Below are 52,675 nucleotides of genomic sequence, written 5' to 3'. Positions count from 1 at the left end.
GGCAATGAATGCGTGACTGACCGGACGCCATCGCCGGCAAGCCGGCTCCTACAGGGAATTGGGGACATTCGTGGGTGAAGGGTCGGCTGTCAGGCCGCCTTCGCGAGCAAGCATCGCTCCTACGAAGAGCCAAGCAACGCACCCGCTTTTCACCACTCATCAGGCCGAGCGTTAGCTCGCCTTCAGCTTTTGATTTTGATCTGCCCGCCCCTTCGGGAGGCCGAGTGGAGGTTCTGCGCAGTGGGCAGCCCGGCATGGATGCCGGGCTAGCCGCCCCCGGCCAGGGATGGCCGATGGCGGCGGGCCCACGGAGCAGGACCGGAGCGAGGGAACACCGAGCCTTAGCGAGGGGCCGGACGCCGGGGCAAGACTTTTTGGTTCCTTTTGTGGCGTTTGACAAAAGGGACTCGCCGTAAGGGCGAAACCATAGGCGGCCGTTACCGCAGCAATGGATATGTACCCCCAAAAGAAAATGGTCGGCCCAAAGGCCGCCACGTTCAACCCGATACAGGCAAAGGCCTGGACATAAACTCACTGATCCGCGACCGCAACCACCGCTCCGCCGGATCATTGTCATGCACCCCACTCCAAGCCATCGAAAGCTGCGCAGCATCAATGGGAAACGGTGGATCCTCAGCCCGCAACGCACACCCCTCAACCAGCGCACACGCCGCATAATCCGGCACCGTCGCAATCATCTCCGTGCCGGCCAGCAACGCCCGCAACCCACTGAACTGCGGAACACCCAACACCACCCGACGACTGCGGCCAACCTTGGCCAGATCCAGATCAATATTGCCGCTCAGGTCACCGGAAAAAGACACCATCGCATGCGGTCGCTCGCAGTATTCATCCAGCGTCAGCAGCCCCGGTCGCTTGTCCCCACGCAGCACCTTGCAGGGGATGTCGCGCAATTTCTTGCACTTCGCATTCGCGGGCAAATCCGTGGTGTAACTCACCCCCACAGAGATCTCTCCCGAAGCCAGCAATGCCGGCATCAGCAAATAGTTCGCACGCCGCACCACCACAACAATCCCCGGCGCCTCTTCTTGCAGTTGCCGCAACAACGGCGGAAACAAACCGAATTCGGCGTCGTCCGACAAACCAATGCGGAACACATCGCAGCTGCTCGCCGGATCAAATTCCTTCGCCCGACTGACCGCCCCGGAAATCACATCCATCGCCGGCTGCAATTCCTTGAGAATCGCCAGCGCCCGCGTTGTCGGCTCCATGCCGCGGCCATTACGCAACAGCAACGGATCGTCAAACAGATCCCGTAACCGCCCCAGCGCCGCACTCACCGCCGGTTGGCCCATGAACAATTTTTCAGCGACACGGGTCAGGTTCCTCTCGAACATCAAGGCCTCGAAAATCACCAACAGGTTCATATCGACGCGGCGCAGATCGTTACGGTTCATAGGCACGGCTCCCTTGTGAATGCGTCGGACTTTACTCGATCAGCGGCACTTTCGCCGCACGTTTATAAGGACCGTATTCGACCGGCACCCATTGAAAATGCTTACCCTCTGCGGCGATATGGCCAATGCCCGGAAACGGCAAATGCGCTGCCGTCACCCAGGTTTTACCGGCGGCTGCATCGCTGAAAACCTTGGCGCGGCTTTTGATCGCTTGCTGGCTGTTGACGTCAAAGCCGATCGAGACTTCCGGGTGCAGGAACTGCACCGCGAGGTTATGCACCAGATCGCCCATGAACAAAATGCTCTGCCCTTGAGAGGTGAAACGGTACGTCGTGCTGCCCGGCGTGTGCCCGGCTTCCAGCGTGGCCTCAACTCCCGGCACAGGCGACTGGCCGGCGTCGAACGTCTTGAAACGTCCCGCCGCGACGTACGGTGCGGTGGAGTCCTGGGCGATTTTGAAATACGGTTTGGCGCCCTCGGGAGCTTTGGCCAGCGCCTGAGGATCAAGCCAGTAATCGGCTTCGGCCTTCGCGGCGTAGACCGTGGCGTTGGCAAAAACCGGTTTCTGCTGGCCATCGACCAATCCGCACACATGGTCCAGGTGCAAGTGAGTCAACAGAATCGTGTCGACCTGCGAAGGCTCGTAGCCGGCGGCTTTCATGTTGTCCGAGAGCATGCCCGCCGTCGCACCGATGCATTGACCGGCGCCGGTATCCACCAGGATCAATTGCTTGCCGGTGTTGATCAGGAAGGCGTTGAACGCAGTCTGCACCCCCGGCGTTTCAATCGAGCGACGGGCCAGCAGTGCGCGAATCTGGCTTTGGGTCAGGCCCTGGAGCAGTTTGGGCGACAGGTCGTTGTAGCCGTCGAACAGCGCCGTCACCTCAAAGTCGCCCACCGCCAGGCGGAAGTAGCCCGGCACCTGAGTGCCGACCTGTGCCGGTGCCTGAGCCGAGGAGATTCCGGACGCCAACGCCACCGCGAGGCCCAACGCGCCAACCAGAGAATGTTTCATGCCGTCACCCTTGATCAAGTCAGAAGAGCGGCCATGCACAGGCCCGCCACAAGACGTCGATCATGCCTCGCCCGGCACCGCAAAAATTGCAGCCATGTGCTGAGTCAGCGCTGTTGTTCACCACTGCGCATCGGCGAAATTAACAACGTTTAACTCGCCTGCCAGAGCCCCGCGACCAAGAATGAAGCTCACCGAAACGGACATTTGTCATGGCTCATTCTCAGCAAAACGTCGCTCGCGCGACTGCCACTGAAACGCGAAAGAAAACCACCGGCGGCCTGACCCCGTGGCGCGAAAGCCTGGTCAAGCAACTGATCCTCGAACGCCTCGGTGAAACCGTCGAAGTGACCGAACTGGCACGCGCCTGCGCCCTCTCGCGCAGTCATTTCTCCCGTGCATTCAAGTGCAGCACCGGCCTCTCGCCGCAAGACTGGATTCGCCACCAACGCATCGCCCGGGCCAAGCAACTGATCCAGAACACCGACCTGAGCCTCACGCAAATCAGCCTCGAATGCGGTTTCTGCGATCAGGCGCACTTCTGCCACATCTTCACCCGCAGCGAAGGCATCAACCCATTCGCCTGGCGCTGCCGAGCCGTGCGCGCGCTTCCACGCGTCAACCTGTAGGAGCCTGGCTTGCCGGCGATGGCGATTTCGTGGACGCCATCGCCGGCAAGCCGGCTCCTACAGGGATTGTGGGGGTGTTCGGGGATTGAGGATCGACACAAAACCTGTAGGAGTCGGCTTGCCGGCGATGGCGATTTTACGGACGCCATCGCCAGCAAGCCTGCTGCCTTTTACCCTAACGGCACCAACCGCTCCAACGCCTCGGCCACGCCAAATCCGTAGGCCGGATCGGCCTTGGTGCAGTTGTCGATATGACGCTGGCGGATTGCCTGCGGTACGCCGTTCATCGCACGTGCGGTGTTGTCGAACAGCAACTGCTTGCGCGCCGGATCGAGCAGTCGAAACAGGTTACCCGGCTGTTCGTAATGATCCTCTTCCAACCGATGATCATAATGCTGGGCAAAGCCTTCCAGCGGCAGCGGCGGCTCGGCCAGTTCCGGCGAGTCCTGCCATTCACCGACACTGTTCGGGAAGTAACTGGCGGTACCGCCGAGGTTGCCGTCGGTGCGCATGGCGCCGTCGCGGTGGTAGCTGTGCGCCGGGCAGCGCGGCGCGTTGACCGGGATGTGGTTGAAGTTCACGCCGAGGCGATAACGCTGGGCATCACCATAGGAAAACAGCCGCGCCTGGAGCATGCGGTCCGGTGAAAAACTCACGCCCGGCACCACGTTGGCCGGCGAAAACGCTGCCTGTTCGATTTCGGCAAAGTGGTTTTCGGCGTTGCGATTGAGCTCCATGACGCCCACTTCAATCAGCGGGAATTCAGCGTGCGGCCAGACCTTGGTCAAGTCGAACGGGTTGTGCCTATAGTTGAGCGCCTGTTCTTCCTCCATCACCTGAATGCACAATTTCCAGCGCGGGAAGTTGCCCTGCTCGATGACTTCGTAAAGGTCGCGCAGATTGCTTTCGCGGTCCTTGCCAACCACGGCTTCGGCCTCAGCGTCCGAGAGGTTTTCGATGCCTTGCTGGCAGACAAAATGAAACTTCACCCACACCCGTTTGTTGTCGCGGTCGATCAGGCTGAAGGTGTGACTGCCGAAGCCGTGCATGTGACGGAAGCTGGTGGGAATCCCGCGATCGCTCATCACGATGGTCACCTGGTGCAGCGCCTCGGGCAGCAGGGTCCAGAAGTCCCAGTTGCTGGTGGCGTTGCGCAGGCCGGTGCGCGGGTCGCGTTTGACCACGTGGTTGAGGTCGGAGAAACGCAGCGGGTCGCGGAAGAAAAACACCGGCGTGTTGTTGCCGACAATGTCCCAGTTGCCTTCGTCGGTGTAGAACTTCACCGCGAAGCCACGGATATCACGCTCGGCATCCGCCGCGCCGCGTTCGCCGGCCACCGAGGAAAAACGCACGAACAGCGGCGTTTCCTTGCCTACCGAGCTGAAGATGCTGGCTTTTGTATAACGAGTGATGTCATGGGTGACGGTGAAGGTGCCATAGGCGCCCGCACCCTTGGCGTGCATGCGCCGTTCCGGGATCAGTTCGCGGTCGAAGTGGGCGAGTTTTTCCAGCAACCAGATGTCTTGCAAGAGCGCCGGTCCACGGGGGCCGGCGGTCTGGATATTGAAGTTGTCGGCCACCGGTGCCCCGGTGGCGTTGGTCAGCTTTTTCATGGTCAGGTTCTCGAAGGATTCGGCTCATCAGGAGCGAGAACGGCGCGGATCTACGCCCGCGCCGTGGGCACATCAACCCTTGAGGAACGCCAGCAAATCAGCGTTGAGCTGATCCTTGTGGGTATCAGTCAAGCCATGGGGCGCGCCGGGGTAGACCTTCAGCGTAGACCCCTTGACCAGTTTTGCCGAAGCAATGCCGGCGGCCTCGATCGGCACCACCTGGTCCGCGTCGCCGTGCACCACCAGCGTGGGGATGTCGAATTTCTTCAGGTCTTCGGTGAAGTCGGTTTCGGAAAACGCCTTGATGCAGTCATAAGCGTTCTTGTGGCCGGAGGTCATGCCTTGCATCCAGAACCAGTCGATCATGCCTTGCGACGGTTTGGCGTCCGGTTTGTTGAAGCCGAAGAACGGACCGCTGGCGAGGTCGATGTACAGCTGCGAACGGTCGACCAGGGACGCCTGACGAATACCGTCAAACACCTCGATCGGCAGGCCACCGGGGTTGGCTTCGGTCTTGAGCATCTGCGGCGGCACCGCTGAAATCAGCCCGGCCTTGGCCACGCGCCCGGTGCCGTGGCGACCGATGTAGCGCGCCACTTCACCACCGCCGGTGGAGAAACCGAACAGCACGGCGTCTTTCAGGTCGAGCCGTTCGATCAACTGCGCCAGGTCATCGGCGTAGGTGTCCATGTCGTTGCCGGTCCACGGCTGACTGGAACGGCCGTGGCCACGACGGTCGTGGGCGATCACCCGGTAGCCTTTGGAGGCGAGGAAGATCATCTGCGATTCCCAGCTGTCGGCGTTCAGCGGCCAACCGTGGCTGAAGACGATGGGCTGGCCGGTGCCCCAATCCTTGTAATAAATCTCGGTGCCGTCTCGGGTGGTGAACGTGCTCATGCGATGTTTCCTCAGGAGGGTTGGGGGTGATTCAAACCGGTGAGTGGCTCAGGCGTTCAGCCAGCCGCGCCACGCGTTCACCCAGGTGCGCGGCGGTGCAGCGATCTTCCGGGGGCGGTGCGAATTCGGGGGACTGTTCGACATTCGACTGCGCCATGGCGCCCAGCGAACTGCCGAGGCGATTGAGCTGCCCGTCGAACACGCCGGTGCCGGAGCGTGCCGGCAGCAGGTCGAGGCCGACCCAGATCATCGAATGCTGCGCGGCGAACACCGCCATCTGCAGCAAGGTGTTGAGTTTGTCGCCACACAGGCTGCCGGAATTGGTGAAGCCCGCCGCGAGTTTGTCGCGCCAGGGTTGGGTCAGGTAGAACGCCGCCGTGGCTTCCATGAACCCCTTGAAGCGTGCCGAGGCGCTGCCCATGTAGGTCGGCGCACCGAAGATGATCGCGTCGGCGTTGTGCAAACGGTCCCAGTGCTGGTCCACGTCCTCGACCGAAATCAGCTGGCAGGTACTGCCCAGGTGCCGCTCCACACCTTGGGCCACGGCTTCGGCCATGACCCGTGTGTGCCCGTAGCCACTGTGATAGACCACCACCACGTTGCTCATTCCGGCGTCCTCATGACAAATAAATCCCTTTTCACAACACGGCCCCCCTGTAGGAGCCGGCTTGCTGGCGATTGCGATGTACCCATCGCCGACAACTTCGGCTGAAATACCGCAATCGCCAGCAAGCCGGCGCCTACAGTTTGAGCAGTTGCGGTGCTGGAGTTTTGGGCGTAGACCGGACGCAGGACGAGTTAAACGTTGTTAATTTTCCCTGGCGCGCCAAAAGCCCCGGCGCCTTCTACACAAGCGCCACGCCCAGTAAAAACGCAAAGAACAGGGAGGATCGCAAACCGGCAGTCCAAGTGAACACCCGGCAGTCAGTTGGCCAGCGCATTGCGCGAATGAACAAACCTGACGAATATGCTCGGTAACCGCGTACCAGACGGCTGCAAGCAGGAGTGACCCGTTGACCCTTTCCCCCGAACAGGCCATCCATTTCGGCCCTTACCGGATCTATCCCGGACAACGCCTGGTGATGGAGGCCGACCAGCCCCTGCGCCTGGGTCGGCGTGCCATGGACATTCTGTTGATCCTTCTGGAACACGCCGGAAATGTGGTCAGCAAACAGGAACTGATCGCCGGGGTCTGGCCTAAAAGCGTTGTTGAAGACATCAACCTGCGGGTGCACATGGCGGCGTTGCGCAAAGCCCTCGGCGACGGCCAGAACGGCCAGCGTTACATCGTCACCGTGGCCCAGCGCGGCTACAGCTTTGTCGCGCCGTTCTCTTTGGAGCACATCGAGCAACATCCGGCGAATGAAGCCCCCGCACCGAACGGCCACAACCTGCCCGTGCGACGTACACGCATGATCGGTCGCCAGTCCCTCGTCGACAGCCTGGTGGTCCAGTTGTCACGCCAGCGTTTCATCACGCTGGTCGGCCCCGGCGGCATCGGCAAAACCACCGTGGCCCTGCGCGTTGCCGAGCAATTGATCGGGCGCTACCGCGATGGCATTCGTCTGCTGGACCTGGCACCGATCAACGATCCATCGATGATCAGCGCGCATCTGGCGACGCTGCTCGAACTGTCGTTGCATGACACCGACCCGATGAGCGGCCTCCCCGCATTTTTGCGCGACCGGCAGATGCTGCTGGTGATCGACAACTGCGAACACCTGCTCGACGCCATCGCCGTGTTGAGCGAAAGCATCCTGCGCGCCGCGCCCGACGTGCACATTCTGACCACCAGCCGCGAGAGCCTGCGGGCCGAAGGCGAGTTCGTTCAGCGTCTTGAGTCACTGGACTGCCCGCCGCCCATTGCCGTGCTCGACCGCGCGCAGGCCCTGAGCTTTTCGGCCTTGCAGTTGTTTGTCGAACGGGCGATGGCCAGCCACGACAGTTTCGAACTGCGCGATGACGAGCTGCCGCTGGCGATTGAAATCTGCCGGCGCCTGGACGGTATTCCCCTGGCGATTGAACTGGCGGCGGCGCAAGTCGGCGGCCTCGGCGTGGGCGGCTTGCTCACGCAACTGCAAGGCAGTTTTCGCCTGCTCACCCAAGGCTGCCAGACCACCTTGGGTCGCCATCAAACCTTGCGCGCCACGTTGGACTGGAGTTTCGAACTGCTGAGTGCCTGCGAACAAACCTGCCTGCGCCGACTGAGCGTGTTCAGAGGCGGCTTCACCCTGGAGTCGGCAGCAGCAGTGATCGTCGGCGAACATATCGAACCCTGTGAGGTGTTTGGCTCGATCACACAACTGGTGGCCAAGTCGCTGCTGAACGTCGAGGTCGGCGACGAAGAAGTGTTCTACCGCCTGCTCGACACTACGCGCAGCTACGCCCTGGAAAAACTCGACCAGGCCGCCGACCTGCCGGGCACCCGCGAACGCCACGCCGAGCGTTGCCTGGCCTTGATGCATCAGGCCCAGCAGGACTGGGAGCTGATCGCGACGGCGACGTGGATCGAGCGTTATGCACGCAGTCTGGAAGATATTCGCGCAGCCCTCGATTGGGGCTTGGACGCACAAGGGCCGCAGACGTTGGCGATCCGCCTGACCGCAACATCGACGCCGCTCTGGCAGGAAATGTCGCTGCTCAAGGAGCACGGCGTGTATGTGCGCAAGGCGCTGGCCCTGCTGGATGCCGCGCCCGAGCCCTGCCCCCGGCTGAAAATGGCCCTCAAACTGGCCCTCGGCAGCGCCTGCTACCACACCCATGGCGGCACGGCGGAAACCGTCGAGGCCTTCGTCAGCGCCAGAACGCTGGCCAGGCACTGCAACGACGTGGCCGGTCAGTTGCGTGCGGTGTCCGGGCACATGGCGGTCAACCTCTGCTGTGCCAACTATCAAATGGCCCTGGAGCAGAGCCAGCAGTTCGACCGGTTGGGGCTGCACGGCGATGAAGTGTTGTCCCTCAGCACCCACCGTTTGCGGGTGCTGGCGCTGCACTTTGCCGGGAATCAGGAACAGGCGCGGGTGAATGCCGAAGAGGTGCTGCAGCGCATGGCCCAGAGCGGCCACCTCAACCGCTTCACCCACGGTTTTGGCGTGCAGTACGACCAGAGCGTCGCCGCCCTGACCATTCTGGCACGCATCCTCTGGCTGCAAGGCCGGCCGGAACAGGCGTGGCGCACCGCCCGGCAAGCGCTGGACATCGCGATGCAGATCAACCACGGCACGTCCATCTGCTACACCCTGGCGCTGGCCGGTTGCCTGATCGCCCACTACAACGGCGACACCCGCACCGCGCGCGAACTCTTGCGACTGCTGCTGGAACAAGCGCAAAAGCACTCGGTGCTGCTGTTCTACACTTGGGCCATGCACTACGCACAGGTGATCGACCACACCGAGCTGCGCTCCTCCCTTCTGCCGGGCGAGGGGTTGATCAAGGACATCATGGTGACGCTGGACACCGGTTTCGTCGATGACGACTTGTCACAACGGGCGGATACCGGCATGGCGGGCTGGAACACGGCGGAGATCCTGCGAGCCAGGGCTGAGGCGCTTCTGGCGCAAGAGTGCCCGTTGAACACCGACGCGGCCGAGGCCTTGCTGATCAGGGCCTTGAACGTCGCCAACCATCAGGGCGCCCTGGCCTGGGAACTGCGCAGCGCTACCTCGCTGGCACAGCTTTGGCAGCGTCAGGGCCGGCACCGGCAAGCCCATACGCTGCTGGCGCCGATCTACAACCGGTTCACCGAAGGTTTTGCCACGCCGGACCTGACGAAAGTCCGCCGGTTACTCGATGAGTTGCAGCGCCACTTGCCCGCTTGATACCCACCGCGCCCGGCTGATGTAGCGGGCGTAACGCATTTCAACGGTGCGCAATTCACCACTGCCCTCGAGTTTCTCCAGGGCGTAGGTGCGGGTGGTGTTGAGGAAACGGTAGCGGGCCAGTCCGCCGCCCTGCTCCAGCGATAGCAACGATTTGAGCGCCAGACTTTCCACCCCTTCAATCAAGCGGGCAGGCAGCAATGCCGCGCAACTGATCACGCCAATGGCGGCATCCAGCGTAAAGGCCATCTTGAACACCGACAGGCGCTGCAACACGGTTTGCTCCAGCGGGCTCAGTTGCTCATAGCTCCAGTCCAGCGCCGCTTTCAAGGTTTGATGCCGGGGCACGGCGGTGCGCCGGCCCTGGGTCAGCAGCTGAAAACAATTGTCCAGTTGAGCTTGCAGGCCCACCAGCGCCAACGCATCAATCTGCGCCGCCGCCAGTTCGATGGCCAGGGGCAGACCATCGAGCCGGCGACAGATTTCGCGCACGACCTTGAGGTCTTGTTCGCGCAGCACAAAGCCTTGCTGACGAGCACGGGCACGGCTGACGAACAGTTGCACCGCCGAATAGCCCATCGCTTCGGCCACACTGTGCAACACCGAAGCCGGAGGCACCGCCAGTGGCGGCAAACGCTGGACCGTTTCCCCCTGCGCCTGGAGCGGCTCGCGACTGGTTACCAGGATCGACAGACGTGGCGCCGCCATCAGCAGGTCCTCGACCAGTGTCCGGCAGCGTTCGAGCAGGTGCTCGCAATTGTCGAGCACCAATAACGCATGACGTTGCGCCCATGTCTCCAGGGTGGTTCCGACGCCCAGCTCAAGCGCCCGGGTCAGATGATCGACCACCTGCGCAGGGTCATCGATCACCGCCAGATCCACCAGCCAGACCCCATCCTGATAATGCTGCAAGAGCAGTTCGGCCACCCGCAACGCCACGGTGGTCTTGCCGATGCCGCCGGGACCGGTCAGGGTCATGAGGCGCCGAACCGGTAACTGGCGGACCAGACTGCCGACCAGCGAATCGCGCCCGATCACCGGCGACAGGCGCGCGGGCAGATTGTGTTGAGGTTTCTGAACCGTTTCGATCGAGGCCAGCGTACTCGCCGGCACCCGCTGCACGGACGCGATAAAGCTATAACCGCGCTGGGGAATGTTGACGATGTAGCGCTGCCCGTCCTGCCCGTCGCCCAATGCGCGACGCAGCGCGGCGATATGCACGCGCAGGTTGATCTCCTCGACCACCGAAGTCGGCCAGACGAGTGCGATGAGCTCGTCCTTGCTGACCACGTTGCCCGCACGCTGGACCAGCACCTGCAAGATATCCAGGGCCCGCCCGCCCATGCGCAGCGGCCGGTCCCCGTCGAGGATCAGCCGTTGCCGCAGGTGAAACGCATAAGGGCCGAATCGCAGCACCGCTTCGTTGTTCAAATCACTGACGCTGTTCATGCAGGTCCACGTGCGCAAACCCTAAGCGGCTAAACGGATTGTCATTTCCATTGCGCGCCAGGCTCGCGCCTCCATTACAAAGAGTTCACGGGTATCTTCGCAGGCCTCGGTGACGGAACAACGACCATGGTGGGAGCGTTACAGCCATCACGGTGCGCAGAACGGACAAAAAGGCACTAGCTGAACTGTTCGCGGTACTGGGACGGGGTCAACCCGAGTTTTTCACTGAACAGAAACCGCATGTGCCGCACACTGCCGAAACCACTTTTGAAAGCCACGGTCTTGAGCGGCAAGTCACTGGTTTCCAACAGATTTCTCGCACAGTCGATACGTGCACTCTGGAGAAATTCCATCGGCGTCATGTTCACTTCCCGGGCGAACACCCTGGCGAAATGACGCGGACTCATGGTGGCCAGGCCGGCCATGCGCTCGATGCTGAAGGCTTCGTCGAGGTGGTCGAGCACATAATTCTGCACGCGCGTCACCGGTGTTTCGTGAGGGGCCACCGTCGCCATCAACGGACTGAATTGCGCCTGTCCGCCCTGACGTTTCATCACCACCAGCAACACCTTGGCCACGTCCTGGGCGACTTTCTTGCCATGGTCTTCGGCAACCACGGCGAGTGCCAGGTCAATGCCGGCAGTGACGCCGCCGGAGGTGATCAGGTTGCGGTCCTGAACAAAGATCTGATCGGTCTCCACCGTCGCCTTCGGGAACCCCTTGATCAGCCGTTCGGTGTAATGCCAGTGGGTGGTGACACGGTAGCCATCAATCAGGCCGGCATTCCCGAGCACGAATGCGCCGGTGCAGATCGAGCCATAACGTCCGGCCCGCTTAACCGCACCTTTGAGCCAGCCGAGCAACGGCGGGTGTTTTTCGTTGTAGGCCCCGGGGCCTCCCGGCACCAGCAACAGGTCATACGCCTGATCCGCCTGATCGATATGCACATCGGCCTGCACGCTGACACCGTTGGAGGCACGCAACGCGCCGTGCTCGGTGCCGATGGTCGACAACACGTAACGCTCGGCCGGTTCCAGATAACGATTGGCGATGGAAAACACCTCCATGGGCCCGGCCATGTCGAGGAGGAGAAAATCAGGGAACAGCACCATTGCCACGGTTTTCATGGGTTCAAAATCACTGAAATCAAAAAAGAATACTGGCCAAACACGTCCCCCCTGTAGGAGCCGGCTTGCCGGCGATGGCGGTAGGTCTGTCGACATGATTATTGTCTGAACGGACGCTATCGCCGGCAAGCCGGCTCCTACAGGGTTGTGTGCGCGGCATGAAGACTGTGCTGTGCATTATGGCCAAGTGCGCGGGGATCAGTCTGCTTATTATTGTCAACCTAGACAAGACAGTATTTCAATTTTCATCTACTTATTGCACTACAGGATAAACATTAACCTTCTCCTCACTCGGACGAATCAACGTCCCCACAGGAGATTTCATCATGCTGACCCTTCGCAAAGCTTCCGATCGCGGCTTGGCCAATCATGGTTGGTTGAAGTCGTTCCATACCTTTTCCTTCGCCAACTACCGCAACCCTAAAGAGCAGGGTTTTTCCGACCTGCTGGTGATCAACGATGACCGCGTCGCGGCCGGCAAAGGCTTTGGCCAGCACCCACACCGCGACATGGAGATTTTCTCCTACGTGCTTGAAGGCGCCCTGGAACACAAGGACACCCTGGGCACCGGTTCAGTGATCCGCCCTGGTGACGTGCAACTGATGAGTGCCGGTAGCGGCGTGGCACACAGCGAGTACAACCACTCGGCGACCCGTGGCGTGCACTTCCTGCAAATCTGGATCGTGCCGGACGTCAGCGGCGCCAAACCGCGTTATCAGCAAGAGCATTTCAATACACAGAAGAAACGCGGGCGTCTGCAACTGATCATATCCCCCGAGGGGAAAAACGGTTCGCTGAAGGTGCGCCAGGATGCGCGGGTGTATGCCGGCCTGATCGATGGCAAGGAAAGCGCCACGCTGGAACTGGCCGCCAATCGTTATGCCTACGTGCATGTGGCGCGCGGCAGCGTCGAACTCAACGGCCTGCAATTGCAGGAAGGCGATGGCGTGCGGGTTCGCGATGAACAGTTGCTGACCCTGAGCAACGGCGTGGATGCCGAAGTGCTGGTGTTTGACCTGCGTCCTCAGGAATTGCCTGAAATGCCGTAATCCGGTGTGAAGTAATCGCCACCTCGCTGCGCTCGATAGCTCCTACAGGTACACGCAAATCCCTGTAGGAGCTATCGAGTGCAGCGAGGTGGCGATCTTTCAGCCGTCACTCCCCTGTCCCCGCAACCCCCGCCACAATCTCATCGATCACCACCCGCACCCTCGCGGTATGCCGCAAGTCCGCGTGCGTCACCAGCCATATGTCATACGGCACCGGTCGTGTGCGTTCCGGCCACAGCCTGACCAGCCCGTCGCGCTCCCCCATGTACACCGGAATTTCCCCCAGCCCGATCCCCGCGGCAATCGCCCGGCGCACCAGCAGACTGGAACTCAGGCTCGAAACGATGCGCCCGCGCCCCAACGGTTCCGAGACCAGCGTGATGTCTTTGTTGTTCTGCAAATACGGCTGATACACCACCAGGTCATGCCCCTCGAACGCCGAGCCCGGTGCCGGCACACCGTGGGTGTCCACATACTCCCGGGAGGCAAACAGGCCCACCGGCCAACGCGCGATGCGTCGGGCGATCAGGTCCGGGTTGTCTGGCCGGGTGTTGCGCACGGCGATGTCGGCTTCGCGTTTCGACAGGCTCAGAATCTGCGTCGAAGCGTCCAGTTGCACGCGCACGTCGGGGTGCTGTGCATGCAAGCGGGCAATCGCCGGGATCAGGAAGTCGATGGCCATGGAGTCCGTGGTGCTGACCCGAACGATACCGGTCAGCCGGTCGTCGAGCCCTTGAATCTGGCGCTGCATCTCCAGTGCGGAATGCTCCATTTTCTCCACGGCTTTCAACGCGGCTTCACCGACGGCTGTCAGCGCGTATCCCTCCGAAGTACGCAGAAACAGCGTCGCACTCAAGGACTTCTCCAGTGCCGTGATCCGCCTCCCGACGGTGGCCTGATCGACCCCCAGCACCCGCGCCGCGCCGCGTAACGTCGATTCCCGGCATACGGCCAAAAACACCCTGGCGTCATCCCAATTCATAGGCTTCTCCACTGCTGCATATACGCATCACCATAACGCAAAATCGCTGCGTTATTGCATCAATGAATCTGGATAAGCTGGGCACCATAGATAAACCTGGAGGACGGCTCCCATGCCCAGCACATCAACCACCCCGCGCAGCGCCATCTGGCTGCCGATTTTCGCCGGCCTCTGCGCCAGCCTGGTCAGTATCGGCCTGGCGCGGTTCGCCTACACGCCGTTGATTCCCTCATTGATCCAGGCGCACTGGTTTTCTGCCAGCGACGTGGTGTACCTCGGCGCCGCCAATCTGGTGGGTTACCTGATTGGCGCGCTGATCGGCCATCCGCTGGCCCGTCGGACCTCCAACAAAAGTGCCCTGCGCCTGATGATGCTGGCGGTGACGCTGTCGTTTTTCGCGTGTGGCTTTCCGTTGTCGGTGAGCTGGTTCTTCGGCTGGCGCTTGCTGTCGGGCGTCGCTGGCGGCGCGATCATGGTGTTGGTGGCCGCAACCGTGCTGCCGCATGTGCCAGCGTCCCGCCGAGGGCTGGCCAGTGGTGCGATTTTCCTGGGCATCGGTTTGGGTATCGCCGGCTCCGGGACGATTGTGCCGCCGCTGTTGAGCCTGGGTTTGCAGAACACCTGGTTCGGTCTCGGCGCGCTGGCATTGGTGCTGACCGTCGCCAGTTGGTTCGGCTGGCCGTCAGCCACGCACGCGGCCACCGCGGCACCGTCCGCCGAACCCTCGACGATGCCGACTGCCCCGAACGTTTACCTGCTGTTCGCCCAATACGCGTTCATGGCTGCCGGGCTCGTGCCCGCCATGGTGTTCCTGGTGGATTACGTTGCCCGTGGGCTCGGGGCTGGCGCGCACATTGGCGCTCTTATCTGGGTGATGTACGGCCTCGGCGCGATTATCGGGCCGGTGAGTTACGGTTTTCTGGCTGACAAACTGGGCGCTCGGCTGAGCATTCGCCTGGTGCTGGTGGTGCAGGCAGTTGCAGTCGGTTTACTGTCGATTTCAAGTGATTTCACTGCGCTGGCCTTGCTTGCGGTGATCCTCGGCTCGTTCCCGCCGGGTATCGTGCCGCTGGCATTGGCCCGGGTTCACGAACTGATCCCGAACCATCATCAGCAGCAGATTGCCTGGAGTCGCGCCACCGTGTCGTTCGCCACGTTCCAGGCGATTGCCGGGTTTGCATACTCGGCGTTGTTCAACGCCAGCGGCGGGCATCACGCGCTGTTGTTCATCCTCGCAGCGGGCGCCATTGTCATAGCCCTGCTGCTGGAACAGGGCATGCGCTTGCTGAATCGTCGCGACCGGCGGCAACCTGTATTGAGCTGAGTCAACGACGGCTTGATGTGGTCCCACTTACTGAACATTTCCAGACAGGACACTCACATGAATCTGCCCCACACCATGACCCTGATCGAAATCACCGAACCCGGCGGCCCGCAGGTATTAAAGCCACGCCAGGCGTCAGTACCAACCCCTGGCCCGGGCGAAGTACTGATTCGCGTGCACGCTGCCGGGGTCAATCGCCCCGATGTGATTCAACGTGCCGGCAAGTACCCGATGAAACCCGGCATGAGCCCGGTTCCGGGGCTGGAAGTGGCCGGTGAAGTGGTGGCGGTCGGTAAAGGTGTCAGCGAATTTATCGTCGGCGACAACGTCTGCGCGCTGACCAACGGCGGCGGTTACGCACAATACTGCGTCGCGCCGGCCGGCCAGACGCTGCCGATTCCTCAAGGCATGGATTGGGTGCACGCGGCGGCGGTTCCGGAAACCTTCTTCACCGTGTGGGCCAACCTGTTTGACATGGGCGGCGCTGCCAAAGGTCAGCGCGCATTGATCCATGGCGGCACCAGCGGCATCGGCACGACCGCGTTGATGCTGTGTCGCGAATTCGGCGTCAAGGCCTTCGCCACGGCGGGCAGTGAGGAAAAGTGCGCGGCGATCCGTACGTTGGGCGCCGAAGCGATCAACTATCGCGATCAGGATTTCGCCCAGGTCATCCAGGAAAAAACCGCTGGCAAAGGCGTCAATGTCATCCTCGATATCATGGGCGGCTCGTACCTGAATTCGAACATCGCGGCGCTGGGCATGGAAGGTCGACTGGTGATGCTGGGCTTTCTCGGCGGCGCCCACGCCAAGGACGTCGACCTGTTGGCGATCATGAGCAAACGCGCCATCGTGACGGGCTCGTTGCTGCGCCCACGCACCGTGGAAGAAAAAGCCTCGATTGCCGAGCAGTTGCGCGAATACGTGTGGCCGGTGCTCGCTGCCGGGCGTTGCCTGCCGATGATCGACAAGGTTTATCCGTTGGCCGAGGCGGCACAGGCGCATGCGCGGATGGAAGGTGGCGAGCACATTGGCAAGATTGTGTTGCGGGTGGATTGATCCGCAATCGTGGCGCCCCCTCTGTAGGAGCAAGCTTGCTCGCGATAGCGGTGTGTCAGTCGACAGCATTGCTTAATGTGCCACCGTCATCGCGAGCAAGCTTGCTCCTACAAGGAGGGTTGGTGAACGGCTGTCGAAAATGTTCCCCCCGCCGACACGCTTCTGTTAAAAACCGGACTTCAGTTTTTTACCGACGGACCATCCGATGCCCTCCTCCCCGCTCACACGCCTGCGCCGACGCTGGCTGCCCTTGCTGTGCATGGCCGCGCTGATTGTCGGTCTGCCGGTGAGTTGCGGCGTGCTTGAGCACACCGAGCGCGAGCTGCTGTTTCGTATCGAGCCGGGCACGGCGGGCTGGTATCGCGGTTTGCCGAAGGACGTTCAAGAATTCGACATCCAGCCCGCCAGTTTCAAGAACGGGCAAAACCTGCATGCCTGGTGGTGGCCGGCGGCTCGTCGTGATGCGCCTTCGATCCTCTATTTGCACGGTGTGCGCTGGAACCTCACCGGCCAGGCGTTTCGCATCGAACAATTGCGCGCCATGGGCTATTCCGTCCTGGCGATCGACTACCGCGGGTTTGGTCAGAGCAAAGGCGATCTGCCGTCGGAAGCCAGTGTGTATGAAGACGCACGAGCTGCCTGGGAACGCTTCACAACGATGCAACCGGACGCCAGCAAGCGCCTGATCTATGGCCATTCCCTCGGCGGCGCGGTAGCCATCGACCTCGCGTCAGACCTGGCCGCACAGGCGAAAAAGAACCATGTCGCCGTCCCGGTGCGCGGTCTGGTGATCGAGTCCACGTTCACGTCACTGGGCGATGCCGTGGCCCAAGTGGCCGAAAGCAACTTGCCGGTGAAATGGCTGCCGGTGCGCTGGCTGCTGTCGCAGAAATTCGATTCCATCGACAAGATCGTCGACATCGACATGCCGCTGCTGGTCGTGCATGGCCTGGCCGATACATTCATGCCTTCGCGCTTCAGCCAGCAGTTGTTCAACGCCGCCAGCGAGCCCAAGCGCCTGTTGTTGGTGCCGGGCGGCACGCACAACAACAGCATGAGCCTGGGCGGCACCCAGTATCGCCAGGCACTTGAGGGCCTGATGAAAGCAAAACCGCCGCAGATGGCCGGGCCGGCACTGGCTCGCGGTTCTCAGGACTCCTGACGTTTAGCGATAACCTCGCGCCTGCAAGTTGAACAATTGCGCGTAACGCCCTCCGGCGGCCACCAGACTGGCGTGATCGCCGCGTTCAAGGATCGCCCCCTGATCCAGCACGATGATGTGGTCGGCATTGCGCACGCTGGAAAAACGGTGGGAAATCAGCAGCGTCATGCGGCCTTCGGTGTGCTCGCTGAAATGCTCGAACACCGCCGCTTCCGCTGCCGGGTCGAGGGCTGAGGTCGGCTCATCCAGAATCAGGATATCGGCGTCACGGCGCATGTAGGCACGGGACAAGGCAATCTTCTGCCATTGCCCGCCGGACAGTTCCTGGCCGCCGGCAAACCAGCGGCCCAATTGCGTCGCATAGCCGCGATCCAGACGCTCAATGAAAGGCGCGGCCATGCCCTCGGCGGCAGCGGCTTGCCAGCGCTGCTCATCGTTGAACGCCAGGGTGTCGCCGACACCGATGTTCTCGCCCACGGAGAACTGGTAGCGAATATAGTCCTGGAAAATCACGCCGATACGCCGGCGCAGCGCATCTTCGTCCCACGCCTGCAAGTCACTGCCGTCCAGCAGGATGCGCCCCTGGTCGGGACGGTACAGGCGGGTCAGCAGCTTGATCAGCGTGGTCTTGCCCGAACCGTTCTCCCCCACCAGCGCCACGCTGTGCCCCGGCACGAGGTGCAGATCAATGCCCTCCAGCGCCGCGCGGCTCGCGCCCGGATAGCTGAACCCGACGTTTTCGAAACGCAGACCATCGCCGGGCAGCGCGCCTACGGTCAGGCTGCCGGAGTCGGCCACCACGGGTTCAGCCAGGTATTCATAGAGGCTGGACAGATACAGTCCATCTTCGTAAAGACCACTGATGGCGCTCAAGCTGCTGCTCACTGCGGTCTGCCCCTGCTTGAACAGCACCAGGTACATGGTCATCTGGCCGAGGGTGATGCTGCCGTGGACGGTGTCGACCACCACCCACGCGTAGGCCAGATAAAACGCCCCTGTGCCCAGTAATCCCAGAACAAAACCCCAGCCATCGCGGCGCAGGGTCAGCCGACGGTCTTCAGCGTAAAGACGCGCGAACGTATCGCGATAACGCTTCAACAGCAGTGGCGCGAAGCCGAACAGCTTGACCTCTTTGATGTAGCCCTCGTGGGAGAGCAGCGTCTCGATGTAGTTCTGCTGCCGACTCTCCGGCGCACGACGGGTGAACAGCCTGAAGGCGTCCCCGGAAAAATGTGCTTCGGCAAAAAATACCGGCAACGCCCCCACCACCAACAACACCAGTGCCCACGGCGAAAAATGCACCAGCAACACGCCAAAACTGATCAGCACGATCAGGTTCTGGATCAGCCCCAACGACTTCATCACCAGCGCCAACGGCCGGGTCGACGCCTCGCGCCGGACCCGCACCAGCTTGTCGTAGAACTCGGAATTCTCGAACTGTACCAGCGACAACGTCTGGGCCTTTTCCAGAATCATCGTGTTGACCTTCTGCCCCAACTGCACTCGCAACAGCGATTGCTGAACCGACAGCGCCCGCTGGGTCCCGGACAGCAACGCGAGCACACCGGCCTCAAACAGCACGTAACGCACCACCGGCCACAACGGCGCACTGCCCTGCTGCGCGTGCAGTTGCATGGCGAAAACCACCGCGTCGACAATGCGTTGGCCCAGCCAGGCAGCCAATGCCGGGAGTACGCCTGCGATCAGGGTCGCCAGCACCAGGCCCAGAAACAACCCGCGAGAAGTAGCCCAGACAAGGAGCAAGGCGCGTCTGGCCTGATCGAGCAATGAGGTGACGCGGGAAAGGGCCGCTGGCATGTTTATCGGTTGCGCTTGCGCGGTTTCGTCATTTCTTTTCGTAAAGGTGAAGGCCCGATGGGGAACACCAGCCCGGGGGGAAGAGGACCACCATTTTCCCACTCTTCCATCATCCGCCTCAGCTCAGGCGGCATTTCAGTCGGCGCTTTGCATGACATTTGATCACCCTATTGTTTTGCGAATTCGACACAACTCACTTTTGATACATCAATAACCAGGGCCTTTGCCCTACCAGGTAACAGATTGCCGTCGCTATCGATCCAGCGAGGGAACTCCAGAACGAATTGTCCGTTAGCAGGTTCCGATGGCCATTCGCTTGGCCAGCCAAACAGACGTTTCCCTCCGATCAAATGCAATATCACGAAACCCGGTCTCGATGAAAAAGCACTGTACCACTCGCAAGGGAACGATTTTTTAGCCGTTATCTTCAGTTTCCTGAGTAACGCATGAAGCCTGTCGCCATGAGCGATATGACAGGAAAGAAACCCCATCACCAGCGCAATCACTGCCGACCATAACGCCTCCGATTTCCTGTCCCACACGCCGATCGAAAAAAACCGTTCTCCCGCCAGTAGCAACAGTCCTTCCAAACCGACCACCAGCGACTGAATCACAAGCGTAAAAATCAGTGCCTGGACAATCTGTCCAAAAGTGTCCGGGCGCTTGAACGCCGTGAGCGAGTAAAAAATCCACGCCGCTAAAAACCCCGGAAGCAGATACTGCAGTAGCGGGATCACGTCCTTGATCAAGCTGTCCATTGCCCTTTCCAATCCATTGAAAATTCGTCCCGGAGCAAATAAATACAGCACCTCTACAGCCTGTGTCATCCACTGCTGAAGTGCGGTAGTCACAAGAGATTTCGGGACTACAGGCGGGACTACAAGCGAAAAATCCTCCTACATTCAACAAGGAAAAACTGGACAAAAACTCAATCCAGATCCGACGTCACGTGCTCCAAAAACCGCGCTCGATAACGCCCCGGACTCTCCCCCGTCCACTTCTTGAACGCCCGGTGAAACGCACTCGGCTCCTGAAACCCCAACTGTTCGGCAATGTCACCGATGCTGGCCTTGCTCTGCCGCAATTGCTCAAACGCAACCCCGCGCCGCACCTCGTCCTTGATTTCCTGATACGAACATCCTTCCCGCTCCAGCTTGCGGCGAAAGGTGCTGGGGCTCAGATGTTGTTCCAAAGCAAAGGCCTGCAAGGTCGGCCATTGGCTGTAGTGACTGTTGCGCAAACGCTGGTGGACTTGGGACGCGAGCCCATGCTGGTTGCGGAAGCGAATCACCAGCCATTGCGGCGCGGTACGCAGAAACACTTTCAGCGAAGCCAGGTCCTGGACCACCGGCAAGCGCAGGTAGTGGCTGGCGAATTCGATTTCGGTGCGCTCGGCGCCGAAGGTCAGGTTCGGCCCCCAGAGCAAACGGTCATCGCTGAGGGACACGCGCTTGTGGCGGAAGTCCGCGCGGTCGATGGGAATACGCCGACCACCCAGCCAGCACATCAGACTGATCATCAGCACCAGAAAAGTTTCTTCGCCAAAACGCGCAACATCATCGTTTTTCGCGCAGCTATCCAGGCTGATGACTGCACGTTTGCCGCGCACCGTCAGCGTGCCGCGAAAATCGCGAAGGAACAGGGCAAAGTTGTTCAGGCACTGGCGCATGGCTTTGTGCAGGTCTGGTTCCTGAATCAGGGCCCGGCAAATCAGGGCGAAGCTGCCCGGCGGCATGCCGTGGGAGTCGAGCCGGAAGAACTCGTCATCGAGCTCGCGAATCTGGATCAACCAGAGTGCGGCAAACGCACTGGCCGGCACCCGCGACACGGGCTGTTCGATCAACGCCGGGTCGATACCTGCCTGTTCCAGCGCAGCCCGCCGCCGCTGCGGATTGTCCCCCAGCCCATGGATCATCGCCTGCACAAAGTAGGCGGCCACCGAATCCTTTTCCCGCATCTGAACGCTTCGCTCCCCATCACCCGAATGGCAAAAAACACCAGCACCGTTGAACAGTTCCGGCATAGGACAACCGCCCCGCCGGTTCTAGACTCGCGGCCAATAGTACGCCTTCGGCCGCTGTGGCGGCCAAGGTATCGCGGGGTTTGACCGGAAGGACGTGTACATGAATCTGCAAAACATTGGCGTGATCGGCGCAGGCACCATGGGCAACGGCATTGCACAAGTCTGCGCCCAGGCAGGGTTCAACGTGACCTTGATCGATATCTCCGAGAGCGCCCTGCAAAAGGCTGTTGCGACCGTCGGCAAAAACCTCGACCGGCAAGTTGCCAAGGACACGCTGACAGAAGCTCAAAAGCTCGCCGCCCTCGACAAGATCCGCACCAGCACCGACTACAGCAGCTTGCACAACGTGCAACTGGTGATCGAAGCCGCCACCGAAAACCTCGACCTGAAACTGCGCGTGCTGCAACAAATCGCCGCACAGGTCAGCGCCGAGTGTGTGATCGCCTCCAATACGTCGTCACTGTCGATCACCCAACTTGCCGCCAGCGTCAGCCAGCCTGAGCGCTTCATCGGCCTGCACTTCTTCAATCCGGTGCCGGTGATGGGCCTGATCGAAGTGATTCGCGGCCTACAAACCAGCGACGCAACCCACGCCCTGGCGCTGGACATGGCAACCACCCTGGGCAAAACCGCGATCACCGCCGGTAACCGTCCGGGCTTTGTGGTCAACCGGATTCTGGTACCGATGATCAACGAAGCGATCCTGGTGTTTCAGGAAGGCCTGGCCAGCGCCGAAGACATCGACGCCGGGATGCGCCTGGGTTGCAACCAGCCCATCGGCCCGCTGGCACTGGCCGACCTGATTGGCCTGGACACCGTGCTGGCGATTCTTGAAGCCTTCTACGACGGCTTCAACGACAGCAAATACCGCCCCGCGCCACTGCTCAAGGAAATGGTTGCCGCCGGTTATCTGGGACGCAAGACGGGGCGTGGCTTCCATGCCTATGCCTGAGCGTTGCTCACGTTTCGCCGAGTACCGCGACAAGGTGCTGGAGCTGTTTGCCAGCAAAGGTTTCGGTCAGGTCGGCATGCGTGAGCTCGCGACGTGCCTGGGGCTTTCCCCGGGTTCGTTGTATCACCATTACCCCAGCAAACAGCACTTGCTGCTCGACCTGATCGAGGAGTTCTACGAAGAGCTGTTGGCAACCCTGGGGCGCATCGAGCAAAAGTCTCCGGCCAAGCGCGACAGGCTCAACAGCCTGATCCGCGCGCATTTGAATCTGCATCAGGAAATGCCCTGGCATTTTCGTCTGGTGGAACGCGACAGCGGCTGCCTGAATGACGAACAGCAGGCGCGCGTTCGGCAGTTGCGCGAACAGTACGAACGCACATTGCTGCTGATGCTCGGGACCAAACCCCGTCTCAGTGAACAGGCGCAACAGGCCGCCGGACATGCCATCGCCAATCTGCTGAACAGCGCGCCCTGCTGGCTGGCGCACCATCTGCTGGATGAGCCTGAGCGTAATGAACTGCTGGAAAACCTCGTGGCTGGGGCCATTGAGCGTTTGCTGCGACCCTCGGCACCACGTGCAGCGGCCTGAGAAACCAGACCGGTTTCAGTGGATCGAGCGAGCCACCGATGCAAAGCGTAAACCCACGCCGCATAATGGCGCGCCCTCAAACACAAAAAGGAATTCGTGTGTTATCCCGCCCCCGCACCCTCTGGTCATGGCTCTACTACCCCCTGAGCGCTATCGCCGTCTTCGTACTGACGCTGCACATCGCCGCCTTTGACTGGTTGCTGATAACGCCCATCGATGTCGGCGGCACTTTTATGGGGGGAGGCATGGCAACCCAGCTTTACCTGATGGGCTGGGGCGCTGCCAGCGTCGGCCTGTTGCTTGCCGTTGTGTGTCGTTTGCCCGGATCAATCTACGGCTGGATCAGCGCCGGGCTTTTGCCCGTGGGCATTGGCGCCTGGTGGCAACTGAACTATCCGGCAAACGCCGACCAAATGATTTTGAGTACCAGCCGACAGGAGATCGGCGTGGCCATGCTGTTCGGCGCAGTGTTGCTGTGCAGCGGCCTGTATGCCCGCTCGAGGATCAAAAGCCGCGCCTCAAAAACATCGCCGTCACGCTCTGCAATGTCGGGGCGAATGGCCGTGGCGACCACGCTGCTCATCTTGTTTGTCGGTGTGCCCATGGCCATTTTCAAGCAACAGTCGTTACCGCACTGCGCCTTCAACGAAGCCGGTCAACAGTTGACGGTCTGCCTGGGCGAAGACGATGTCCCGGTGGTCGTGGATTGAGCGATAACCCGCACCGTTTCAATAGAAAAAACATCTAAACGATTTTTGCCAATCCCCACCTCTAAGGCTTTGCTAATGCCGTTGTAGGAGCGTGCGGTCTGGATAAACGCGGCGTTCTGGAGACCATCGCGAGCCAGCTCGCTCCTACAGGAAAACCCACCACCGTCTGTTGGCAACGGGAGCAAACAATGAAAATCAATCCCTACCTCATCTTCAACGGCGACTGCAAAGCCGCGTTCACTTTCTATGCCCAGGCCCTTCAAGGCCAGCTCGACGTCATGATGACCTTCGGTGAAAGCCCGGCGCGCGAGCACTTTGCGCCGGACCTGCACAACCTGATCATTCATACCCGCCTGTCGGTGGGCGATCAGGCGATCATGGGGTCGGACACCACACCTGATCGCCCCACGGATGACATGGCCGGTTGTTCGGTCTCGCTGAACGTCGACAGCATTGCCGAGGCGGAACGGGTCTTCAACGCATTGGCGGAAGACGGCAGCGTGCAAATGCCCCTGGAAGCGACCTTCTGGGCCGCACGTTTCGGGATGCTGGTCGACCGGTTTGGTGTGTCGTGGATGGTCAATTGCGAAAAGGATCAGTGACTTTACCGGCAAGCAAACGCCCAACCTGAAAAGGCTGGGCGTTCTGGACACTCCCGGACCGTCTGCTACCGTCAACAGGCCACCCCGCCTCGCAGCAGAACCGTCGGAGGAAACCCACCATGCCTGCCCATGACGCGCCCTGGTCCACCCGTTTGAAAATATCGCTGCTGGCGACAGCGCTCGCCGGAACCCTGCTGGCGTTGAGTGGTTGCGCCACGGTCGATGCCCAGACCACTGCTTATGTGGGTGTCGAGCATCCCGCGCCGACGCTGGCCAGTGAAGTCGTGGTGTTGCGTACCGAACCCCTTCGCCCGCACATTCGATTGGGTGAAGTGCTGATCGATGCCAGCGTTGATCCTGCCCCCCCGATCACCCAGGTAGAAGGAAAACTTCGGGACGAGTCAGCCAAGCTCGGTGGCGATGCCGTGGTGGTGGTCTACGACCATATCCAACCGATGGGCGCTTATGTCAACGGGCCGCTGTGGGCTCGCGATGTAAGAACCATTGAGGGACGCAAACTCAAAGGGATCGTGATCAAGTATCGGTAGCGGCCGCGCCTAACCCTTCACGCACACCACCTGACGCAAGGTATGCAGCACTTCCACCAGCTCGCGTTGGGCGTGCATCACGCGGTCGATGTCTTTGTAGGCCATCGGTATTTCATCGATCACCGCCGCATCCTTGCGGCACTCGACGTGGGCGGTGGCGCGGATCTGATCTTCGACGGTGAACAGGCTTTTCGCTTTGGTACGGCTCATGGTGCGGCCAGCACCGTGGCTACAGGAGCAGAACGATTGCTCGTTGCCGAGCCCGCGAACGATGAAGCTTTTCGCGCCCATCGATCCCGGAATGATCCCCAGCTCCCCCCTCTGCGCCGACACCGCGCCTTTGCGGGTGACCAGGATTTCCTGACCAAAATGCCGCTCTTTCTGCACGTAGTTGTGGTGGCAGTTCACCGCCTCCAGGGCGACGTCGAACGGCTTGCCGATCACTTTCCGTGCCGCCTGAATCACCGATTGCATCATCAAGGCACGGTTCTGCCTGGCGAAATCCTGGGCCCAACCGACGGCTTCAACGTAATCATCAAAATGCCGGCTGCCTTCTTCGAAGTAAGCCAGGTCACGGTCTGGCAAATTGGCGATGTGCTGGCGCATGTCGGCCTGGGCCAGTTGAATGAACAAGCAGCCAATGGCGTTGCCAACCCCGCGTGAGCCGCTGTGCAGCATGAACCAGACCCGATTGGCCTCATCCAGGCACACCTCAATGAAGTGGTTGCCGCTGCCCAACGTGCCCAAGTGCCCTCGATTGTTGGTGCTGGCGAGTTTCGGGTACTTATCGGTAATCGCCTTGAACCGTGGGTTCAAGGCAGACCAGGCATGATCGGCCTGTTTCGGAACGCTGTCCCAGGCACCTTTGTCCCGCACCCCACGACCAACGGTGCGCCCATGGGGCACCGCTTTCTCTATCGCGCAACGCAAGCCATGTAGGTTGTCCGGTAAATCAGCGGCGGTCAGCGACGTGCACGCGGCGATCATGCCGCAGCCAATATCCACCCCGACTGCGGCGGGGATGATCGCGCCCACGGTAGGAATCACACTGCCGATGGTCGAGCCCTTGCCCAGGTGCACGTCGGGCATCACCGCCAAGTGCTTGAAGATGAACGGCATCTTCGCGGTGTTGATCAATTGCTGCCTGGCTTCGTTTTCTACCGGAACGCCTTCGGTCCAGAGCTTGATCGGTTTGCCGTTGGCGACTTCCAGCAGTTGATAGGTACGGTCTTGCATGATTCGGTTCTTTCCGGTGGCCGATGATCCGGCGCTGTGCTGAAGACTCAGCCGTGCGCTGAGTCTTCATGATATCGCAGCGAAACCACGTTGCAGATCCTCAATCAACGCCTCGACATCCTCCAGCCCGATGTGCAAGCGCAGCACCGGATTCAATGAACGGTCCGCCGCACTCTGGCGATCCTGGGTGTCGGCCACGGTGATCAGACTTTCGAAACCGCCCCAGGACGCGCCCAATCCGAACAGCTGTAACGCATCGATGAAGCGCTCGACATAAGCGGCGTCCGCCTCGTTCAGCTCAAAGGACAGCAAGCCGTTGCTGCCCTTGAAGTCCCGTTGCCACAAGGTGTGGCCAGGGTGGTCGGGCAATGCCGGATGGAACACCCGTTTCACCTGCGGTTGCGCTTGCAGCCAATGGGCGATTTCCAGCGCCTGGCGCTCATGCACCTCCAGTCTCGGTGCCAGTGTTCGTGCGCCGCGCAATACCAGATAGGCGTCATCCGGGCTGACGGTGACGCCAAAGGTGTCGCTCATGGAGGCCAGCGGTTGCCAGACTTCTTCGCGGACGCAGACGCTGCCCATGACCACATCACTGTGACCACACAGGTACTTGGTCAGCGCCATGATCGAGATGTCCGCGCCGAGGGTCAGCGGTCGGTACAGGTAACCCGAGCCCCAGGTGTTGTCGACGGCCAGCAGAATGCCTCGCGGTTTGCACAGGGCGGCGATGGCCGGCAGGTCGCAGAGTTCGTACAGCAAGGAGCCCGGGACTTCGGTGTAGACCATTTTGGTGTTGGCTTGCAGTTGCACCTGCAAGTCGCTGCCGTCAGGGACGAAGTAGCTGACCTGGATGCCGAACGGTTCAAGAAATTCCCGGGCCAGACGCCGCACCGGTGCATACACCGCATCGGTGATCAGCACATGATCGCCGGGGCGCAGGTAGGCCAGAAACGTCTGCGCGACCGCCGCCAGCCCGGTGCCGAACAGTCGCGTGCGATAACCGCCTTCCAGTTCGGTGACCAGGTCTTCGAGGGCGAACGCGGTTGGATTGCCGCGCGCGCCGTAACTCAACACCCGCTCGGTGTCACGGCGGGCACGGGCGTCACGCATTTGCGCGAGGTTGTCGAACAGTACCGTGCTCAGACGGGTGACCGGCACGTTGACCGAACGACCGCCACTGCCCTGCTCCGTGCGTGCCGAATGGACCAGGCGTGTGCGTACCCGCGCGTCCTCGGTGGCGTGAGGTTGCAGCGGTTTGAGACTGGCGATCTCATCGTCGCTCATCTGCGCCAGCAAGCCGATTTCCCAGGCCAGGTACTGCCGCGCCGCGTCCTTGTTGCCGGAGTGCCGATCATGGGTGAAGAACAGGAAATCGATGCACTGTTCATTGGCCGGCGTGTCCGGACTTTCCTGCACGGTGAATCCGGCCGCACGCCAGGCAGCGAGTCCGCCTTCCAGCAGTCGCAGTTGTGCGCGCTGGGTTTCCGGCAATTCCTGCGCCGCGAATGCGGCCAGCAATGGATCATCGGCCACCAAGACCAATGGCCGGTGCTCACCGGCTACGTGCGTCGCGAGCAGCGAACGAATCGACCAGCGAAAGCCGGCAATATGGCCCTTGCGAAAGGTCATGCTCGGGCGCAAATCGATCAGCGCGACGGTGTCGTCCTTCAACGCGTCAGACAGTGCCTGCACCGAGATCGATGGCAATGCCTCAGGGGCGGCAACTTCGGCCTCGGGCAACGCCAGATCGCTGCTCACGCCACCTTCAAGCACATACGCCTCATGCCCCAACTGGCGCAGCCAGCTCGCGACAATCGGCGCACGCACACCATCGCTGTCGATCAGCACCAACCGCGCCTGACGCACGCCGACATACAGGTCGGTGGATTGAATCAACTGCCCGCCCGGCGTGTGTTGTGAACCGGGCAGACTGCCAGCGGCAAACTCCTCGGCAGTGCGCACGTCGCACAGAAACAGACTGCGCCCGACCTCTTCGGCCCACTGCGCGACTTGCTGGGCCACAACGGTTTTCACCCCAGACCGCTCCGCCAGTCCGGCAGCGGCCACACGCTGTGCGGCCAAGGGCGCAACAGACACGGCATCGGCATAACGACGGCTGCTGCCGTGCTCCAGCTGAAAATCTTCGAGGTACCAGCCCTGAGTACCGTTCTCCAACGCGTAGACCGGATTCTTCAAGCCCAGGTTGATCAGCGTTTGCGCGCCGATAATGCTGCGGGTCCGGCCGGCGCAATTGACCACGATTGGCGTGGTGTCATCCGGCACCAGATCATGGATGCGATAACCCAGTTCACCATTCGGGCAGCACACGGAACCGGGAATGGTCATCTTGCGGTATTCATCGAACGGCCGACCGTCCAGCACCACCAGCGGCTCGCCACGGCCTTGCCATTCGGCCAACTGCTGCGCGGTGACATGCGGCGTGTGGCTGGCCTCCTCCACCAATTCGCCGAACGCCTTGGACGGCACATGCACGCCGGCAAACAGCTGATAACCGGCAGCCTGCCAGCCATCGGCGCCACCCTCGAGAACGTGCACGCGCTCATACCCCAACGCCTGAAGACGCTGGGCAGAACGCGTGGCGACATCGCCGCCACTCTGGTCATAGATCACCAGCCGCACCTGAAGGTTCGGCGCCAGCCGCCGAGCCTCCAGTTCCAGTCGGCTGTAGGGCAGATTGACCCCGAAAAACAGATGGGCCTCGCCATACTGGCCGTGTTCGCGCACATCAAACAGGGCGATTTCCTGCCCGTCGAACAGCCACTGTTGCAATTGCCCTGGGGTTACGGTCTGGCTCATGGAAGTCCCGCTTGAAAAAGAAATTATTGAAGCGCCAGAGAGCGCTCATTGGCCGCCACGTCGCGGCCCTTCGCATACGCACGCTGAATCGCCGGCCGTGCCTTGAGGCGTTCGCGCCAGGCGTGGATGTGCGGGAAGTCCGCCAGGTCCTGGCCCTGACGTTGCGGCTGGATCCACGGGAAAATCGCCATGTCGGCAATGGAGTACTCGCCCGCTACATACGGCACGTCAGCCAGACGCGTTTCCAGCACCCGATACAGCCGCGTCGCTTCGGCATTGAGCAGGTCGAGAGCGAACGGAATCGGTTGCGGCGCCTTCTCCTTGAACACCTGCAACTGACTCAGGTACGGCGTGATATGCCCCACCTGCCAGAACAGCCATTCCTGGACTTTCTGCCGCTCGACGCTGCCGGCAGCGGGCAGAAAACGCCCGGCCTTATCGGCCAGGTAATTGAGAATGGCGCCGGATTCGAACAGGTTCAGCGGTTCGCTCAAACCCTCGGGTGCATGGTCGACAATCGCCGGGATCCGCCCATTGGCGCTGATCCGCTGGAACGCCTCCTGCTTCTGCTCGCCCTCGCGGATGTTGATCGGCACCACCCGGTAATCCAGCCCGAGTTCTTCGAGCAGGATGCCGATCTTCAAGCCGTTGCCGGTCGGCCAGTAGTACAAATCGATCATGCGTAGGCCTTGATCGACGGCGCCATTTGCGAGGCGTTGTAATTGAGAATGCGCCCGTCCGCTTCGACGCCATAACGGCCGTTGAGCGACTCCAGCGGCAAGCCGTAGAGATGGAAATGCAAGGTCGCACTCTCGCCTTCAACGCGAATGCCGTGCAGGTCTTCACCGAGAAACGAAATCGACGTGCCGGGTTGCACGACCACTTCCTTTTGCAGGTGCAGGGTGGTGAAACCTGGCTCGCGGCCTTCGTCATCGCGACCATAGACGTAGTTGATCTCCTGGCCTTCGACGGCGCTGATGATCGCCCAGGTTTCGTGGTTGTGCGGGAGCGTGCTTTTGCCCGGCAACAACGAGTTCAGGTACAGCGTCGGCGTGTCGCCGTCGTCATTCAGACGGTAGCGAAACGCGGTGCTGCCCTGCCCCGGCACTGGCGCGGGAAAAGCGTCGAAATTGAACAGATCCCGGCGCTCGGCCAGGGCTTCCAGCAGGGAGACGATCTCCACCAGCGCGGCGCGGTCGACGCCGCGTTGGTTGATGACACGGATTTTCTTCAGGAAATCCTCAATGACGGCGGCACGGTTTTCGGTACTCATGGACAGGCTCCTCGGTATTAGACGGACAGGCTGTAGCGACCCAGGTTGGTCAGCAGATACGGATCGTTGGCAACGGCGGGACGGCGTCCCGGATCACCCAAGGCATGGCGCAGGAATTCCTGGGTGCGCTCGCTGCTCGGGTGCTGGAAAATCTGTGCGGCGCTGCCGTGTTCGACGATCACGCCGTTTTCGGTGAAGTAGACGATGTCGCTGATCTCTTCGGCGAAGCGCATTTCGTGGGTGACCAACACACAGGTCATGCCCTCTTCGGTCAGCTCGCGAATCACCGTCAGCACTTCGCCGACGGTTTCCGGGTCAAGGGCCGAGGTCACTTCATCGAACAGGATCAATTCCGGGCGCATCGCCAGCGCCCGGGCTATCGCCACACGTTGTTGCTGGCCGCCGGACAGTTGCCCCGGATAGGCATCAGCCTTGTGCTCCATGCGCACTTTCGCCAGCAAGGCACGCGCTTCTTTTTCGGCCTCGATGCGGCTGCGCCCCAACACCTTGCGCGGCGCAATCACCAGGTTCTCCAGCACCGACAAATGCGGGAACAGGTTGTACTGCTGAAAGACAAACCCCACGCGCTTGCGCAACTCGATGCGCTGGGCTTCCTGCGCCAGCGTATGCACCTCGGTGGTGCCGACGCGGATGCTGCCGCGCTGGGGCTGTAACAACCCGGTGATGCAGCGCAGGATGGTCGATTTGCCGGAACCGGACGGGCCGATGATCGACACCGCCTGCCCACGATGAACGTCGAGGTCGATGCCTTTGAGCACCGGATTATTGGCGAACGACAGGTGCAAATCGCGCAGGCTGACCAGAGGCTCGGCGACGGTTTCAGTAGAAGGCATAACGTCGCTCCAGGCGTTGGGTAAGACGGGAAATCGGGTAGCAATACGCGAAGAACAGCACCAGCAGGCTCAGGTAAATCACCACGGTGAAGCCGGTCATGTTCACGGTGTTGCTGGCGATCTGGGCGGTGTCGATCACGTCATGCACACCCACCAGCGAGGCCAGCGCCGTGCCCATGGTGATCACCGCATACAGGTTCATCCACGGCGGCAACATGCGTTTGAAGCACTGCGGCAGGATGATCGAGCGGAAAATCTGCCCACGTGTGAACGCCAGCGAACGGGCCGATTCCCACTGTGTGCTCGGGATCGAAGCGATGGCGCCACGGAAGATTTCCGCGACGTTGGCGCTTGCTGGCAAGGCCAGGCCAATGGTCACCTTGACCCAGTCTGGGAACGAGATGTAGGCGCTGCCGATCTTGATCTCGAACGGGAACACATAGGTGGTGAAATAGATCAGCACCAGCCACGGCGCATTGCGGAAAATCTGCACCCAGATCCGCGCGGGCAAGCGCAGCAGACGCAGCGGCGACAACGCCAGTGCGCCCACCAGCAACCCCAGCACCGACCCCAGCGCAATGGCGACCAGACTGATCAGAATGTTTTGCCCGAAGCCCACGGCCAGGGCTGGCGACCATTGCAGCAGCGCCTTCAGCACCGGGCTTTGCGGGGCAAACCACAGCAGCCCGGGCACGATGAAGATCAGCAGCAACAATTTGCCGACATGCCGCCGTGGCCAGGTCACCGGCGCGGTGACGGACGATTCAATGGCCATAGCCGGGCATCCTCAGGCGCGCTTCGAGGTAGCGCCCCACACAATTGACGATAAAACTCAGCAGACCGAAAAAGCTCAGAATCAGGATCATCAGTTCCAGCACGTTATCGCTCTGGGTCCAGATCATGATCGACGCGTAGGTGATATCGCCCACGGCAATCGCCGAGGCGACGGCGGTCATTTTCACCAGGTCAATCAGGTTGTTGATCAGCGATGGCAAAGCGAAGCGCAAGGCCAGCGGCAGTTGCACGTTCCACAACAACTGCCGAGCGTTGAACGCCAGGGAACTGGCCGCTTCCAGCGTCACGCTCGGCACGGCCTCGATGCCGGCTCGCAAGGCTTCGGCATGGAATGCGCCCTTGTGCAGCGAGATCACGATCACCACCCAGGCGAACGGCGTCAGCGGGTTCGCCGCGCCGACGGCCTGGGTCAGCAACATGTTCAGCACCAGGAAGGCGCAATACAGTTGCACCAGCGTCGGCGTGTTGCGGGTGACTTCGACGAACACCCGCGCCGGTTTCGCCAGCCACGGCTTGCCCGACGTCAGCATCGCCGCCAATCCCACGCCGGCGAGCAAACTGCCGACGATGGTGAACAGGCACAACAGCACCGTGGTCAGCGCACCCTGCACCAGGGTGCCGCGTTGGTAGGCATCCAGCAGAAAGCTGTAGTTCAGGCCGAATCCGGCGCTCCAGTGGACGAAAAGCTCCAGCCAGTGACTCATGCCGTACCCCGCAGTTGCGCGCAGGCCCGGGCAATGCGGCGTCCGGCTTCAGCCACGCTGTCGGTCGCGGTGGCGATGGACAGGCGGAACCACGGCGACAGGCCATAAGCACTGCCCGCCACCCCGGCCACGCCCTCCTCCAGCAAATACTCGACGACGTCGGCGTCGCTGTTCAAACGGATGCCGTCAGGACGATAACGGCCCAGCAAACCGGCGCAGCGCACAAACACGAAGAAACCACCCTGAGGCTCAAGCACTTCGAGACCGTCTACGTCGCGCAACGTACCCACCAACACATCCCTTCTCAGTTGATAAGCCGCAACGTGCTCGGGCAGGAAATCCAGTCCTCCGTCAAAGGCCGCCAATGCGGCCGCTTGCCCCACCGAGGAAGCCCCGGAAGTCGATTGCGACTGCACGACCGCCATGGCGCCCGTCAGCAGTTGTGGTCCGGCACCGAAACCGATGCGCCAACCCGTCATCGCGTAGGTCTTGGACACACCACCGACCAGCAGGCAGCGCGCTTGCAGATCCGGCGCGACATTGAGCAGGCTCTGCGGCGGCTGACCGTCGAAACGGATGTGCTCATAGAGTTCATCCAGCAGGATCAACACCTGCGGATGACGGCGCAGCACCTCGGCGAGCGCCTGCAACTCGGCCGCGCTGTAAACCGCGCCGCTGGGATTGCCAGGGCCGTTGAGGATCAACCAGCGCGTGCGCTCGCCGATGTGTTGCTCCAGTTGCGCGGCTGTCAGCTTGCAGCCCTGCTCCAGACCGCATTCGATAAACACCGGCTCGCCACCGTTGAAACGCACGCTGTCCGGAAACGACGGCCAGTACGGCGTGGGCACCAGCACTTCATCGCCCTCGTCGAGGGTCGCGGCAAAGGCGTTGAAGATGATTTGCTTGGCACCGTTGGCAATCACGATGGAGGGCAGCGAATACTCCAGAGCGTTTTCGCGCTGGAGCTTGCGCTGCACAGCAAGTCGCAAAGCCTTCACGCCCGGCGTCGGCGTGTACTTGGTGGCACCGGCGGCGATGGCGGCATATGCCGCCTGCTTGATGTGTTCGGGCGTGTCGAAATCCGGCTCGCCGGTGGTCAGGTCGAGAATGTCGCGACCGGCTTCGCGCAACTCGGTAGCGCGGGATTTGGCGGCGGCGTTGGCCGACAAGGACACACGCTGCACTCGCCTGGAAAGTCTTAGTGTCATGGCTGGGCAACCTCCACGACCTTGCCCGGATTGAGCAGATTTTTTGGGTCCAGCGCTTGCTTGATGCGCCGCATCAGATCCAGCTCCACCGGGCTTTTGTAGCGATCCAGCAGGCCCAGCTTGCGTTGGCCGATGCCGTGTTCGGCGCTGATCGAGCCGCCGTGGGCATGGGCGCTGTCGTGAACCAGCAGGCTGAGCGCCGCGTAGTTCGCCATGTGCGCATCCACCGTCGAATCCAGCGGATGAGCGACGTTGTAATGCAGGTTGCCGTCGCCCAGATGGCCGAAGGTGAAATGCCGGACACCGGGAAAGTGCGCCTGCAACAGCGCATCGGTGTGGCTGACGAACGCCACGACCTGGGAAATCGGCACCGAGATGTCGTGCTTCATGTTGCGGCCGGCACGTTTCTGCGCCTCGCTCATGTTCTCGCGCAACAGCCAAAGCGCTTCACTTTGCGCGAGGCTTTCGGCGATCAGCGCATTGGCCAGCAAGTCTTTTTCGAACGCATCGCCGAGCACCACTTCAAAGGCTTCGCGGGCGTGAGTTTCGCTGTGGTTATCCGAGAGTTCCAGCAACGCGAACCAGGGTTGGCTGACACCGATAAAAGGTTGCGGCCCCTCGGGAAATTGCTCGCGCAGCAACGCCAGGCAATCGGCACTGAGCAGTTCAAAAGCGGTGAGGCTGGCGCCAAACCCGGCGCGGGCATGGGACAGGAATTGCACCGCCTGCGCCAGCGAGTCGAAGGCCAGCAACGCCGTGGCTTGTGCCTTGGGCAGCGGGAACAGTTTCAGCGTGGCGGCGGTGATAATGCCGAGGGTGCCTTCACTGCCGATGTACAGGTCGCGCAGGTCATAACCGGTGTTGTCCTTGCGCAGACCGCGCAGGCCATTCCAGATTTCACCCTCGGCGGTCACCACTTCCAGCCCCAGCGTCAGTTCGCGGGTATTGCCGTAGCGCAACACGGCGGTGCCGCCGGCGTTGGTGCCGAGGTTACCGCCAATCGTGCAACTGCCTTCGGCGCCCAGGCTCAGAGGAAACAGGCGACCGGCCTCACGGGCGACGTCCTGCACGTTTTGCAGAATGCAGCCGGCTTCGACAGTCAGCGTGTCGTTGTCGGTGTCCACGACGCGCACCCGGTTCAGGCGATCCAGCAACAGCAACACCGCATGGCCGCTGGCGTCCGGGGTGGCGCCGCCCATCAGGCCAGTGTTGCCGCCCTGCACCACCACGGGTGTATCGGCGGCCACGCAGGCGCGGACCACTGCCGCGACCTCTTCGGTATTGGCCGGGTGCACGGCGGCAATGACCTGGCCGACGTAACGGCCCTGTTTATCGGTCAGGTACGGCGCGGCCTCTTCGCTGCTCTGCACATGGCTGGCGCCGAGTAGTTGCTGCAAGTCCGCGAACAACCCCTGACTCATGGCAGCACCGCCAGCGGCGCGGCGTTGCGATATTTTTCGTGCAAGTCACGCAGGGCTTGAGACGGCGCCATGCCGGTGCGTTCGCCCAGTTCGATCAACCAGCCACTGCGGTGCCAGTCGCGCACGATGGCATCGAGTTTCGCCTGGGTATCGTGCTCGCCTTTGCGCAACCAGATCACCGAGTTGGAGGGGATCAAATCACCCGGCAGCGGGATTTCATAACCGGCCCACTCGGCATCGCTCAACAACGCATGCATGGTCGGGCTGACATGCACCGCCGCCACGCAGCCATTGCCGCGCAGCGACAACAGCGACTCGGACTGGCTGCGGAACGCCTTGATCTCGGCGCCGTAGGTTTCCTGCAACGGCTTGATGAAGTTGCTGCCCTGGGACACGCACACCGGCTTGCCCTTGAGGTCGGCCCATTGGGTAATGCCCGAGCCTTTGCGAATCAACGCCGCGCCGCCCACCTCTTCATAAGGCGTGGGCACGTAATCGAGGATCTCGGCGCGCTCGTCGGTGAACTGCATGTTGGCGATCAGGATGTCGACCTTGCCCTGCTGCAAAAACTGCACGCGGTTCGGCGCCAGGACCGAGACGGTGTTGGCTTCGACACCCAAGGCCTTGGCAACGCCTTTGGCCAGTTCGACGTTGTAGCCCAGGTGCTCGCCCGTCTTCGGGTCGATGGTGCCGAACGGCGGCCCGCTGAGAATCACCCCGACACTGATGGCGTGGCGCTGCTCGATCTTGTCCAGCGTGGCATCGGCTTGAGCCAGGCTCGCGCCCAACACGACAGCGCCGGCCAGGCAAAGCGAGGACAGGGTTTTTACGGAAAAATAGCGATTCATGCGCGACTACCTTGAACAGCCGTCGCGCAATGCGCCGGCGTAGTGAAGACGATGAGTTGAATCAGGCGCCGTTGGCCTGAAACTTCTTTTGCAACTCGACCAGCGCCGGTGACGCGGGCGTGATGCGGTTGCGGGTCTGCGCTTCGATCAGCCAGCCGCTGCGGTGCAGTTCCTTGACGATCGGGTCGAGCCTGGCCTGGGTGTCGCTTTCGCCGCGACGTGTCCAGATCACCGAGGGCGCCGGGTTCAGTTCCGGGGAGATCGCCCGGTAGTCTTTCCATTCGGCACTGTCGGCGATCAATGGATTGACCAGCGTGGCGTCGTGCACGGCGGCGACGCAGTTATTGCCGCGCAACGCCAGCAAGGATTCCGACGAGCTCTTGAAAGCTTTGATCTCGACGCCCAACTCGGTGAGCGGCTTGACGTAGCTGCTGCCTTGCGAGGTGCAGACCGGCTGCCCCTTGAGGTCTTCCCAACGGCTGATCTTGCTGTCCTTGAGCACCGCAGCGGTGCCGCCAACCCGGTAAAACGGCGTGGGCACAAAACCGAGAATCTCACCGCGTTCCGCCGTCCATTCCATGTTGGCGATCAGCAAATCGACTTTGCCCTGCTGCAGAAACTGCACGCGGTTGGCCGGCAAGACGGGCACCAGTTCTACTTCAGCGCCCAACTGGCGACCCAGTTCCTGAGCGAGCTCGACGTTCAAGCCGCGCGGCTTCTGGGTAGCCGGATCTATCCCGCCAAACGGGCCGCCCGACAACAGCACGCCGACCGCCAGCGCATGACGCTGCTCGATCTTGTCCAGCGTCGCGTCAGCCTGGGCAGCCGTGCTGGCGGCCAGTGAGATCAGGGCGCCCAACATCACAGGCAATATTCGTTTTACAGGTGTGCGCTCGAACAACATGGTTTTTCCCCCTCATGGATGATCGGCGTCCCCCGACCTGATGTGGGGGATCCTAGGTACAGCGTTGGTGTAACGGAAATTCAAATATCTAATATCGTTATAACTTGGCGTTTAGCGCTGAAAGGCAGAATGGCCACAACCCCTGAATTTGTTGCTTAGAACCCCATTCACACTGAATAACTCAGAAAAAACACATAACGATTCTTAATGCTTATGTTTAAACTCGTGATGTAAAAACAGCCCTGGAAACGCCCATGTCGACCCTGCCCACGCTTGATCTCGAATTGCTGCGCACTTTCATCGCGGTGGTGGATCACCACAGTTTTGCCGAGGCCGGCGCACAACTGGACCGCACGCAATCGTCGGTCACCCAACACATGCAACGCCTGGAGCAACAGGTCGGGGTGAATCTGTTCGAGAAACGCGGGCGGCAAAAACAACTGACGGAAGCCGGGCTGCAGTTGCTGCGCCACGCACGGCAAATGCTCTCGCTCAACGACGAAGCCTTGAGTTCCCTGCGTGAAAGCAGCTTGAGCGGCGTGTTGCGCATCGGCTCGCCCCATGACATCGCCGACACGATCCTGCCGCCGATCCTCAGCCACATCGCTCGCTCGGCACCGCGCTTGCGTCTGGAAATCGACGTCGGTCGCAGCCCGTTCCTGATGGAAGACCTGCACCGGGGCAAGGTCGACATGGTGATTTCCACTCGCGAAGACCCGAACCTCGAAGGCTTTGCCTTGCGCACCTCGCCGGTGTGGTGGATTTGCTCGGCGCAATACCTGCACAACCCCGGCGAACCCTTGCCGCTGATTCTCGTGGATGAGCCGAGCATCTATCGACGCTATGCGCTGGAAGCGCTGGAACGCGCGAACATTCCCTGGCGCCAGGCGTACCTGGCGTCGAACCTGATCGGCATTAAAGCGGCGACGCGCGCGGGGCTGGGGGTCACCCCCCGAAGCATGGAAATGCTCGGCCCGGACATGCGTGTGCTGGGTGAAAATGATGGATTGCCGCGACTGCCGGACGTCACTTACTACCTGTGGATCCGGCCTAACACCGCCAACCTGATCGCGCGCAAGGCCTATGACCTGATCCGCGCGAGCCAGGGCCTGTCGTTTTCTTGAACGTCGATTCAGAGCTTGGCAATCGAGACCTCGGTGGATTTGACGAAGGCGATGACTTCACTGCCCACCCTCAATTCGAGGTCGCGCACCGAGCGGGTGGTAATCACCGAGGTGACGATCCCGGATGCGGTTTGCACATCGATTTCCGAGACCACTTCGCCTTCGACGATTTCCTTGATGACGCCCTTGAACTGGTTGCGAACGTTGATCGCTTTGATGGTCATGATGCGGCTTCCTGTGTGATGTCGAACGCATCCGAACGGATGTGCAGGCGCCCAAAGTGCACCTCCCGGAACGACATTAAAAGGAATATATAATTATCTATTTATATCTTTTAGAAATATAAGACCTCGCCCGCATTTGCAGCGCACGCCAACCCTGTAGGAGCCAGCTTGCTGGCGATGGCGATCTCACGGACGCCATCGCCGGCAAGCCGGCTCCTACAAAATCGCGGGAGGATTCGGGATTGAGGTTCACGCCAAACCTGTAGGAGCCGGCTTGCCGGCGATGGCGGTCTTGCGGGCGCTATCGCCAGCAAGCCGGCTCCTACGGATCGGGGGAGGATTCGGGATTGGGGGTTCACGCTAAACCTGTAGGAGCCGGCTTGCTGGCGATGGCGATCTGGCGGACGCCTTCGCCGGCAAGCCTGGCTCCTACAACATCGCGGGGGATTCGGGATTGGGGTTCACGCTAAAAACCTGTAGGAGCCGGCTTGCCGGCGATGGCGATTTCACGGGCGCCTTCGCCGGCAAGCCTGGCTCCTACAAAATCGCGGGGGTGTTCGGGACTGGGTTTACGTCGGGTTGAGACAGGCATGAAAAAGCCCAACCTGAAAAGGTTGGGCCGAGGTGTTGAACATGCATGTGTTTCCATTCACTGGCGCGTATCCATCATTTTGTCGGCGAGCGCCTTGGCTCTTTCAATCAACAGATTCTGCCTGTCCTCATGAGTGGCCCCTCCTACAACCGGCGCCGTCAGATTGCTTTCCGCAATCAGCGCAGCGCAAAAATATTGATCCCAGACAGCTTTGTCCGCGGACGTCTGTGCGGTCATTCGGTCGGCAATCATCTCCGGCTCCTCCTGATGAAGTAGCACTGCCAGTTTACGCCCGATTCAAGCACATCCAAATGTCACCATTCGTCGCTAATGTAGACGCGACAAAGAATTGCCACAGCCTCTGGCGCAGGGATTGCAATCGCCGGTCGTAATCGCCCGGAAACGACGTAATTCTGACGCGACAACCATCAAATCAATATTTTGGACGCCAGCCATGCGCTGGGTCTTTTACCCGGAGATGTAACGTGTCAACTCTCAACGAAATCGCAGCGAACCACGCGAAAATGGCGAAAAAACTGGCGGGAGAGTCGACCGAAATGTGTGAGCGACAGCCGCTGGTAGTGGGTGGGTTTGAGGTCACTTCCGTTGTTGATGAGCAACCCCATGTGCCCATGCACCTCATCGTTGCCGGGCAGGACAACCACCTCGTCCAGGCTGCCGGCTACTTGCCCTGAGTTATTGCGACAGACTCAACGACATCGCCGCGACGCTTACACAGACCTGAAACGAAAAAAGGGATCAAGCATCTGGATGCATGATCCCCTTTGACGGATATGAAACAGCGGACCTCGCGATCAGTGGTCAGGGTTGACGTGGCATCCGCCGCGCCTTTCAGCTCGATTCGCTTTCCCGGATGAGCTTCTTGTTAATCTTCCCGACGCTGGTTTTAGGGATCTCGGCGACGAACCTGAACCGCTTGGGGATCGCCCATTTGTTGATACGGCCACGCTCGACAAACCCTTGCAGGTGCACCTCCAGCATCTTGCGGTCGAGGTAGTGCCCAGGCTCGCACACCACCAGCGCCATCGGCCGTTCGCCCCATTGCTCGTCCGCAATGCCCACGACCGCGACCGACATGACGGCCGGGTGTTCGCTGATCAGGCTTTCCAGTTCCAGGGAGCTGATCCACTCCCCGCCCGTCTTGATGACATCCTTGATTCGATCTTTGATTTCCACCCCTCCCAAAGGGTCAATGGAGGCCATGTCGCCGGTGTGCAGCCAGCCGTTGTGCCAAAGCTCTGCCCCCTTTTCGGGCTCCTTCAAATAGCCTTGGGTCAACCAAGGCGCGCGCACCACGATCTCGCCCAGGGACTCTCCGTCATGGGCAACGTCATTGCCATTGGCATCGATGATTTTCAGGTCGACCATCGGCACGGTTGTGCCAGTCTTGATGCGGGTCGCCAGTTGGGCTTGCGTGGATTGTGCGAGGTCTTCGTCGCGCAGGTAAGTCAGGCACAGCAACGGGCAGGTTTCCGACATGCCATAACCGCTGTGTACCTGAATACCTTTGGCACTCGCTTCACTGGCGATGCCCAAGGTCAGCGCGCTGCCGCCCAGGAGCATTTTCCAGCCATCAAAACGAGTCCGTTGCGCCTCCTCGCAGTTCAGGATCATTTGCAGAATGGTCGGCACACAGTGGGAGAACGTAACCTTCTGCTCTCGATACAGCCTGACCAGGCTGTTGGGCTCGTAGCGGCCGGGGTACACCTGCTTGATGCCCATCAGGGTGGCGACATAGGGCACACCCCAGGCATGCACGTGAAACATCGGTGTGATCGGCATGTAGACATCATCGGAGCGCAGCAGCGGCAACCCCTGGTAGACGCCCAAAGTGCCCACGGCATTCAAGGTGTGCAAGACCAATTGGCGATGGGTGAAATACACGCCTTTAGGGTCGCCGGTAGTGCCCGTGGTGTAGAAAAGGGTCGCCACCGAGTTTTCATCGAAATCGGCAAAGTCGTACTGGTCTGCGGCCCCGGCCAACAGGTTTTCATATTCCCCCAGTACCGGCAGCGACGTGGGAGTGGCTGTGTCGTCCGTAAGCTGCAAGTAACCTTTGACGGTGTTGAGCTGCCCCTGAATCTGTTCAACCAGAGGCAGGAAATCGTCATGCACGAGCACCAGGTCGTCCTCGGCATGGTTCATGGTGAAGAGCACCTGATCCGGCGAAAGACGGATGTTCACGGTATGCAGCACCGCGCCGATCATCGGCACGGCAAAGAAACATTCCAGGTAGCGATGGCTATCCCAGTCAAGCAGGGCCACCGTGTCCCCGGCCTTGACGCCGGCAGCGGTCAAGGCGTTGGCCAGCTTGCGTATCCGCTGGTTGAGCGTCTGGTAGCTGTAGCGCAGCTTGTCGGCATACACGATTTCCCGGCCCGGCTCGTAGCGCACGCCGGACAACAACAATTGCTTGATCAGCAAGGGATAGGCGTAGGCGCCGTCGGCGGGCGGAATTATTTTTGTCGCCATCATGGTTGTGGTTCCCGGTCCTTTTTTACGTGGGCTCAGAACTGCTCTGCATCCAATTTATAGAGGCATTCGCTGCCAGCCTTGGCCGACGCGCTCAACGAGTGGATACGTGGCAGCAGACGGGCGAAGTAGAAGCGTGCAGTGGCCAGTTTGCTGACATAGAACGCGTCCTTGGAATGCGTGCTCATGGCGGCTTTGGCCATTCGCGCCCACATGTAGGCGTACGCGGTGTAGCCGAACACGTGCAGGTACTCGACCGAAGCCGCGCCGATTTCATTCGGGTTGTTCTGGGCTCGGTCCAGCAACCATGCGGTCAGTTCGTCGAGGGTGTCGACGGCGGCGTTCAACGGCCTGGTGAACTCGCCGAGGTCAGCGCAGGCATTAGCGGTAAAGTTGCGGATTTCCGAAGCGAACAGCCGGTAGAGCGCCCCGCCGCTGCCGACGATTTTGCGCCCGGCCAGGTCCAGTGACTGGATACCGTTGGTGCCTTCGTAGATCTGGGTGATGCGCACATCGCGAACCAATTGCTCCTGGCCCCATTCGCGGATATAGCCATGGCCGCCGAAGATCTGCTGGCCATGCACGGTGGTTTCCAGCCCCATGTCGGTGAGGAACGCCTTGGCCACAGGGGTCAGAAGCGACACCAGTTCCTGGGCGCGACTGCTGATTGACTCGTCTTCGCTGTACTTGGCGGTATCCAGCTGCAGGGCCACGTAGCTGGAAAACGCCCGCCCGCCTTCGTTCAAGGCCTTCATGGTCAACAGCATCCGTCGTACATCCGGGTGAACGATGATCGGATCGGCGGCTTTGTCCTTGTTCTGCGCGCCCCTCGGCGAACGGCTTTGCAGACGGTCACGGGCGTATTCGACGGCGTTCTGGTAAGAGCGTTCGCCTTGCGCCAGGCCCTGAATACCCACGCCCAGACGTTCGTAATTCATCATGGTGAACATCGCCGCCAACCCTTTGTTAGGTGCGTCGACGATCCAGCCGGTGGCACCGTCAAAGTTCATCACGCATGTGGCGGAGGCCTTGATGCCCATCTTGTGCTCGATGGAACCGCAGGACAGCGAGTTACGCTCACCCAGCGAGCCATCGGCATTGACCAGCACCTTGGGCACCAGGAACAGCGAAATGCCTTTCGGTCCCGCCGGTGCATCCGGCAAGCGCGCCAGTACCAGGTGAATGATGTTTTCGGTCAGGTCGTGCTCACCGCCGGTGATGAATATCTTGCTGCCGCTGATCTTGAAACTGCCGTCGGCCTGAGGTTCGGCACGGGTGCGAATCAGGCCCAGGTCTGTGCCGGCATGCGCTTCGGTCAGGCACATCGAGCCGGTCCAGGTGCCGTCGTACAGGTTCGGCAAGTAGGTGGCTTTCAGTGCTTCGCTGGCGTGAGCATTGATCGACAGGCACGCGCCGGCCGTCAGCATCGGGTACAGGCCGAAGGACAGGCTGGCCGAATTGACCATCTCTTCGACCTGGGCCGAAATGGCCTTGGGCATGCCCATGCCGCCGAACCGTGGATCGCCACCTACGCCCACCCAGCCACCTTCGGCAAAAGCCTTGTAGGCGGCGGCAAAACCATCCGGTGCCGTCACCGAGCCATTGCTCCAGGTGCAGCCTTGTTCATCGCTGCTGCGGTTCAGCGGTGCAATCACTTCGGCGCTGATCTTGCCGGCTTCTTCGAGGATCGCGGCGGCCGTTTCTTCATCGATCACCTCGGCCAGGCCAGGCAATTTGGCCCACAACCGGGACACCTGGAAAACCTCGTTGAGTACGAAGTGCATGTCACGCAAAGGAGCTTTGTAATCAGACATCGTTGGCTTACTCGGAAGTGGTCAGGGCATGAGGCATGCCCGGACGTTGAGAGATTTCGGTGTTGTCGGCTTGCGCAACAGGGCCGGGCGCCAGCGCCCGTTCGCGCAACAGGAAATAAGACAGGGCAGGAATCAGCACCAGCGCACCCAGCATGTTCCACAGGAACATGAAGGTCAGCAGGATGCCCATGTCGGCCTGGAACTTGATCGGCGACCAGACCCAACACACCACGCCAGCCGCCAGGGTGATGCCCACCAGCCCGACCACCCGGCCAGTGAAGGACACAGCATTGCGGTAGGCCTGGGACAACGGCAAGCCCTGGCGCTGGAAGTGCAGTTGCACGCTGAGCAGGTACAAGGCGTAGTCAACACCGATGCCCACGCCGAGGGCGATCACCGGCAAGGTCGCAACCTTTACGCCGATCCCCATGGCGACCATCAGCGCTTCGCAAAGGATCGAGGTCAGTACCAGCGGCAACAACGCCACCAACGTGGCGCGCCAGCTGCGGAAGGTGATCAGGCAAAACAGCGTCACCGCCGCGTAGACGTACAGCAACATGGTGCGATTGGCTTCGCGCACGACGATGTTGGTCGCCGCTTCGATGCCAGCGCTGCCGGCCGCCAACAGGAACTGACGATCTTCGGTGCTGTTTTCCTTGGCGAACTTGTCGGCAATCGCCACCACCGCATCCAGCGTTTCAGCCTTGTGATCCTTGAGGAACGTGATCACCGGCATCAGCGAGCAGTTGTTGTTGAACAGCTCAGGCGAGTTGACCGAGGCCTGCTGCGCGGCGTAGTTGAGCACGTCCTGGTTACGCTGGATGCTGTTGAGCTTGGGGTTGCCTTCATAGGTGCCGGCAGTGATCTGCCGCACGGCGTTGACCAGCGAGGTCGTCGCCTGTACGCCTGGATACTGTTGCAGCTCCCAGGCCAAACGATCGGCAAGGACCAACGTCTTGTAGTTCAGGCAGCCTTCCGGCGCGGTCTTGATCATCACCGCGAACAGGTCGCTGGACAGCGCGTAATGCTGGGTGATGTAGGCGTTGTCGCGGTTGTAGCGCGAGTCGGCACGCAGCTCCGGCGCACCGCTTTCGAGATCGCCGATCTTCAGGTTGAGGCTGACCATGAAGCCGCCGATGCCCATCAACACGGCGACCAATACTGCGCCGGTCGCCCACTTGGCGGTGGTGAAGCGGTCGAGCAGGTCCCAGAGTTTGCCGAAGCCCTTGTGGTGTTCGGCACGGGTGTCGATTTTCAACGCGCGCTCGGCAGCCTTGGCGCCAACACCGACATAGGACAGCGCCACCGGCATCAGCAACAGCGAGGTGAAGATCAGCACGGCGACGCCGATGCTGGCGGTGATCGCCAGGTCCTGGATCACCGGAATGTCGATCAGCATCAGCACCGCAAAACCCACGGCGTCGGCCAGCAACGCGGTGACGCCGGCGATGAACAGGCGGCGGAAGGTATAGCGCGCGGCGATCAGTTTGTGAGTGCCTCGGGCGATGTCCTGCATGATGCCGTTCATCTTCTGTGCGGCGTGGGACACACCAATGGCGAAGATCAAAAACGGCACCAGCACCGAGTACGGGTCGATGGCATAACCGAGCCAGGCGACGATACCCAGTTGCCAGACCACCGCAATCAGCGAGCAGCCGACCACCAGCAACGTGCTGCGCACACAACGGGTGTAGGCATAGATGATCGCCAGCGAAGTGATGACTGCCAGGCCGAAAAACATCATCACCTGAATCAGGCCATCGATCAGGTCGCCCATCAGTTTGGCGAAGCCGATTACCCGAACCTTGTATTGGCCCTTGCCCTCTTCCCCGGATTTGCGCGCCGCGCTGTCGCCGGCGAATTCGATCTTGTCGCGCAACTGCTCTTCGAGCATCTGCGAGAACGCGTGATAGTTGATGGGCTGACCACCGGCGGCGGCTTTGTCCAGCAACGGCACGATCAGCATGCTCGACTTGAAGTCACTGGCCACCAGGCTGCCGACCAGACCGGCGCGGGAGATGTTCTGGCGCAGTTGCTCGATTTGTTCAGGCTGACCGGAATAGGTATCGGGCATCACCGGGCCACCCTGGAAACCATCCTCGGTGACTTCGGTCCAGCGTACCGCCGGGCTCCACAGGGATTTCATCCATGCGCGGTCAACGCCTTCGGTGAGGAACAGCTGGTCGTTGACCTGCTTGAGTACGTCGAGGTAAGCGGGGTCGAAAATATCACCCTGGGTGTTCTCGACCACCACGCGCACCGAGTTGCCCAGGCCACGCAACGACTGGCGGTTTTCCAGGAAATTCTGGATGTACGGCTGGCTCTGCGGAATCATTTTTTCGAAGCTTGGGCGCAGCTCCAGGCGTGTCACGGCCATGAAACCCAGCACCACGGTGGCCATCGCCATCAGCAGCATGAACAGCGGCCGATAGTTGAACACCCACCGTTCGAGGTGGTTGCCGGAGTGCTGGTCGAAATCCCGCAGGTCGCGGATTACCGGCATGGCGTCTTGTTTGATATTGCCCATGTCTGGGTTCTCGCTCTTAGGGTTCGAGGGCTAGCGTCTGGGCGCCACGGCTGCCCGCGACCACCAACGCACCAGCGGCGGACTGGGTAACACCGGCGACCGGGGTCGGCACCGGTTGGCGCAGCAGGTGCAATTGCGCGCCCGTGCCCTGGCTGACCAGCATCTGCCCACCCAGGGTGAACAGACGGTAGTCGCCACGGGCATCGATCAGCCCAGCGGTGATGCTGACGTGCAGGCCGGTGTCGAGTGCCGTCCAGTTTTGGCCGCCATCGGTGCTGCGCAGGACGTTGCCGCGCAGGCCATAGACGAGCGCTTCGCCAGGCTTGCCGAGCACGCCGAAAAAACTGCCTTGATACGGCGTCGGCACGGCGCTGAAGCGCTGGGCGTTGTCATCCCATTTGAGCAACAGGCCTTGTTCGCCGGCGATGTACAACGCGTCGCCGGTGGAAGCGATGGCGTTGAGGTGGAAACCTTGCGGGTTGTCTGTGCGATCCTGAAATGGCGTCCAGCTCTGGCCACCGTCCTCGGTGCGCAGGATCAGGTTGAACACGCCGACCACATAACCGACTTTGTCGTTGGCAAACCATGTGTCGAGCAGCGGTTTGTCTGCGCCCTGCTCGATCAACCGCTGGCCTTCGGCAACCAGCAACGGCCATTGTTCATTGCCCGGTTCGGCACTGGCCAACGCCGTGTAATGCTTGACCAGCAAGGCGCCGATCTGGCGGCCGTCGAGTTGCTTTTGCCAGGTCGCGCCGGCGTCGCTGCTGTGCAGCACCACACCGTCGTTGCCCACCGCCCACCCTTGGGTGGTGGTCGGAAAATTCACCGCCGTAAGATCGGCACTGACCGGCACCGCTGCCTGCTGCCAGTGCTTGCCGGCATCATCGGAAAACAGAATATGGCCACGCTGGCCGACGGCGATCACGCGCTCACCGGCGCGAGCCATGCCGGACAACGGGCTGTTGATGGCCAAGGCACTGACTCTGGCGGGCAGGTCCAGCACATCGACGTAATCAGCCGCAAGGGTGACGCCCTGCAACAGGCCGAGCACAACGCCAAACGCCACCTGCAAATAATTCTTATACGAACACATACCGCGTCCTCTTCGGAAAACCTGGCGCCCACGCCGTCGGCGCACGGCCCACCGCCTTGTGAGCGGTGGACCTTGTAGGCGCTTTTTTGCGGTTGGCTTAGCGAATGCCGCTGCCGGCCAGGGATTCCGACGACCATTGGGCCTTGGAAAGCGGATCGATGTACTTGATGCCGCCATAAGGCCCGACCACGCCGTTGATGTTGTAGGAACCACCGACCAGGTCGTAAATCATGAAGGGCGTGGAATCCGGGACCTGCTTGTCGTAGCTCTGGCTGAGGAAGGCGAAGGAGCCACGGTACAACTGACCACGAGCGTCGTATTGATCCGAGGCCAGAGCGGTCCAGCTGTCTTCATCAAGGTAGAAGCGGCGCTTCTGATAAATGTGGCGGGAGCCGGCCTTGAGGTTGCCCTCCACCACCCAGACGCGGTGTTTTTCCCAACGCACGAAGTCCGGTGCCAGGTGATTGGCGGTGGTCAGCGACTTCGGATCCTGGGCGTAGGTCAGCTTGTAGGTGTTGTAGGGCACAATCATTTCCTGCTTGCCCACCAGCTTCCAGTCGTAACGGTCCAGCGCGCCGTTGAATACGAAAACATCGTCGTAGGTGCCCGCGCCGGCGGTGCCTGGGTTAGGCGTGTCGTAAGCCAGGTTCGGTGCCAGTTTGACCCGACGCTGACCCGGCAGGTACTGCCAGGCGCGGCGCGGTTGCTGCAGCGGATTGGCGGCGTCCTTGAGCATCACCGCTTCACCGGCCCGGCGTGCAGGGCCGGTGTACGACAGCTTCATCTGGTAGTACACGTCGGCGCTGCTGATCGGCTGCGCCAGGTTTTCGTAGATCGGGTAGGAGATGAATGCCTGCCCGGTGGTGGCCAGGCTTGGCACGCCAGCGGAGTCAACGTTCCAGGAGTCGTACTTGGAGTTGATGCTCACGCCTTGATAGCGCAGCAGGAAGTTCCACATCGCTTCGCTGCCCGATTGCGGGATCGGGAACGGCACGCCCGGCAGCACGTTATCGATGGCCAGACCGCCTTCGAGGGACTTGGCGCCGCTGGCATTCTTCACGCCGTTATCGAGGATGGCTTTTGGCAGCGAAACGGTGCGGTGGGTCGGGTATACGTCGACACGGTAAGTCGGGAAACGCTTGGCCAGTTCCACCGTGGTAGCACTGAGCATGCCCTTGTACTGATCGACGTTTTTGCCATCGATCACCAGCAACGGTTTTTCACTGGCATACGGATCCGGGCGCATGCTGTCACCGGATTTGAAACTGGCCGGCGGCGTGGTCAGGCCACCGTCGTAGGCAGGGATGGAACCATCAGCGTTCCCGGCCTTTTCGGCGCCCACCAGGGTCAGGCTGCTGCCCAACTTGGCAGCGTCCTGGGTTGAAACAGCGGCCTGTGCCTGAGCGACCAGGACCATGGCCAGCGAAGCGGCCAACACGGTTTTAGCAAATTTCATCTTGTTATTCTCCTGCTTGCATTGAGCAAATCAGTGTTGAATCAAAAAGTGGTTTTCATCGTCAGGTAAACGGCGCCACGGTCCTCAGTCGTTGCACCACCACCGGAAAAGGCCGAGTAGCCACCGGCGAAACAGGCGTAGTTTTCGTTACCGCTAAAGGCGTTCGGCGCAGCGCCGTCACCTCCGGTCGGGCCGGTACTCACACCGCTGACATTGCACTTGTCGGTCTTGCCGAAAGAGTCCACGTACTTCAGGTCGACAAAGTATTTGTTGTACACAACGGCCCCGAGACCGATGGCGTAGTTACCGGTGTCTTTGGCACCGCCACCGGAGACCGGTGAAACGCCATCGAGACCGACGTTGATGGACATCGGCGCGTTGAGGTCGACACCGGGAAACACCTGGTACCAGGTCGGTGTGAAGTTGACCGCGATGCCCCAGTTGTCCCGGGTTGGCTGGTCGATACCGCGGTAGGTGCCCTTGCCTTTGTAGAGCGCCTCGTTCTTGCTATCGAGCTTGAGCAGGTTGCTGTAATACAGCTCGCCAAGCAGGGTTGCCGAATCGAATACAGGCGTTTTGGCAATGGTCATCAGACCGTTGAGCGTCCAGTGCAAGGTGTCGCCGGTGGCGGCCATGCTGTCGCCCTTCTGCGGGGTGTCATAAACCACGCCGGTGGCAGCCGTACGCGCCGGCAACAGGCCAAGACCCGCGCCCAGGCCCAGCGGACTGTTAGTGCTGACAATTGCCGGAATACTCGCCAGCGGCATGTTGTGACGAATGTTCAGGTCCGACCCCACGCTCACCCCGCCCACATCCTTGGACAGGCTCAGGCCAACGATCTTGATGTTGTCGGCATAGGCCATTTGATAGGTGGCGGTGCTCAGCGAGTTGAGCGTATTGATCACCGCGGGCACCTGGCCGGCCGGGCGAGTTCCGTTCGGGTTGGCCGAACTCAGGCCTCGGGCATCCAGCCAGGCTTGCGGGAGGATTTCCGAGGTTTCGCGGTAGTAGACGCCGAGGGTGCCGTCCAGCCAGGCGGGCGACCACTTGGCCATGAGGCCCCAGTCGCCGCGCTTGTCCGGCGTCAGGTCATGCCCGCGACGCACGTTGGTCAAGCCGTTGCACGGCGCCAGGCCGCAACCCAGAGGGCTGCCAGGCACGACAGCATTAGTGTTACCCAGCAGGAACGACTGCGCGCCGAAACCGACCAGGTCGGAGCCGCCGTAGTAGGTGCCGGCTTCCGGCAGGCGTGCGGCGTCCCAGTCGAGAAAGTACTGGGCGGCCACGGTCAGTTCGGGATTGATCGTGAAGGACATCGACAGCTGATTGCGCGGAACGAACAGTTCCTTGGCTTCGGTGCCCGGCGACGCGGCCAGCTTGGCCAGGTCCAGGCCGGACTGGCCGTAGCTGATCGAATGCACCGGGTTGAGAATGGTCTCGCCCCAGAACACGTTGTGCTGGCCGGCCTTGAAACTCAGCATCGACTCCTCGCCCACTTCGGTGCTGTAGAACACGAAGGCGTCGAGGATTTCGCCGGACGGACCGGTGTAGTAACGCTGGGCATAGTTGCTCAGGTGCGGGCTGCCGTTGCCGACGTTGTCATTGGTGACCCCGGCCAGGCGCGGGTCGTTGGCGACCAGGCCCGAGGTCGAACCGTTGCCGTTGACGAACGGGTTCGAATTGGAACCGGTGTTCTCGTAGGCCTTGTCGTACCAGCTGGCGGCGCTGACGCGAAAACCCATGTGGTTCTGGTAGACCACGTCCATCTCGGTCAACAGGTCGACGCGGTTGGTGATGTTGGTCCCGGCCTTGCGGAAGTTGTAGTCGCCGTCGTTGTTGTTCGGCGTGCCCAACATACGTTTGTCCGCGCTTTCAGTGCGTACGCCATAGTTGTACTTGATGGTGTTATCCAGGCGAACGGTCCAGTCCGGGTTACCTGTCTCGATCTCTGCCGCATGGGCCATCGGCACCGTTGCCGCGAGAATGGCTGAGGCCAGCAAGGTGTAGCGTGAAGCGGTGAACCCGTGACTATTATTGTTGTGCATTGCGTTGTCTCCGCCATTTTGTATTTGTTTTAAGCGCAGCCGCCCTCGCGCACCCTCTTGTTCCAGGGGTTTGCGTTTTTCAGGAGTGAGGGCAAATGCCGGATGGCGCGAGCCAACCGGCGCCTGAACTAGCGATCCAGCTCGAGGATGAGGGCTTCGGCTTGCGGCCAGTGCCCGTACCCGGCAGCAGGATTGAGATGACCGACGTCACCCAGATTGAGCAGTTCGCTGCCCCAGCCTTCAGCCAGGTGCGTAACGGCTTCCAGGCTGGCGAGGTGGTCGTTGGTACTGGCGGCCACCAGGCTGCGAAATGGCAGCGGCCCTTTGGGTAGAGGATCCCAACCCTGGCTACGCAGGGTTTCAGGCGATGGGTAGCCTGACGGCCAAGGGGCATCGAGGTCAGGTGGAGCAGCCAGCAGCGCGCCCTTGATCGGCCGGCGGTACTGAGCGGCCCAGTGCGCGACCATCAGTACGCCGGCGCTATGGGCGACCAGGATCACCGGCCCGTCGATCTGCTCCAGCGCGTGCTGGATCGCTTGCACGCGCTTGTTGCAATCGAGCTTGTCGGTCTCCTGCGGCGGCACACTACGTACCTTGCTCAGCCTGGCTTCAAGCAACGTCTGCCAATGTTCGGCAACGTGCTCGCGCAGGCCCGGTACGATCAGAACGGTTGCGGCAGTTTGCAGTTTGTCCACTTCAGCACCTACGCTTTCTCGATGACTCGACTGGCTCTGTGGCCAGGGGCTTTTTGTAGGACTGACATTAAAGAGCGCCCACCCCAGGCGCTTTTCATTGGACGTCAGGCACTTTTCTTTTCATGACAGATTTCCAGGTATTGGCGCGCGCCGACCACTGGTCGAAAATCCCCACAGGTTCTCTGCAGCTCACTGTAATCAATGGGTGTGCGTCGATTGCTCCACGACAACGGAGGTGATTGCGGACAGAAACTGGCGAGCGCCCTCGACAACATCACAACTGTTCAATCGCTGATGTGCTGGATATAGTCGCCACGCTCATCTGAATCGCAACCGGCCCAGGAAAGACCTTCGCATGCCCAAGCTTGTTCGCGCCGCCGTCTTGACCAACTACCTGGAGGTTACTCAGTACCTGGGGTTCAACCCGCGCGATGTACTGGCCGGCGTCGGCTTGAGCAAAGCCCTGCTGCAAGCCCCTGAGCATCGCATTCCCATCGATGCCGCCGTGCGTCTGCTGGAGGATTCAGCCGCCGCCAGCGGTTGCCAGAACTTCGGCCTGAGCATGGCCGAGTCGCGCCAGCTCTCGGACTTCGGCGTGGTCAGCCTGCTGCTCAGCCATCAGCGCACGCTGCGTGATGCCTTGCAGGTGGTGGTGCATTACCGGCACTTGATGAATGATTCGCTGGCCATCTTCATTGAAGAGGCCGGCAAGATGGTGATCATTCGCGAGGAGGTGGTCACCGACTCGCCGATGCCCAGTCGACAGGCCACCGAGCTTGCCATCGGCGTGATGTTCCGCCTGTGCGCCGCCCTGCTCGGCTCTCACTGGCATCCCTACAGCGTCAATTTCACTCACCAGCCTCCCGACAACCTTCAACTGCACCGTCGCCTGTTCGGCTGCACCCTGGAGTTCGGCAGTGAGTTCAACGGCATCGTCTGCGCAGGTGCCAGTCTGGACATGACCAACGCCAATGCCGACCCGGCCATGGCCCGTTACGCCCAGAGCTACCTCGATTCGCTGCAAAGCCACCAAGGCACTTCGATGCTGTTCGAAGTGCGCAAGGCCATCTACCTGCTGCTGCCCATGGGCCGCGCTACCATCGAGCAAGTCGCGCAGAGCCAGGGCATGAATGTTCGCACCCTGCAACGTCGCCTGAAGGATGATGGGTGTGCGTTCAACGATGTGATCAACGATGTGCGCCGCGACCTGGTGCTGCGTTATCTGGACAACCCGAATTACACGCTCGGTCGCATTGCCGACATGCTTGGCTACTCGATGGCGAGTTCGTTTACGCGGTGGTTCATCAGTCAGTTCGGCATGCCGCCGGCGACGTGGCGGGTGCAAAAGCAGGGTTCGGCAAAAGCCCCGACGGACGCGGCCCCACCCAAACCCTACTGATATCGCGCCTGTTGTAGGAGTGAGCCTGCTCGCGATGGCTTTGCGTCAGGCGATATAGGTTTTGATGGTGTACATATCCATTGCTGCGGTAACGGCGGCTATTGGTTTCGCCCTTACGGCGAGTCACTTGCAGAAGCGGCAAGTAACCAAGCGCTCTTGCCCCTTTCGTTCGGTGCCTCGCCTAGGCTCGGCATGCCCTCGCTCCGGTCCTGCTCCGTGGGCCCGCCGCCATCGGCCATCCCTGGCCGGGGGCGGCTAACCCGGCATCCATGCCGGGTTGCCCACTGCGCAGAACCTGCGCTCGGCCTCTCGAGGGGGCGCTCAGATCAAAAGCGGAAGGCGAGCTAACGCTCGGCCTGATGAGTGGTGAAAAGC

The 52,675-nt window shown here is 61.1% G+C and carries 45 protein-coding genes; 14 read left to right on the top strand and 31 right to left on the bottom strand.

Annotated elements, in window-relative coordinates; genetic code table 11:
• Nucleotides 1-497: 497 nt before the first annotated feature.
• Nucleotides 498-1,418, bottom strand: a complete 921-nt coding sequence (locus tag KGB25_RS23035; RefSeq protein WP_008030224.1) for a LysR family transcriptional regulator — start codon at nucleotides 1,416-1,418, stop codon at nucleotides 498-500.
• 31 nt (nucleotides 1,419-1,449) lie between these two features.
• Nucleotides 1,450-2,433, bottom strand: coding sequence for an MBL fold metallo-hydrolase (locus tag KGB25_RS23030; RefSeq protein ID WP_008041153.1), 984 nt, complete (start codon nucleotides 2,431-2,433; stop codon nucleotides 1,450-1,452).
• Between the two features lie 209 nt (nucleotides 2,434-2,642).
• Between KGB25_RS23030 and KGB25_RS23025 the strand changes: the two genes are divergently transcribed.
• Nucleotides 2,643-3,059 (top strand): helix-turn-helix domain-containing protein, encoded by a 417-nt coding sequence (locus KGB25_RS23025; RefSeq protein ID WP_008041154.1) that lies wholly within the window; start codon nucleotides 2,643-2,645, stop codon nucleotides 3,057-3,059.
• 170 nt (nucleotides 3,060-3,229) lie between these two features.
• On the opposite strand, the gene KGB25_RS23020 is transcribed toward KGB25_RS23025, so the two are convergent.
• From KGB25_RS23020 to KGB25_RS23010, 3 genes are all read right to left on the bottom strand, one after another.
• Entirely contained in the window at nucleotides 3,230-4,672 is a 1,443-nt protein-coding gene (locus KGB25_RS23020; RefSeq protein ID WP_008041156.1) for a catalase, read from the bottom strand.
• Between the two features lie 72 nt (nucleotides 4,673-4,744).
• Nucleotides 4,745-5,569, bottom strand: coding sequence for an alpha/beta fold hydrolase (locus KGB25_RS23015; protein ID WP_223436811.1), 825 nt, complete (start codon nucleotides 5,567-5,569; stop codon nucleotides 4,745-4,747).
• Nucleotides 5,570-5,600: 31 nt separating this feature from the next.
• Nucleotides 5,601-6,176 (bottom strand): flavodoxin family protein, encoded by a 576-nt coding sequence (locus KGB25_RS23010; RefSeq protein WP_223436808.1) that lies wholly within the window; start codon nucleotides 6,174-6,176, stop codon nucleotides 5,601-5,603.
• A gap of 406 nt (nucleotides 6,177-6,582) precedes the next feature.
• Between KGB25_RS23010 and KGB25_RS23005 the strand changes: the two genes are divergently transcribed.
• The gene (locus tag KGB25_RS23005; RefSeq protein WP_223436805.1) at nucleotides 6,583-9,387 is read left to right on the top strand and encodes an ATP-binding protein; all 2,805 of its coding nucleotides are present in this window, start codon (nucleotides 6,583-6,585) and stop codon (nucleotides 9,385-9,387) included.
• Here the strand turns inward: KGB25_RS23005 and KGB25_RS23000 are convergent.
• Both KGB25_RS23000 and KGB25_RS22995 read right to left on the bottom strand, forming a co-directional pair.
• Nucleotides 9,352-10,836, bottom strand: a complete 1,485-nt coding sequence (locus KGB25_RS23000) for an ATP-binding protein (RefSeq protein ID WP_223436803.1) — start codon at nucleotides 10,834-10,836, stop codon at nucleotides 9,352-9,354. The genes KGB25_RS23005 and KGB25_RS23000 overlap by 36 nt on opposite strands.
• 176 nt (nucleotides 10,837-11,012) lie before the next feature.
• Nucleotides 11,013-11,963: a GlxA family transcriptional regulator gene (locus tag KGB25_RS22995; RefSeq protein WP_223436801.1), complete on the bottom strand. Its 951-nt coding sequence runs from the start codon at nucleotides 11,961-11,963 to the stop codon at nucleotides 11,013-11,015.
• A gap of 326 nt (nucleotides 11,964-12,289) precedes the next feature.
• Between KGB25_RS22995 and KGB25_RS22990 the strand changes: the two genes are divergently transcribed.
• Nucleotides 12,290-13,012: a pirin family protein gene (locus KGB25_RS22990; RefSeq protein ID WP_008032862.1), complete on the top strand. Its 723-nt coding sequence runs from the start codon at nucleotides 12,290-12,292 to the stop codon at nucleotides 13,010-13,012.
• A 106-nt stretch (nucleotides 13,013-13,118) separates the two neighbouring features.
• Here KGB25_RS22990 and KGB25_RS22985 read toward each other — a convergent pair whose 3' ends face one another.
• Nucleotides 13,119-13,994: a LysR family transcriptional regulator gene (locus KGB25_RS22985; protein WP_223436799.1), complete on the bottom strand. Its 876-nt coding sequence runs from the start codon at nucleotides 13,992-13,994 to the stop codon at nucleotides 13,119-13,121.
• A 112-nt stretch (nucleotides 13,995-14,106) separates the two neighbouring features.
• Between KGB25_RS22985 and KGB25_RS22980 the strand changes: the two genes are divergently transcribed.
• The 3 genes from KGB25_RS22980 to KGB25_RS22970 all read left to right on the top strand — a co-directional run bounded on the left by KGB25_RS22980 (nucleotide 14,107) and on the right by KGB25_RS22970 (nucleotide 17,536).
• On the top strand, nucleotides 14,107-15,318 hold the full coding sequence (locus KGB25_RS22980) for a YbfB/YjiJ family MFS transporter (RefSeq protein ID WP_223436797.1): 1,212 nt from the start codon (nucleotides 14,107-14,109) through the stop codon (nucleotides 15,316-15,318).
• Between the two features lie 57 nt (nucleotides 15,319-15,375).
• Nucleotides 15,376-16,374 (top strand): NAD(P)H-quinone oxidoreductase, encoded by a 999-nt coding sequence (locus KGB25_RS22975; RefSeq protein WP_223436795.1) that lies wholly within the window; start codon nucleotides 15,376-15,378, stop codon nucleotides 16,372-16,374.
• 205 nt (nucleotides 16,375-16,579) lie between these two features.
• Nucleotides 16,580-17,536, top strand: coding sequence for an alpha/beta hydrolase (locus tag KGB25_RS22970; RefSeq protein WP_223436793.1), 957 nt, complete (start codon nucleotides 16,580-16,582; stop codon nucleotides 17,534-17,536).
• 3 nt (nucleotides 17,537-17,539) lie between these two features.
• Here the strand turns inward: KGB25_RS22970 and KGB25_RS22965 are convergent, their stop codons facing one another.
• The 3 genes from KGB25_RS22965 to KGB25_RS22955 form a co-directional block, all read right to left on the bottom strand.
• Complete coding sequence (locus KGB25_RS22965; RefSeq protein WP_008041165.1) at nucleotides 17,540-19,354, bottom strand: ABC transporter ATP-binding protein; 1,815 nt, start codon at nucleotides 19,352-19,354, stop codon at nucleotides 17,540-17,542.
• A gap of 167 nt (nucleotides 19,355-19,521) precedes the next feature.
• Nucleotides 19,522-20,112 carry a DUF6338 family protein gene (locus tag KGB25_RS22960; RefSeq protein WP_223436813.1) on the bottom strand — a complete coding sequence of 197 codons (591 nt, stop codon included), beginning with the start codon at nucleotides 20,110-20,112 and terminating at the stop codon, nucleotides 19,522-19,524.
• A gap of 170 nt (nucleotides 20,113-20,282) precedes the next feature.
• Nucleotides 20,283-21,311 carry an AraC family transcriptional regulator gene (locus tag KGB25_RS22955; RefSeq protein WP_223436790.1) on the bottom strand — a complete coding sequence of 343 codons (1,029 nt, stop codon included), beginning with the start codon at nucleotides 21,309-21,311 and terminating at the stop codon, nucleotides 20,283-20,285.
• Between the two features lie 166 nt (nucleotides 21,312-21,477).
• Between KGB25_RS22955 and KGB25_RS22950 the strand changes: the two genes are divergently transcribed.
• From KGB25_RS22950 to KGB25_RS22930, 5 genes are all read left to right on the top strand, one after another.
• Entirely contained in the window at nucleotides 21,478-22,329 is an 852-nt protein-coding gene (locus KGB25_RS22950) for a 3-hydroxybutyryl-CoA dehydrogenase (RefSeq protein WP_008032849.1), read from the top strand.
• Complete coding sequence (locus KGB25_RS22945; RefSeq protein WP_008041168.1) at nucleotides 22,316-22,918, top strand: TetR/AcrR family transcriptional regulator; 603 nt, start codon at nucleotides 22,316-22,318, stop codon at nucleotides 22,916-22,918. Before KGB25_RS22950 ends, KGB25_RS22945 begins: the two co-directional genes overlap by 14 nt.
• Nucleotides 22,919-22,956: 38 nt before the next feature.
• Nucleotides 22,957-23,628, top strand: coding sequence for a hypothetical protein (locus KGB25_RS22940; RefSeq protein WP_223436788.1), 672 nt, complete (start codon nucleotides 22,957-22,959; stop codon nucleotides 23,626-23,628).
• Nucleotides 23,629-23,816: 188 nt separating this feature from the next.
• Complete coding sequence (locus tag KGB25_RS22935) at nucleotides 23,817-24,230, top strand: VOC family protein (protein ID WP_207286372.1); 414 nt, start codon at nucleotides 23,817-23,819, stop codon at nucleotides 24,228-24,230.
• A 119-nt stretch (nucleotides 24,231-24,349) separates the two neighbouring features.
• Complete coding sequence (locus KGB25_RS22930) at nucleotides 24,350-24,778, top strand: hypothetical protein (protein ID WP_207286373.1); 429 nt, start codon at nucleotides 24,350-24,352, stop codon at nucleotides 24,776-24,778.
• Nucleotides 24,779-24,787: 9 nt separating this feature from the next.
• Here the strand turns inward: KGB25_RS22930 and KGB25_RS22925 are convergent, their stop codons facing one another.
• The 11 genes from KGB25_RS22925 to KGB25_RS22875 all read right to left on the bottom strand — a co-directional run bounded on the left by KGB25_RS22925 (nucleotide 24,788) and on the right by KGB25_RS22875 (nucleotide 36,838).
• Nucleotides 24,788-26,014, bottom strand: a complete 1,227-nt coding sequence (locus tag KGB25_RS22925; protein ID WP_223436787.1) for an RtcB family protein — start codon at nucleotides 26,012-26,014, stop codon at nucleotides 24,788-24,790.
• A gap of 66 nt (nucleotides 26,015-26,080) precedes the next feature.
• The gene (metC, locus tag KGB25_RS22920; RefSeq protein ID WP_223436785.1) at nucleotides 26,081-28,831 is read right to left on the bottom strand and encodes a cystathionine beta-lyase; all 2,751 of its coding nucleotides are present in this window, start codon (nucleotides 28,829-28,831) and stop codon (nucleotides 26,081-26,083) included.
• Nucleotides 28,832-28,854: 23 nt separating this feature from the next.
• Nucleotides 28,855-29,511, bottom strand: a complete 657-nt coding sequence (locus tag KGB25_RS22915; protein WP_223436783.1) for a glutathione S-transferase N-terminal domain-containing protein — start codon at nucleotides 29,509-29,511, stop codon at nucleotides 28,855-28,857.
• A complete protein-coding gene (locus KGB25_RS22910; protein WP_223436781.1) occupies nucleotides 29,508-30,104 on the bottom strand; it encodes a cysteine dioxygenase in 597 nt (198 codons plus the stop codon). Before KGB25_RS22910 ends, KGB25_RS22915 begins: the two co-directional genes overlap by 4 nt.
• Before the next feature lie 17 nt (nucleotides 30,105-30,121).
• Complete coding sequence (locus tag KGB25_RS22905) at nucleotides 30,122-30,958, bottom strand: amino acid ABC transporter ATP-binding protein (protein ID WP_207286377.1); 837 nt, start codon at nucleotides 30,956-30,958, stop codon at nucleotides 30,122-30,124.
• Nucleotides 30,945-31,733: an amino acid ABC transporter permease gene (locus tag KGB25_RS22900; protein ID WP_223436779.1), complete on the bottom strand. Its 789-nt coding sequence runs from the start codon at nucleotides 31,731-31,733 to the stop codon at nucleotides 30,945-30,947. The genes KGB25_RS22905 and KGB25_RS22900 overlap by 14 nt, the downstream gene beginning before the upstream one ends.
• Nucleotides 31,723-32,457 carry an amino acid ABC transporter permease gene (locus tag KGB25_RS22895; protein WP_192418278.1) on the bottom strand — a complete coding sequence of 245 codons (735 nt, stop codon included), beginning with the start codon at nucleotides 32,455-32,457 and terminating at the stop codon, nucleotides 31,723-31,725. Before KGB25_RS22895 ends, KGB25_RS22900 begins: the two co-directional genes overlap by 11 nt.
• A complete protein-coding gene (locus KGB25_RS22890; RefSeq protein WP_223436777.1) occupies nucleotides 32,454-33,665 on the bottom strand; it encodes an aminotransferase class I/II-fold pyridoxal phosphate-dependent enzyme in 1,212 nt (403 codons plus the stop codon). Before KGB25_RS22890 ends, KGB25_RS22895 begins: the two co-directional genes overlap by 4 nt.
• On the bottom strand, nucleotides 33,662-35,086 hold the full coding sequence (locus tag KGB25_RS22885; RefSeq protein ID WP_223436775.1) for an FAD-binding oxidoreductase: 1,425 nt from the start codon (nucleotides 35,084-35,086) through the stop codon (nucleotides 33,662-33,664). The genes KGB25_RS22890 and KGB25_RS22885 overlap by 4 nt, the downstream gene beginning before the upstream one ends.
• Nucleotides 35,083-35,934: a transporter substrate-binding domain-containing protein gene (locus KGB25_RS22880; protein WP_223436772.1), complete on the bottom strand. Its 852-nt coding sequence runs from the start codon at nucleotides 35,932-35,934 to the stop codon at nucleotides 35,083-35,085. The genes KGB25_RS22885 and KGB25_RS22880 overlap by 4 nt, the downstream gene beginning before the upstream one ends.
• 61 nt (nucleotides 35,935-35,995) lie before the next feature.
• Nucleotides 35,996-36,838 (bottom strand): transporter substrate-binding domain-containing protein, encoded by an 843-nt coding sequence (locus KGB25_RS22875; protein ID WP_223436770.1) that lies wholly within the window; start codon nucleotides 36,836-36,838, stop codon nucleotides 35,996-35,998.
• A 254-nt stretch (nucleotides 36,839-37,092) separates the two neighbouring features.
• Between KGB25_RS22875 and KGB25_RS22870 the strand changes: the two genes are divergently transcribed.
• Entirely contained in the window at nucleotides 37,093-37,962 is an 870-nt protein-coding gene (locus tag KGB25_RS22870; RefSeq protein ID WP_008032824.1) for a LysR substrate-binding domain-containing protein, read from the top strand.
• Between the two features lie 8 nt (nucleotides 37,963-37,970).
• Here KGB25_RS22870 and KGB25_RS22865 read toward each other — a convergent pair whose 3' ends face one another.
• Nucleotides 37,971-38,186, bottom strand: coding sequence for a molybdopterin-binding protein (locus tag KGB25_RS22865; protein WP_008032823.1), 216 nt, complete (start codon nucleotides 38,184-38,186; stop codon nucleotides 37,971-37,973).
• Nucleotides 38,187-38,835: 649 nt separating this feature from the next.
• Nucleotides 38,836-39,030 carry a hypothetical protein gene (locus KGB25_RS22860; RefSeq protein WP_008032821.1) on the bottom strand — a complete coding sequence of 65 codons (195 nt, stop codon included), beginning with the start codon at nucleotides 39,028-39,030 and terminating at the stop codon, nucleotides 38,836-38,838.
• Between the two features lie 233 nt (nucleotides 39,031-39,263).
• On the opposite strand from KGB25_RS22860, the gene KGB25_RS22855 reads away from it, so the two are divergent.
• On the top strand, nucleotides 39,264-39,473 hold the full coding sequence (locus tag KGB25_RS22855; protein ID WP_008032820.1) for a hypothetical protein: 210 nt from the start codon (nucleotides 39,264-39,266) through the stop codon (nucleotides 39,471-39,473).
• A 157-nt stretch (nucleotides 39,474-39,630) separates the two neighbouring features.
• Here KGB25_RS22855 and KGB25_RS22850 read toward each other — a convergent pair whose 3' ends face one another.
• The 7 genes from KGB25_RS22850 to KGB25_RS22820 form a co-directional block, all read right to left on the bottom strand.
• Complete coding sequence (locus KGB25_RS22850) at nucleotides 39,631-41,274, bottom strand: fatty acid--CoA ligase (protein ID WP_223436768.1); 1,644 nt, start codon at nucleotides 41,272-41,274, stop codon at nucleotides 39,631-39,633.
• A 32-nt stretch (nucleotides 41,275-41,306) separates the two neighbouring features.
• Nucleotides 41,307-43,085, bottom strand: a complete 1,779-nt coding sequence (locus tag KGB25_RS22845) for an acyl-CoA dehydrogenase C-terminal domain-containing protein (protein ID WP_008040959.1) — start codon at nucleotides 43,083-43,085, stop codon at nucleotides 41,307-41,309.
• 7 nt (nucleotides 43,086-43,092) lie between these two features.
• Nucleotides 43,093-45,612, bottom strand: a complete 2,520-nt coding sequence (locus KGB25_RS22840; RefSeq protein WP_192226501.1) for an efflux RND transporter permease subunit — start codon at nucleotides 45,610-45,612, stop codon at nucleotides 43,093-43,095.
• Nucleotides 45,613-45,628: 16 nt separating this feature from the next.
• Nucleotides 45,629-46,705 carry a WD40/YVTN/BNR-like repeat-containing protein gene (locus KGB25_RS22835; RefSeq protein ID WP_223436766.1) on the bottom strand — a complete coding sequence of 359 codons (1,077 nt, stop codon included), beginning with the start codon at nucleotides 46,703-46,705 and terminating at the stop codon, nucleotides 45,629-45,631.
• A 97-nt stretch (nucleotides 46,706-46,802) separates the two neighbouring features.
• The gene (locus KGB25_RS22830) at nucleotides 46,803-48,161 is read right to left on the bottom strand and encodes a DUF1329 domain-containing protein (protein WP_192226497.1); all 1,359 of its coding nucleotides are present in this window, start codon (nucleotides 48,159-48,161) and stop codon (nucleotides 46,803-46,805) included.
• A gap of 41 nt (nucleotides 48,162-48,202) precedes the next feature.
• Nucleotides 48,203-50,206 (bottom strand): DUF1302 domain-containing protein, encoded by a 2,004-nt coding sequence (locus tag KGB25_RS22825; RefSeq protein ID WP_223436764.1) that lies wholly within the window; start codon nucleotides 50,204-50,206, stop codon nucleotides 48,203-48,205.
• Between the two features lie 128 nt (nucleotides 50,207-50,334).
• A complete protein-coding gene (locus KGB25_RS22820; RefSeq protein ID WP_008040963.1) occupies nucleotides 50,335-50,901 on the bottom strand; it encodes an RBBP9/YdeN family alpha/beta hydrolase in 567 nt (188 codons plus the stop codon).
• Nucleotides 50,902-51,256: 355 nt separating this feature from the next.
• On the opposite strand from KGB25_RS22820, the gene KGB25_RS22815 reads away from it, so the two are divergent.
• A complete protein-coding gene (locus tag KGB25_RS22815) occupies nucleotides 51,257-52,300 on the top strand; it encodes an AraC family transcriptional regulator (RefSeq protein WP_008032805.1) in 1,044 nt (347 codons plus the stop codon).
• Nucleotides 52,301-52,675: the final 375 nt, after the last annotated feature.

This window comes from Pseudomonas sp. BF-RE-21 (genome assembly GCF_019947305.1).
Classification (GTDB): Bacteria; Pseudomonadota; Gammaproteobacteria; order Pseudomonadales; family Pseudomonadaceae; genus Aquipseudomonas; species Aquipseudomonas migulae.
This window is presented reverse-complemented; position numbering and strand designations above follow the sequence as displayed.

Bases quoted from the DNA above. Each gene is read 5' to 3' on its own strand.
- KGB25_RS23035 (WP_008030224.1), bottom strand. From the start codon at position 1,418: ATGAACCGTAACGATCTGCGCCGCGTCGATATGAACCTGTTGGTGATT.
- KGB25_RS23030 (WP_008041153.1), bottom strand. From the start codon at position 2,433: ATGAAACATTCTCTGGTTGGCGCGTTGGGCCTCGCGGTGGCGTTGGCG.
- KGB25_RS23025 (WP_008041154.1), top strand. From the start codon at position 2,643: ATGGCTCATTCTCAGCAAAACGTCGCTCGCGCGACTGCCACTGAAACG.
- KGB25_RS23020 (WP_008041156.1), bottom strand. From the start codon at position 4,672: ATGAAAAAGCTGACCAACGCCACCGGGGCACCGGTGGCCGACAACTTC.
- KGB25_RS23015 (WP_223436811.1), bottom strand. From the start codon at position 5,569: ATGAGCACGTTCACCACCCGAGACGGCACCGAGATTTATTACAAGGAT.
- KGB25_RS23010 (WP_223436808.1), bottom strand. From the start codon at position 6,176: ATGAGCAACGTGGTGGTGGTCTATCACAGTGGCTACGGGCACACACGG.
- KGB25_RS23000 (WP_223436803.1), bottom strand. From the start codon at position 10,836: ATGAACAGCGTCAGTGATTTGAACAACGAAGCGGTGCTGCGATTCGGC.
- KGB25_RS22995 (WP_223436801.1), bottom strand. From the start codon at position 11,963: ATGAAAACCGTGGCAATGGTGCTGTTCCCTGATTTTCTCCTCCTCGAC.
- KGB25_RS22990 (WP_008032862.1), top strand. From the start codon at position 12,290: ATGCTGACCCTTCGCAAAGCTTCCGATCGCGGCTTGGCCAATCATGGT.
- KGB25_RS22985 (WP_223436799.1), bottom strand. From the start codon at position 13,994: ATGAATTGGGATGACGCCAGGGTGTTTTTGGCCGTATGCCGGGAATCG.
- KGB25_RS22980 (WP_223436797.1), top strand. From the start codon at position 14,107: ATGCCCAGCACATCAACCACCCCGCGCAGCGCCATCTGGCTGCCGATT.
- KGB25_RS22975 (WP_223436795.1), top strand. From the start codon at position 15,376: ATGAATCTGCCCCACACCATGACCCTGATCGAAATCACCGAACCCGGC.
- KGB25_RS22970 (WP_223436793.1), top strand. From the start codon at position 16,580: ATGCCCTCCTCCCCGCTCACACGCCTGCGCCGACGCTGGCTGCCCTTG.
- KGB25_RS22965 (WP_008041165.1), bottom strand. From the start codon at position 19,354: ATGCCAGCGGCCCTTTCCCGCGTCACCTCATTGCTCGATCAGGCCAGA.
- KGB25_RS22960 (WP_223436813.1), bottom strand. From the start codon at position 20,112: ATGGACAGCTTGATCAAGGACGTGATCCCGCTACTGCAGTATCTGCTT.
- KGB25_RS22955 (WP_223436790.1), bottom strand. From the start codon at position 21,311: ATGCGGGAAAAGGATTCGGTGGCCGCCTACTTTGTGCAGGCGATGATC.
- KGB25_RS22950 (WP_008032849.1), top strand. From the start codon at position 21,478: ATGAATCTGCAAAACATTGGCGTGATCGGCGCAGGCACCATGGGCAAC.
- KGB25_RS22945 (WP_008041168.1), top strand. From the start codon at position 22,316: ATGCCTATGCCTGAGCGTTGCTCACGTTTCGCCGAGTACCGCGACAAG.
- KGB25_RS22940 (WP_223436788.1), top strand. From the start codon at position 22,957: ATGCAAAGCGTAAACCCACGCCGCATAATGGCGCGCCCTCAAACACAA.
- KGB25_RS22935 (WP_207286372.1), top strand. From the start codon at position 23,817: ATGAAAATCAATCCCTACCTCATCTTCAACGGCGACTGCAAAGCCGCG.
- KGB25_RS22930 (WP_207286373.1), top strand. From the start codon at position 24,350: ATGCCTGCCCATGACGCGCCCTGGTCCACCCGTTTGAAAATATCGCTG.
- KGB25_RS22925 (WP_223436787.1), bottom strand. From the start codon at position 26,014: ATGCAAGACCGTACCTATCAACTGCTGGAAGTCGCCAACGGCAAACCG.
- metC (WP_223436785.1), bottom strand. From the start codon at position 28,831: ATGAGCCAGACCGTAACCCCAGGGCAATTGCAACAGTGGCTGTTCGAC.
- KGB25_RS22915 (WP_223436783.1), bottom strand. From the start codon at position 29,511: ATGATCGATTTGTACTACTGGCCGACCGGCAACGGCTTGAAGATCGGC.
- KGB25_RS22910 (WP_223436781.1), bottom strand. From the start codon at position 30,104: ATGAGTACCGAAAACCGTGCCGCCGTCATTGAGGATTTCCTGAAGAAA.
- KGB25_RS22905 (WP_207286377.1), bottom strand. From the start codon at position 30,958: ATGCCTTCTACTGAAACCGTCGCCGAGCCTCTGGTCAGCCTGCGCGAT.
- KGB25_RS22900 (WP_223436779.1), bottom strand. From the start codon at position 31,733: ATGGCCATTGAATCGTCCGTCACCGCGCCGGTGACCTGGCCACGGCGG.
- KGB25_RS22895 (WP_192418278.1), bottom strand. From the start codon at position 32,457: ATGAGTCACTGGCTGGAGCTTTTCGTCCACTGGAGCGCCGGATTCGGC.
- KGB25_RS22890 (WP_223436777.1), bottom strand. From the start codon at position 33,665: ATGACACTAAGACTTTCCAGGCGAGTGCAGCGTGTGTCCTTGTCGGCC.
- KGB25_RS22885 (WP_223436775.1), bottom strand. From the start codon at position 35,086: ATGAGTCAGGGGTTGTTCGCGGACTTGCAGCAACTACTCGGCGCCAGC.
- KGB25_RS22880 (WP_223436772.1), bottom strand. From the start codon at position 35,934: ATGAATCGCTATTTTTCCGTAAAAACCCTGTCCTCGCTTTGCCTGGCC.
- KGB25_RS22875 (WP_223436770.1), bottom strand. From the start codon at position 36,838: ATGTTGTTCGAGCGCACACCTGTAAAACGAATATTGCCTGTGATGTTG.
- KGB25_RS22870 (WP_008032824.1), top strand. From the start codon at position 37,093: ATGTCGACCCTGCCCACGCTTGATCTCGAATTGCTGCGCACTTTCATC.
- KGB25_RS22865 (WP_008032823.1), bottom strand. From the start codon at position 38,186: ATGACCATCAAAGCGATCAACGTTCGCAACCAGTTCAAGGGCGTCATC.
- KGB25_RS22860 (WP_008032821.1), bottom strand. From the start codon at position 39,030: ATGATTGCCGACCGAATGACCGCACAGACGTCCGCGGACAAAGCTGTC.
- KGB25_RS22850 (WP_223436768.1), bottom strand. From the start codon at position 41,274: ATGATGGCGACAAAAATAATTCCGCCCGCCGACGGCGCCTACGCCTAT.
- KGB25_RS22845 (WP_008040959.1), bottom strand. From the start codon at position 43,085: ATGTCTGATTACAAAGCTCCTTTGCGTGACATGCACTTCGTACTCAAC.
- KGB25_RS22840 (WP_192226501.1), bottom strand. From the start codon at position 45,612: ATGGGCAATATCAAACAAGACGCCATGCCGGTAATCCGCGACCTGCGG.
- KGB25_RS22835 (WP_223436766.1), bottom strand. From the start codon at position 46,705: ATGTGTTCGTATAAGAATTATTTGCAGGTGGCGTTTGGCGTTGTGCTC.
- KGB25_RS22830 (WP_192226497.1), bottom strand. From the start codon at position 48,161: ATGAAATTTGCTAAAACCGTGTTGGCCGCTTCGCTGGCCATGGTCCTG.
- KGB25_RS22825 (WP_223436764.1), bottom strand. From the start codon at position 50,206: ATGCACAACAATAATAGTCACGGGTTCACCGCTTCACGCTACACCTTG.
- KGB25_RS22815 (WP_008032805.1), top strand. From the start codon at position 51,257: ATGCCCAAGCTTGTTCGCGCCGCCGTCTTGACCAACTACCTGGAGGTT.